This window comes from Alloalcanivorax mobilis (assembly GCF_002864685.1).
GTDB classification, from domain to species: domain Bacteria; phylum Pseudomonadota; class Gammaproteobacteria; order Pseudomonadales; family Alcanivoracaceae; genus Alloalcanivorax; species Alloalcanivorax mobilis.
This window is the reverse complement of record NZ_NMQZ01000015.1, coordinates 57,672-115,342: the sequence shown is the minus strand read 5'-3', so window position 1 is coordinate 115,342 and position 57,671 is coordinate 57,672. Positions and strand designations below refer to the sequence as shown.

Below are 57,671 nucleotides of genomic sequence, written 5' to 3'. Positions count from 1 at the left end.
CAGAATTCCTGCACCTGAATCTGGATCGAGCGCGGGCGGGTTTCTTCAAAGCCCCGCAGCCCCTGAATCTTGCACAACAGAACGATGATTCTCTGGCGCTGCTCAAGCCAGCCGTGCACCAGTGCTTCTATGCGCTGCCACCGCGCCAGGGTGGTCGAGTGAGCCGTAGCCATGGCGTGCCCTCTTAGATCGCTGTGTCAATCCTTGAACGTGGCCTGATTGAGCGCTGATGCCTCTGCCCGATAACCGGAGCCGTGCTCAAGGCCGGGTCAATGAGGCTAGCCCCAGGCCGGGCGGCGCGGCAATGGGAAACCGTCGTCGCGCCGCCAGGTTTTACGTAATCGATGAAAAACCGCTTTGCGAACAGAGGGTTGCCGGTAAAGACGAATTCTTCATAACAACCGGCGTTTAAATCGCCCGGCGCTCAGCCGCCGGCGAACAACCACTGGCTGACCCAGGGCCACAGCCAGGGCAGGGCCAGAGCGGTGAGCAGGCCGGTCAGGCCCAGCGCCAGACTGGCGAAAGCACCGGCCTTTTCGCCGTACTCAAAGGCGCGCGCGGTGCCAATGGCGTGGGCCACCAGGCCCAGAGCGAAACCGCGAATGCGATCGTCGTGCACCCGCAAAAGCCTGAAGATCAGGCCGCCCAGCAGGGCGCCGACAATGCCGGTAATGGCCACCGCGCCGGCCGTCAGGGACACCAGGCCATCGGTGGATTTGGCCACCTCCACGGCGATCGGCGTGGTGATCGATTTCGGCGCCAGGGAGCCCACCACCTGTTCCGGCGCGCCCAGCCACCAGGCCAGGCCCACCGAGATGCCCGCGGCAAGCGCGGCGCCGATCACGGTGGTGGCGATGACCGGCTTCCAGACGCTGCGCACGGTGTGCAACTGGCGATACAGCGGCCAGGCCAACGCCACCGTGGCCGGGCCGAGCAGAAACGACAGCACCTCGGTTTGCTGGCGATACTCGGAATAGGAAACGCCGGCCAGCGGCAGCACCACGATCACCGGAATGGCGGCGACGATAAAGGGGTGAAACAACGGCAGATTGTTGACCTTGCCGTAGATCAGCAGTGCGACCCGGTAGCTCGCCAGGGTCAGCAACAGGCCGAACAGCGGCGTGTGCAGCAGCCCGCTCACGGCTGTTTCCCCTTCACCGCGCCGCGATCACGCAGCAGCACCTTGAGCAGCAGGGTCACCAGCACCAGGGTGACGATGGTGCCCAGCACCACCGCCATGGCCAGGGCCAGGGCGTAGTCCTGATAACGGTGCCATTGCAGCACGATGCCAACGCCGAGCGGGAAGATCAGCAAACTGATATGACGGATCAACATGCCCGACGCCTCCGCCACCCGGTCGGTGAGCGGTGTGTTGAACATCAACGCCAGCAACAGCAGCACCATGCCCACCACCGAGGCGGGCAAGGGCAGGCCGGTGAAGTGAATCAGCACTTCACCCAGAAACTGGAACAGCAACAGGATCAGCAAACCATCGAGCATGGCCGGGGGGCTCCGCAAGCCGGAAAAATGAAATGGCGACACGCAAAAAAATCGCGGTTGACCCCGCTCACCGGGAATCCAGGTGAGCGGGGTCAACCGCGATTTGTTATTGCTATGGCGGTGGCCCGCCGCCGGTCAGTCCCGGCGCGGGCGCAGCAATTGTACCAGAGAGAGCGCGCCAAGGCCGGCGAACACCACCAGCGACCAGCCCGGCAGGGTCAGGCCGAGGAAGCGCCAGCTCACCTCGGCGCATTCGCCGGAGCCGGACAGCACTTCCGCCAGTACCTCCTTGAGGGGAAACACGTCGAGCATATAGTCCAGGCCCGGGCCGCAGGTGGGCACCTGATCGGCGGGCAGGCTTTGCAGCCACAGGTGGCGGATGGCGATGCCGGCACCGGCCAGGCAGGCCAGCAGGGTCAGGCCGGCGTACACCCGCATGCCCGCTCCTCGCGGGCCATGCAGAGTGGCGATCAGCAGCACCACGGCGGCGGCGATCACCGCCACCCGTTGAAAAATACACAACGGGCAGGGCTCCAGGCCCACCACGTGTTGCAGGTACAGAGCGCCGCCCATGGCGGCCAGACAACCGAGAAAGCCCAGGGCAAAAACCGCCCGGGGGGAAGGAAGCAAAGAACCTTGCATGATTGTTTTTCCTTGAGCATCCGCCAGATCAGGGTCCGTTTGATCGGCTCCGCGTCGTGTCGCCGGCCACCGTCATCGCCAAACCCTATGCAAAAGTACGGTGGCCGGCAAGCGCCGGACGATCCGCCCCGTCTGTTCAGACGCCACGCGGCTCCACCGGTTCCTGACGATCATGCCAGGCCGCCGCGCCGGCCTCCCAGCCCTGGTGCCACCATTCCGCCAGCGCCTCATTCAAATACGGGCACTGGTCCAGGGCGCCACCGGCCATGCCCCACATGCAGCCACGGTTGTACGCTTTTTCAAACGGGTCGGATGACAACTCTTGCATGGCGCCCCCTCTCTCCCTCCATCCACTCGGTAGCCTCGAGATTAGCACCGGCGAGGAGTGTGCCGGCGGCCGTTAAGGGGGGCCACGACACCGCTTATCCGATCAGCGGCGGATTTTGTGAGCCAGCGCTCATTGGCCTGGCGGGGCAAAAGGCTAAGCGGCTGGTTCAGCCGCGGAAGTAGTCACGCAGGTACTCTTCCAGCGGCGGCTCCTGTTGCGCTTCGCAGGCGCGCTGCTCGGCGAGGCTTTGCCGGGCCTGCTGGCTCAGCCGGCTGTCCACCTCGGCGCTGAGCGGTTCGCCGATAAAATGATCGCGATGCTCCAGCGCCTGATCCATGGCGAACTGGAAGAAGCTCTGATCGCGGCTTTCCAAGCGTTCCAGAATGCGCCCCGAGGGGGTGCTGTCCGGGTCCAGTAATTTGGCGCGTTGTTGGGCCAGGGCATCGGCGTACAGGTTGCTGCCCTCGACGTCGTCGGCGTGGCAGCGGTCAAACAGTTCGGCGATCGGCGCCATCTGTTCCAGCTTCTCCAGGCCCCATTGCTGGATTGTCACTTCGCGCCCCCAGTTATCCAGCTTCAGGTCCACGTTGCGGCCGTCGTAGACCACCCGTCGCAGGTTTTCCTTGGCGGCGCTGAAGTCACAGTTTTCCAGACGCGGCGATTCGCGCAGCAGGCAATAGGTGGCGAACAGGTCGAGAAAGCGGATCTCGGTCTGGCTGATGCCCACCGGCTCGAACGGGTTCAGATCAAGGGCGCGGATCTCGATGTATTCCACGCCACGACGGGTCAGCGCCAGGGTCGGGCGCTCGCCTTTATTGATGGTGCGCTTGGGGCGGATCGACGAGTAGTACTCATTCTCGATTTGCAGAATGTTGGTGTTGAGCTGCAGATACTCGCCATTGGCGTCGCGGATGCCCATCTTCTGATAGGTCGGGTCCGGCGTTTTGATCGCGTGGGTGAGGGTGCGCACGTACTCATCCAGGCTGTTGTAGCACACCTGCAACGACGACTGGGCGTTGTTCTGGTAACCCAGGTCGCTCATTCGCAGGCTGGTGGCCTTGGGCCGGTAAAGGCTGTGGTCAAAGCTTTCCAGCAGTTGATGTTCGCGGCCGGCCAGGAACGAGGCGCACAGCGCCGGCGAGGCGCCGAACAGATACACCAGCAGCCAGGAGTAACGCTGGAAGTTGCGGGTCAAATCGAAGTAGCGCTGGGAAATAAAATCCTGCAGCGCGCCGCCCACGCCTTCCTGTTCCTGGTGCAGGCGCCAGAACGCCTCGGGGAACGAAAAATTATAGTGAATGCCGGCGATGGTCTGCATCTTGCGGCCGTAACGATGGCCCAGGCCGACCCGGTAGATGCTTTTCATGCGGCCCACGTTGGAGCTGCCGTAATCCGCCACCGGCACGTTGCGGTCCTCGCCGATCCGGCACGGCATGGAATTGACCCACAGCAGTTCGTCGCCGATGTGGCGGTAAGTGTAACGGTGCAGATCTTCCAGAAACTCAATCGGATGATGCAGTTCGGTGCTGGGCGGGGTGATGAACTCCAGCAGCGCTTCCGAATAATCGGTGGTGATGTACGGATGGGTCAGCGCCGAGCCCAGCTCTTGCGGATGCGGCGTTTGCGCGATGCCGCCCTGGGGACTGATGCGCAGGCTTTCCTTCTCGATGCCGCGGCGAATCTCGGTGAGCGTGCTGGCGGCGTCCGAATCCAGCAGGGCCTGGATGCGTTGGCGAAGCGTGTCGGTCATGGGCCTGTCCGGGCTGGCCGGCGACGCGCACGCCGCCAGGATTGTCATTGTGGCCACCGGTTATGTGGCCTGACCTTGCTGCTTTCAAGCACGGCGCTCATCGCCGTGCCGGTTCAACCGCCTTTTTTCTTCTGTTCCAGAGCCTTGGCGAAGGCCGCGCCCAGCGCGCCCTGGGGGGCGTTCTGGGCCTGGCCACGGCCGCCGCCGCGCGGCGGCTGGGAGCGGGCGCCCTTACCGCGGGGTTTGCCGCCGCCGCCCGGCGCCGTGGCGGCGGGTTTGTCCTGGTGGCGTTCGTCCAGGCGCATGGTCAGGCTGATGCGCTTGCGCGGCTGATCCACCTCCAGCACCTTCACTTTGACGATGTCGCCGGGCTTGACCACCTCATGGGGGTCTTGCACGAACTTGTCGGCGAGAGCGGACACGTGCACCAGACCGTCCTGATGCACGCCGATGTCGACGAACGCACCGAAGTTGGTGACGTTGGTGACGGCGCCTTCCAGGATCATGCCCGGCTTCAGGTCGGCCAGGGTTTCCACGCCTTCCTTGAACTCGGCGGCCTTGAATTCCGGGCGCGGGTCGCGGCCGGGCTTTTCCAGCTCGCTGAGAATGTCGGTGACGGTGGGCAGGCCGAAGTGATCGTCGGTGAATTCACCGGCGCTGACGCTTTTCAGGAAGGGCACATCGCCGATCAGATCCTTGATCGGGCGGCCGTGTTTCTCGGCGATGCGCTTGACCACCGGGTAGGCCTCCGGGTGCACCGAGGAGCCGTCCAGCGGGTTGTCGCCGTTCATGATGCGCAGAAAGCCGGCGGCCTGCTCGAAGGTCTTGTCGCCCAGGCGCGGCACCTGCTTGAGCGCATCGCGGCAGGCAAAGGCGCCGTTCTTTTCGCGGAAGCTGACGATGTTGCCGGCGATGGTGCCGTTAAGGCCGGCGATGCGCGCCAGCAGCGGCGCGCTGGCGGTGTTCACGTCCACGCCCACGGCGTTCACGCAATCCTCCACCACCGCGTCCAGCGAGCGCGACATCTTCACCTGGCTGACGTCGTGCTGATATTGGCCCACGCCGATGGATTTGGGGTCGATCTTGACCAGCTCGGCGAGCGGGTCCTGCAGGCGGCGGGCAATCGACACCGCGCCCCGGAACGACACATCCAGATCGGGGAACTCCCGTGCCGCCAGTTCCGAAGCGGAATACACCGAGGCGCCCGCTTCGGAGACCATGATTTTCTGCGGGCTCTGCTCGCTCAGCGCCTTGACCACCTCGCCGGCCAGCTTGTCGGTTTCGCGGCTGGCGGTGCCGTTGCCAATGGCGATCAGTTGCACGCCGTGTTTCTTGCTCAGGGCCACCAGCGTGGCCAGGGATTTGTCCCATTGGTTACGCGGCTGGTGGGGGAAGACGGTGGTGTGCTCCAGCAGTTTGCCGGTGGCGTCCACCACCACCACTTTAACGCCGGTGCGCAGCCCCGGGTCCAGTCCCATGGTGCATTTGGGGCCGGCCGGGGAGGCCATCAGCAGGCTTTTCAGATTACGGGCGAACACCTGGATCGCCTCTTCCTCGGCCAGCTCGCGCACCCGGCCCAGCAGTTCGGTTTCCAGGTGGGTGTTGAGTTTGATCTTCCAGGTCCAGCGCATCACCTCGCCGAGCCAGTCGTCGGCGGCGCGGCCCTGGTGGCGCCAGCCGGCCAGCTCCACCACCTGCGCTTCGCACGGGTGCGGCTGGGCATTTTCAAGCTCATCGGGCAGCGCCATGGAAACGTGCAGCACGCTTTCGTTACGGCCTCGGAACAACGCCAGCGCGCGGTGGCTGGGGATATCCTTGAGGCGTTCGTGGTGCTCGAAGTAGTCGCGGAACTTGGCGCCTTCTTCTTCCTTGCCTTCCGCCACCCGGGCCTGGATCTCGGCTTTGTCCCAGAGCAGGGTGCGCAGCCGCGTCAGCAGCTCGGCGTTCTCCGCGAAGCGCTCCATCAGGATCTGTTTGGCGCCGTCCAGGGCGTCCTTGGCGGTGGCGATCTTGTGCTCTTCGTTCAGATAGCCGGCGGCTTGCTGCTGCGGGTCCAGCGCCGGGTTGTCCAGCAGGGCGTCGGCGAGCGGCTCCAGGCCGGCCTCGCGGGCCATCTGCGCGCGCGTGCGGCGCTTTGGCTTGTAGGGCAGGTAAAGGTCTTCCAGGCGGGTCTTGGTGTCGGCTTCGCGCAGTGCCTTTTCCAGCGCCGGGCTGAGCTTGTCCTGCTCGGCAACGCTCTTGAGAATCGCCTCGCGGCGCTCTTCCAGTTCGCGCAGGTAACGCAGCCGCTCTTCCAGATTGCGCAGCTGGGTGTCGTCCAGGCCGCCGGTGGCTTCCTTCCGGTAGCGGGCGATAAACGGCACGGTGGCGCCTTCGTCCAGCAGCGCCACGGCGGCGCGGACCTGTTCAGGGCGGGCGTTGAGTTCCTGGGCGATGATCTGTTCGATGCTTTGCATGGCTGTCCTGGCTTGCACGCGGCGCGGTGTCGGGCCGGCGTCTTTAAACGAAACGACCGGAATCATAAGGAATGACCCCGGCCGTTGATAGATTGACTTGACCCTTTCGCCTGTGATTGCGGCTGATTAAAGATTCTTCAACCGAGCACCCGATTGATCTCGGCGACCAGCTCCGCTTCCTGGGGCGGCTTGACGATATAGCCCACCGCGCCCTGGCGCTGGCCCCAGACCTTATCGGTCTCCTGGTCCTTGGTGGTGACCAGAATCACCGGAATGCCCCCCAGCTGTTCATCCCGGGTGATTTTGCGGGTGGCCTGGAAGCCGTTCAGCTCCGGCATCACCACGTCCATGAGAATCAGGTCGGGGCGATCCGCCCGCGCTCGCTCGATGCCTTCCATGCCGTTATTGGCGGTCATCACCTGGTGCCCCTGACCCTCGACGATCCTCACCAGATTGGTGAGCTGGGTCGGGGAGTCGTCCACCACAAGTATCTTCGCCATCTTCTTCTCCTCGTCGCCGTCAGCGGCGCCCCGTTTTGGTTTTGGCGCCGCAATCATACCAGCCCCGGCCGGCCGGGTAAGCCAGTCATGACGCGGTTTCACCGGGCCGGTCTCCGGAGCTGGCAATCTTTCTATACAATCTAGCTGGGCCGGGCGCTTGCCGTGGCCCGCCGGCAAGGGTAAACGGGACGGGCGGAATGAATTCGAGGAGCACCATGAACGACCAAGTGGACAAGATCCTGGTGGTGGACGACGACGCCCGCCTGCGCGGCCTGCTGCAACGGTTTCTGGAAGAGCAGGGTTATGCCGTCAAGGCGGTGGCCGACGCCGAGCAGATGGACCGGGCTCTGTCCCGGGAGATTTACTCGCTGATGGTGCTGGACCTGATGCTGCCCGGCGAAGACGGCCTGTCGATCTGCCGGCGGCTGCGCGACAACGACAACAACCTGCCGATCATCATGCTCACCGCCAAGGGCGACGACGCCGAGCGCATCGAAGGGCTGGACGCCGGCGCCGACGATTACCTGCCCAAGCCGTTCAACCCCAAGGAGCTCAACGCCCGCATCCGCGCCGTATTGCGCCGGCACGTGCGCGAGGTGCCCGGTGCCCCCAGCAAGGAAGACGCCCAGGTGCAATTCGGCCCCTGGTCCCTGGATCTGGCCAGCCGCACCCTGGCCCGCGACGGCGACCCGCAGCCGCTCACCACCGGCGAATTCGCGGTGCTCAAGGCGCTGGTGCAACACGCCCGCGAGCCGCTCACCCGGGACAAACTGATGAGCCTGGCGCGGGGCCGCGAGTGGTCGGCGATGGAACGCTCCATCGATGTGCAGGTCTCCCGGCTGCGCCGTCTGCTTGAGGACGACCCCTCCAAGCCGCGCTACATCCAGACCGTCTGGGGCGTCGGCTATGTGTTCGTGCCCGATTAACAGGGTGGTCTTTCTTCGCCGCGCCGTGCCGCGCCCGAAGGTGGGTTAGAATGCCCTCCATGGTCTCCCTGTTGCCCAAATCCGCCTTTGTCCGCGCCGCGTTGATCGTGGGGCTGGTGATCGGCCTCAGCCAGGGCATCACGCTGTGGTTCTTCGCGCGCAACGCTTACTTGCCGGGCATCCGCGAGTACGCCCGCCTGACCGCCCTGCAGGCGGAGCTGGTATTCCAAAGCGACGGTGACGCCAGCCTGGCGCGACGCTTGGGAGAAACCACCGGCATCAGTACCGGCCAACCCGCCAACCTGCGCGAACCGGACAGCGTGATTCTGTCGCGCCCGGTGGTGGAGCAGTTCCGTGACGAGGTGTCGCGGCTGCTCGATGAGCCCGCCCAGGTGCGTCTTGAAGAGGCCCGCCAGCCGATTTTGTGGGTCACCGCGCCGTCCTTCGAGGGGCGCTGGCTGCGGGTGCCGATGGCGTTTTTCCGCGATTACGACCGCTATCTGCTGCTCGGCTGGGGCGTGACCGTGCCGCTGTTGGCGGTGATTGGCGGCCTGCTGATCGCGCGCAGCCTGAACCGGCCGCTGCGCCGTTTGGCTCGGGTGGCGCTCAAGGTCGGCCGTGGCGATGCCGTGCCGGTGCTCGACGACACCGTCGGCCCGATCGAGATTCAGGCGGTCAACCGCGCCTTTAACCGCATGACTCGGGACCTGCAACAGGCCCAGCGCGACCGCGCCCTGCTGCTGGCCGGGGTCTCCCACGACCTGCGCACGCCGCTCACCCGGCTGCGTCTGTCGGCGGAGTTTCTCAACGATGAGGAACTCTCTCAGGGCATCATCGAGGACATCGAGGACATGGACGCCATCCTCGAACAGTTCATTGCGTTCATTCGTGACGGCGCCGACGAGCAGCCGGAATACGAAAACCTCAATGCGCTGATCGACGAGGTGGCCGCCAAGTATCCACCGGAACAGCTGCGCCTGCGCCCCGGCCAGGTGCCCCGGCTGATGCTGAAACGGCTGACCGTGAAGCGCATGCTCTCCAACCTGATCACCAACGCCCTCAAATACGGCGCCGCGCCGGTGGAACTGGACACCGAAGTGGCCGACAACGCCCTGCTGTTGACCGTGCGTGATCACGGCAAGGGCGTGCGCGAAGAAGACATTCCCATGCTGCTGCAGCCGTTTTCCCGGGGCGAGAAAGCGCGCACCCTGAGCGGCAGCGGGCTGGGCCTGGCGATCGTCAAACGCATCGTCGACATGCACCACGGCGAGATGGCCCTGGGCAATCACCCGGACGGCGGCCTGCGCGTGCGCATCCGTTTCCCGGTCACCGGGCAACTGGTGCAGCCGGAGACGCTGTCCGCCGGGGTGCGTTAGGGCGCCAGGGTGCCGGGAGCGCGCTCGGCGGCGCGCCCGGCCAGAAAAATCAGCAAACCGCCCACCGCCATCGCCGCGCCCACCAGCCCGGTGCTGGACCAGGGCGCGAACTCCACGGCGATGCCGGCCAGCGCCGCGCCCAAGGCATTGGCCAGATTGAAGGCGGCGTGATTGAGTGACGCGGCCATGGTCTGGGCGTCGCCGGCCACGTCCATCAGGCGCGTTTGAATGGTCGGCCCGAGCGCCATGCTGGTGCCCACCAGGCCCACGAACAGCAGCCCGGAAGCGACCCAGTTGGCGGCGAAGAAGAACAGAATCTGAATCGCCATGCACCACAGCAGAATCAAGGGAATCGCCTTGACCAGGTTCCAATCCGCCAGCCGCGCGCCCACCAGGGTGCCGAGAATGGTGCCGACGCCGAAAATCGCCAACACCAGTGGCCCCAGGGATTCCGCCATGCCGGCCTGCTGGGTGAGCGTCGGCATCACATAGCTGAACACCGCGAACATGCCGCCAAAGCCGATGCTGGCGATGCCCAGGGTAAACAGCACCTGCTGATTGACCAGCGCACCCAGCTCGCGCAGCGGGCTGGCGTGCGGATCGCTGGCCACGAACGGCACGAAAATCCGCACCATCAGCGCGGTGGTCAGCGCGATGCCGCCCACCGCCGCGAACGCCACCGGCCAGCCGAATTGATTGCCGGCCCAGGTGCCCAACGGCGCGCCCAGCAGAATCGCCACGGTCAGACCCATCATTACCCGGCCCACCGCGCGCGCCCTTTGGTTCAGTGGCACCGCCGCCGCCGCCACCAGCGCCGCCACGCCAAAGTAAGCGCCGTGCGGCAAACCGGCGATAAAGCGCAACGCCACGAACGACCAGAACCCCGGCGCCAGCGCGCTGGCCACGTTGCCCAGGGCGAACACCAGCATCAGCGCGATCAACAAGGTGCGCTTGGGCACCCGCGCCGCCAGACAGGAAATCAGAGGCGCGCCCACCACCACGCCCAGCGCATAGCTGCTGATCGCATAGCCGACATGCTGTGGGTCCACCGACAAATCGCCGGCGATGCGGTTCATCAGACCCATGATCACGAATTCGGTGGTGCCGATGGCGAACCCGCCCAGCGCCAGAGCAAGCTCGGCAAGGCGGGGATGGGCGGCAACGGAGGATCGCTCCGTGCCGGAAGAAACGGACATGCGCGCGCTCCAGACCGGGGTAACGGGGAGAAAAAAACGGCCGGTAAGCCGGAAAGCGCGCATTGTCGCAGAGCAGGGTGAACAAACGAAGTGGGTTTTGTCTATCGGGGTGATGGGTGGCAAGCGACACGCAGCACGCAGCACGCAGCACGCAGCACGCTCAGTCAAAACCCGATTGCGCCGCGTGGGCGGGTACGCAAAAAAGGTTTGCGAATCTGCGGGCGCGGCAGGCGGCACGGTTTTAGCGTGCCGGCGTGCCGCGTGCAGGCGTGCCCTGTTATGCTGCCCGTCAACGCAAGGCCATGGAGAAAGGTGATGACCGACGACAAACGCCGCCGCTATTCCGCCCCGGTGGTGGACGGCATCGGTAAGGCGCCGAGCCGCGCCATGCTCAGAGCGGTGGGTTTCACCGACGGGGATTTTGACAAGCCCCAGGTGGGCATCGCGTCCACCTGGAGCCAGGTGACGCCGTGCAATGTGCACATCAACGGCCTCGCCGAACACGCCGCCCGGGGCGCCGACCAGGCCGGCGGCAAGAGCGTGATCTTCAACACCATCACGGTCTCCGATGGCATCGCCAACGGCACCGAGGGCATGAAGTATTCGCTGGTGTCCCGCGAGGTGATCGCCGATTCCCTGGAAACCGTGGCCGGTTGCCAGGGCTTTGATGGCCTGGTGGCGGTGGGCGGTTGCGATAAGAACATGCCCGGCTGCCTGATCGGCCTGGCGCGCCTCAACCGGCCTTCGGTGTTCGTGTACGGCGGCACCATTCTGCCCGGCCAGGGCCACACCGATCTGATCTCGGTGTTCGAGGCGGTCGGCGCCCACGCTAAGGGCGATTTGTCGTTGATCGAAGTGAAGCAAGTGGAGGAAGTGGCGGTGCCCGGGCCGGGTTCCTGTGGCGGCATGTACACCGCCAACACCATGGCCAGCGCCATCGAGGCGCTGGGCATGAGCCTGCCGGGCAGTTCGGCGCAGAACGCGGTGTCCGAGGAAAAAGCCGCCGATTGCGAAGCCGCCGGCGCCGCCGTGCTGAAGCTGCTGGAAGCGGACATCAAACCCCGTGACATCATGACCCGCGAAGCGTTCGAAAACGCCATCACCGTGGTCATCGCCCTGGGCGGCTCCACCAACGCGGTGCTGCATCTGATCGCCATGGCGCACACCGTGGACGTGCCCCTGACGCTGGACGATTTCACCCGCATCGGCCAGCGCGTGCCGGTGCTGGCGGACCTGCGTCCCAGCGGCCATTACATGATGAGCGAACTGGTCGCCATCGGCGGCATTCAGCCGCTGATGAAAACCCTGCTGGAAGCCGATCTGCTGCACGGCGGCTGTCTCACCGTCACCGGCGAAACCCTGGCCGAGAATCTGGCCAAGGTGGCGCCCTATCCGGACCAACAAAACATCATCCACGCCCTGGATAAGCCGATCAAAGCCACCAGCCACCTGCGCATTCTGCGCGGCAACCTGGCGCCGGACGGCGCGGTGGCCAAAATCACCGGCAAGGAAGGCACCTTCTTTCGCGGCCGAGCTCGGGTGTTCGCCTCGGAAGAGGAGGCCACCGCCGGCATCATGGACGGCACCGTGGTGGCCGGCGAGGTGCTGGTGATCCGCTACGAAGGCCCGCGCGGCGGCCCCGGCATGCGCGAAATGCTCACGCCCACCTCGGCGATCATGGGGCGTGGCCTCGGCCAGGACGTGGCATTGATCACCGACGGCCGTTTCTCCGGCGGCAGCCACGGCTTCGTGGTCGGCCACATCACCCCGGAGGCTCAGCTTGGCGGCCCCATCGCCCTGGTCGAGGACGGTGACGAAATCGTCATCGACGCGGAAGCCGACACCATCGAACTGCGGATTCCCGAGGCTGAGCTGCGGGCACGCCGTGACGCCTGGCGGGCGCCGCCGCCGCGCTATACCCGGGGCGTGCTCAGCAAATACGCCAAGGCGGTCAGCTCCGCCTCGCTCGGCGCCGTCACCGACGGGGATTGAGAGGGCGGTACCCGCGGGGCCGCAACCCGGGCACGGCCTCTCACCACACCACGCCGCTGTGGGAGCGATCCTTGATCGCGAACCGAGCCGAAGGCGAGCCCGGGCCTGGCAACGCCGATTCGCGGTCAAGGACCGCTCCCACATCAGAATCCAAACCCGGCGCAGGCCTGCTGTTCCCTTCAACCTGTTCCCTGTTCGGCCCTCTACAACGCCGCTGTGGGAGCGATCCTCGATCGCGACCCGAGCCTGAAAGGCGAGGACGGCCTGGCAGAGCCCGTTCGCGGTTGGGGATAGTTTCCACATTGGAATCCAACACCTGCGCCAGTCCGGCTGTTCCCCTTAACCTTGGGCCTGTTCGCGCTCCCTTCACCCGCTGTTCCATTGCTTTCTCTCCAACTGTGTCTGTTTTCCCCACCTGGAACCGGCCTAGCCTGAATCAAAACAATCCGGGTACGAATTCCAAAAAAACAGTGAGATCTGCGATGACATTCAGAATCGGTTTACGGCGCCCGCCGCTCCAGCGCGCGGCCGCAACGGTGTACGCAAGCCTGGCTCTGTCTATGGCGGTGTCTCTGAGCGCCTGTGGCGGCGACAGCGACCACCACAACGACGCCGCGGACACCCTCAACGTGACGGTGCTCTCCACCGCCCCGCAACGAGTCACCGACGGCGACATGCTGGTGTCGGTGAGCGCGTCCGGCGGCGCGGCGCTGGAGCCGCGAGTGCGGGTGCTCAGCAATGATACGGTGCTCGATGAGGCGTTGGTGCTGGAGCAGGATGGCGACGGTTTGTCCGGTCTGATTTCCGGGCTCAGCGAGGGCGAAAACACCGTGGTGGTGCAAGCGCGCACCGCCAGCGGCGAGACGCTGGAGGCGGCGCTCACCGTGGTCAATCACCCCGCCACCGGCCCGGTGTTTTCCGGCCCGCCGTTGATGCCGTTTGAATGCCGCACGGTGGAATCCGATCTTGGCCAGCCCCTGGACGACGATTGCTCGGTGGAAACCCGGGTCGATTATTTTTACTTCAACAACAACGGCGAACGGGCCGCGCTGCCCATGCCTTACGGGCAGCGCCCGGATGATCTCGCCAGTACCACCACGGTAGAGGGCGACACCGTGCCCTACATCGTGCGGGTGGAATCGGGCACCCTGAACCGCTCGATCTATCGCATCGCGGTGCTCGATGATCCGGCCACCGATGACGACAACGCCGACGGCTGGAACCGCCGCATGGTGTTCCGGCTGGGTGAATCCACCGCCGCCCAGTACAACCAGGGGCAGAACGATTTCGACGAGGTGTTCAAGGATTCGTCGAGCCTGCGCGCGATTTCCTCGGGCTACGCGTACCTGATCTCTTCGCTGAACGTGAACAAGGTCAATGTGAACGATGTGGTCGCCGCCGAAACCATGATGATGGTGAAGGAGCGCTTCATTGAGCATTACGGCGTGCCGCTGTGGATGGTCGGCCTGGGCGGTTCCGGCGGCGCGATTCAACAGATGCTGATCGCGCAGAATTACCCGGGCCTGATGGACGGCCTGCTGCCCGGCGCCGCGTTCCCGGATGTGTTCGGCACCGCCCAGGCGGTCTCCGATTGCCGGTTGCTGAACCGCTACTTTATCGACCACCCGGCGGACGACGACACCCGCCAGGCCTTTGAAGGGCATCTGGCCGGCACCTGCAATAACTGGGATCGTGGCAACGGCGACGCCATCGTCGCCTACGACGGCTCGGCCTCGCCGGCCTGCGGCCTGCAAAACGCCAGCCTGGTGTACGATCCGCTCACCAACCCGGACGGCGTGCGCTGCTCGGTGTACGACATCAACATCAACACCCTGGGGGTCGATCCGGACACCGGCCTCGTGCGCCGCCCGCTGGATAACGTGGGCATTCAGTATGGCCTCGACGCGTTGCGCGAAGGCGACATCTCGGTGGACGAATTCCTCGACGTGAACCAGGGCGTGGGCGGCTACGACGCCGATGGCAACGTGGTGGCCACGCGCACCCGCACCGACCGCCAGGCTCTGGAGCTTGCCTACCAGCGCGGCCGGGTTGGCTCCGGCGGCGGTGGCCTGGCCACCGTGCCGATTTTTCACCGTCGCTTCTACACCGAGCCGGCCGGTGACATCCACACCATTTACAACGACATTCAGATTCGCGAAAAGCTGCTGCGCGAAAACGGCCGTGCCGATAACCAGGTGATCTGGCTGTTCCCGCACCCGGACCTGGCGCTGCTGGGCGGTTATGGCACGGAGCAACGCGAAGCCCTGGCCGCGCTCAGCGAGCAGGTATCCGCCGAGCAATTCCAGATGATGAGCCAATGGCTGGACGACCTGGTCGCCGATCCGGCGCTGCTCAGCGCCGACAAAGTGGTGGCGCACAAACCCGCCGACGCGGTGGACGCCTGCTGGCGGGCGGACAACGGCGCCCGCGTCAACGAAACCGCCACCTTCGATGGCCCGGGCGTGTGCAACCAGCTGTACCCGAAAACCCCGACCCCGCGCATCGCCGCCGGTGGCCCGCTGGTGGACGACATCATCAAATGCCAGCGGCAGCCGGTGGACGATTTCGACTACGGCGACATCTACTTTTCCGAAGACCAATGGGCTCGTCTGCAAACGGTGTTCGCCGACGGCGTCTGCGATTACAGCAAGCCCGGCGTTGGGCAAAGCGCCGTCGAAGGCGTGTGGCTGGATTACAGCGACGCCGCGCCGGCCGGCTGAACGCCAGCAACGCGACACGGGTGCAAGGCCCGTGGCGCGTTGCTGGTGACGTCACTCCGGCTCGCGCCGGAAACCCACGCCGAAGCGGTTCCACATATTGATCACGGCGATGGCGTAGGTCAGATCGACCCGTTCCTTCTCGCTGAAATGGGTCTCCAGTTCTTGGTATTCGGCGCTGTCGTCGGCGTGCTCGCTGAGTCGCGTGAGCCGCTCGGTCCAGGCCAGCGCGGCTTGCTCACGCGGGCTGAACCAGGAGGTTTCGCGCCAGCCGGCAATGGTGTCGATAACGCCGTCGGGGATGCCGCTCTTGCGCGCGTCGGCGGCGTGCATGTGCATGCAGAAGGCACAGCCGTTGATCTGCGAAGCACGGATCTTCACCAGCTCAAGCAGGCGATGCTCAAGGCCGCTGGCCTGGATCACTTTCTGGGTGCTGATCGCCGCCCGCATGGTCTCGGGGGAGGCGCGGTAGGCGTCGAGTCGGGCGCTCATGGTGGTTTCCTTTGTGTGGGCTGGAGCGTCAATTTAGGGCAAGATTGGAGCGTTCGACAGAACCAATTTCGTCTGAATTTCGAGACCAATCATGAGACTTTACCTGCCCCTGGAAGGCACGGGCCCGTTGCGTACCCGCCTTTATGAAGCGTTGCGCGCGGCGCTGATGGATGGGCGTCTGGCCCCCGGCGAGGCGCTGCCGCCCAGCCGCGGGCTGGCGGCGGAGCTGGGCCTGGGGCGGCAGACCGTGGTGGACGCCTACGAGCGGTTGATCGCCGAGGGCTTCTTCGAGGCCCGGCGCGGCAGTGGCACTTTTGTCAGTGCCTCCCTGGCCGGGCTTGATCACGCTGCCGATGCCACGCCCGCCGCCATCGGCCCCGGCCGTCACTGGCCGCCCTTGCCGGCGTGGGGCGGCGGTGAGCGGCGGCGCTTCAACTTCGCCGGCGGTGTCACCGACCGCCGATTGTTGCCCTGGCCGCCATGGCGCGCCGCCGTGCAACGGGCGCTGCGCGATCAGGCCCACGACCGCGCTCCGTACGCCGACCCGCAAGGGCACGGGCCGCTGCGCGGTGGCATCGCCGATTATCTTGGCTACAGTCGCGGCCTGAGCTGCCGGCCGGCGGACATTCTGGTCACCCAGGGAGCCCAGCAAGGCTTGGATCTGCTGGCCCGGGTGCGGGTCGCCCCCGGCGATGTGGTGGCGCTGGAAGAACCGGGCTATCCGCCCGCCCGCGCCGTGTTCGCCGCGCGCGGGGCGCGCCTTGTGGAGGTGCCGGTGGACGAACGGGGCGTGCGCGTGGACCGGGTTCCGCCGGACGCCCGCTTGCTGTACCTGACCCCTTCTCATCAGTTTCCCCTGGGCATGCCGCTGAGTCTGGAGCGGCGTTTGGCACTGCTGGAATTCGCCCGCCAGCGCGACCTGCTGATCGTCGAGGACGACTACGACGGCGAGTTCCGTTTCCAGGGCCGCGCCCTGGACGCCCTGAAAAGCCTCGACCGCCACGGCCAGGTGGCCTACCTGGGCACCTTCTCGAAAGTCTGGAATGCGGATCTCCGGCTCGGCTACCTGGTGATGCCCGCCGGCTTGCGGGGTGCGCTGCTGCAGGCCCGGGCTCTCAGCGACGGCGCCAGCACCGGGCTCACCCAGATCGCCCTGGCGCATTTCATCCATGACGGCCACTTCGCTCGCCATTTGCGGCGCATGCAGCGGCTCTATGAACAGCGCCGCCAGCGGTTGCTGGCGGCGCTGGCGCGCCATCAGGATTTGTGGACGGTGCTCCCGCAAGTGGCGGGCATCCACCTGGCGCTGACTTTCAACAGGGCAGTGCCCGATGTGCGCGGCCGGCTGGCGGCGGCCTCGATCAGTGCCGAGCCGATTGAGGCGTTCTACCAGAACACACCCGCGCGCACCGGTCTGTTGCTCGGATTCGGCGCCCTGGACGACGAGGACATCGACGCGGCGGTGGCGGTGCTGGCGCGGGCCTGTGGCGAACCGGCTCGCGAATAAACGGGTGAGCCATTGATGCCCCCGACGGCCACCATCACCCTTTTTGTTTGGACGCCCAGATCGCCAGCTTATGCTGCATCGATGGTTGGGAAACCTGGTCTTCCGGCAGCGCCTGTATCACCTCATCGTGCACCAGCAGCCGATAGATATACTCGACTTTCTCCGCCGCCGAATCGGTGGCCTCGAACTCCACCACGCCGCGCTTTTCCCCATAGGCCATGCCCAACGCGATGGCTTTCTTGACCAATTCTTTCTCGTTCTTGAGCTTTTTCATCGGCGCTCCGGGAATTTGGTTTTCAGTTTTCAGTTTTCAGTGAAAGGGGGGGTACGTTGTTGCGCTGTTTTATTGTAGGAGCAGGCCCAGCCAGCGACGGTTCCGATTTTAATCTTTTGCGTCCGACGTCCGACGTCCGACGTCCGACGTCCGACGCAAAAACCATCAGGTTCGCGGCAAAAGCGCCGTGCCAGCCGGCCAAAAAATTTCGCGATCAGGGATCGCTCCCGCGCGGCCTTGTAGACAGAGCGGCGTCTACAAACCACACAGACCCTTCTACAGCGCCGCTGTGGGAGCGGTCCTTGACCGCGAACCGGCGTCAGCCGGACGGCGCTGCAGTGGCCACCCTGGTCATTAGCATCCCACAAACGACAGCTTTATTTCCCACCCCGAGCGTACTTCAAGAACTTTTCCATCGCCGCGTCGCGCTCGGCGGCCACCTGTTTGGCGGTGTCACGCTGGTTGAGCCGGTCGATCAGGTCGGCGGCGCCGGGTGCCTCGGCGCGCAGGTCCAGATCAAACAGCTTGCGTGCCACCGCGCTGGCCAGATCGAAGCTGTACAGAAACATGGCGTCGGCGGCGCTGAACGAATCGCCGGCAACGTAGGGGCTGAAGTCGGTGATGCGCGCCAGCGCTCGGCTGCCTTTGATCAACGCGGCCTTCACTTGCTCTTTGGTCTCGTCGCTGACCGAGCCGCCGAAAAACACCTCCGCGTAGCAGCGCCGCGCCGGCAGCTCAATGTACAGCTCGATCATGTGCATGATCTGTTTGAGGTGCGCGTTGGCGAACGGCTCGGAAGGGAACAGCGCCGGGCCGTCGCTGACCCGGTCGATGTACTCCAGGATCATGGCGGTTTCGGAAAGAAAACCGTGTTCGGTTTCCAGCACCGGCACCTTGCCGATCGGATTGATGGCGAGAAAATCCTCTTCCTGGGTGGGGTAATCGACCACGAACTCGAATTCGGTGCCTTTTTCCAGCAGCGCCAGTTTCACCATGTTCACGTAGTTGCTGGCACCAAAGCCATGCAGTTTTAACATCATTGTTTTCCTGTTTTTTGAATCATTGCGGGGCGGTTAAAGCGCGGTCAGGCCGCCGTCCACCGCCAGTTGGTGGCCGGTGACAAAGGAGCTGGCGTCGCTGGCCAGCCACAGCACCGCGTTGGCCACTTCGTCCGCTTCGCCGACCCGGCCCATCGGGTGCATGGCGGCGTGGAACTGGCGTTGTTTCTCTTCGCTGGCGCCGCCGGCGCGGGCCACCAGTTGGATGGCGCGCTCCATCATGGCGGTGCGGATGATGCCTGGGCAAACGGTATTGACGCGCACGTTCTTGCGCGCGTATTCGGCGGCCACGCTTTTGGTCATGCCGACAACGGCGTGCTTACTGGCGGCGTAGGCGGCGCGTTTGGGGGCGCCGATCAGGCCGGCCACCGAAGCGGTGTTGACGATGCTGCCGCCGCCGGCGGCCAGCAGCGCCGGGATCTGATGCTTCATGCACAGCCACACGCCTTTGACGTTGATCGCCATGACCCGGTCGAACAGCACTTCGTCCACGTCGGCGATCTTGTCGTTCTCTTCTTCCACACCGGCGTTGTTGAAGGCGCAGTGCAGCGCGCCGAAGGCGTCCACGGTGGCGCGCACCATGGCGGCGACCTGGCTGTTATCGGTGACGTCCACCGCCAGCGCCCGGGCGTCACCGCCGGCGGCGCGGATCGCCTCGGCGGTGGCGTCGGCGGCGTCGCCGTTGATGTCGGTGGCCATCACGCGCGCGCCCTGGGCGGCGAAGGCGAGTGCCACCTGGCGGCCGATGCCGCCGCCGGCGCCGGTTACCAGCGCCACTTTATTGTCGAATGGGTCGAATTGCCGATCCGCCATGCCACGGCTCCCGTGCGGTTGGTTGCAATAGTTCTACATTTGTAGAAAATGAATCAAGAGCTTAGAAGCAAATCAGCATCAGGTCCAGAGGGGCGCGAATGACAGTAGCTGGGGTGAACGACGAAAGCTCGAGCCGCGGCGAGCGGGTGCGGCGAGGGCTGATCGAGGCCGCTTTCCGGATCATCGCCGAGCAGGGCGTGGCGGGCATCAGCCACCGGGCGGTGGCGCGGGAGTCCGGCACCAGCCATGGTCTGGTCACCTATCACTTTGGCGCCATCGAGGGCCTGCTGCGTGCCACCATGGAGTATGTGGGCGCCGCCAATCTGGCCGATCAGGAACGCTATTTTCCGCAGCTCGACGCGGCCACCAGCGCCGAGCAACTGGTGGCGGTGCTGACCCGCAACGCCGAGCGGCGCCTGGTTAAAAATCGCGACATGGGGCTGGCGCTGATGGAGCTGCGCCTGGCGGCGGCGCGCAACGCCGAGTTGCGGCCGCTGGTGCGTGAGTGGGGGCGCGGCTACACCCTGCGGGTGGCGGCCGCGTTGCAGCGTCTGGGCGCGGCTTCGCCCCGCGAGGACGCCGCCGAGATCACCGCGCTGATCAGCGGGCTGGTGGTGGATCAGTTGTCGCTGCCACGACCACGGTTTCTTTCTGCCGTTTTGCAGCCGGCGCTGGCTCGGCGGGTTCGCGCCAGTTTGAACTGAATACTGTTTTCAGTTTTCAGTTTTCAGTTTTCAGTTTTCAGTTTTCAGCGGCCGGCGGCCGGCGGCCGGCGGCCGGCGTCTGGCGTCCGTGGGTCGGGGGCGGTGAGTCTTTGTATGGTTTGCTGGTAGCGGGCGGCGGTGAACGACGGCGTTGAGCAGCGGTTTTCGGTGCACACGTAGGCGGCGGGCCGGTCGGTTTCCGGGTAGGGCACGTCCGCGTTGGGCAGCGGGCCCTGGCGGCGGTCCCACCATTCCAGGCGTTTGTAGGCGCCGGGTTGACGCAGCGCCACCGTGTACAGGGCGGCGGCGGTGTCGTCATCGTGGCGGGCGACCACGGCGAAATGTCGGGGTGGCGTGGCCAGCTCCTGGTCGGCGAGCAGCACGCCGGCTTCCTCGATGCGGGCGGTGGCCACGTCCGGCGTGGCCAGATAGCGCATGCCGTGCTGGGCCAGGGCCTGGTAGCGGGCGTCGTCGGTGTAATGGAACAGCAGGTTGGCGAAGCGGGTGAGGGCGATGTTCTCGTCAATGTGCGGCACCGGCGGCACCGCGTCGTTGCTTGAAGGCGCGCTGGTCAGAAAGCCGGCTTTGTCCTGTTTGAAGTGGCCGCCGATAAAATCCGCCGCGCCGCGCGCGCAATCGAGCCAGTCGCGCTCGCCGGTGGCCTGGTGCAGCGCCAGGCAGGCGCGGCCCATGGCCAGGGTATCGCCCAGGTAAGGGCCGGCGCTGTCTTGCTGGTCGTGGCGGAAGCCGCCGCCGTCCAGGGCGCGGTGTTGCAAGGTCCAGCGGGCGGCTTTTTCGGCGCGGGTGAGCGCGGCCTGGTCGCCACTGGCGGCGTACAGGCTCACCAGGGCTTCGATGGCCCAGCCGTTTTCCCGCGCGTAGCGGTGCTGATCGACCCGGGGGATGCCCTCGGCGCGGCGCGCTTTGTCATCCAGTGCGAAGTACTCGCCGCTGTGTTCGCCCGGGTTCACGTCGGCGTCCTGGCTGGTGTAGAAGGCGCCGTCCGGCGCGCTCAGAAAAGCGTTCAGATAATCGCGGATGGCGCGCGCGGATTGCAGATCCGCATCGCGGCCCCATTGCGCGTAGGCGAGGGCGTAGAGACGCAAATAGCCGGCCTGCACTTCCATGATTTTCTCGAAGTGCGGGTGTTGCCAGTCGCCGCCGGTGGAGTATTGGTAGACACCGCCCCACACCGGATCGATCAATGCGCGGGCCGCGTCCAGGGTCTGCCGCGCCCTGGCGGCTTCGTCCTGGTCGCCCTGGCGGGCGCGCACCAGCATGTATTCAACGCTGTCGCGGTCGAGGAATTTCTGTTGCAGCCGCAGGCCGCCGAGGCGCGCATCGTAGCTGCGCTGATGCATGGCTTTGAGTTCGTCACGCAGGCGTTTGTCCAGTTGCGGCGAGCCGGCGAAGGTGCTCACCGTGGGGTGGGCGGCGCGGGCTTCCGGGGTGGGGTCGTTGACGGTGGCGGTGAGCAATTGAAGAAACGGTTGCGGCGGGATGTAACCGGCCCGCTTCACCAGCTCGGTGCCGTCGGCGGCGAACAAAATGGTGGCCGGCCAGCCGTAGTCCCGGTAGCGGTTGGCGAGATCCGGGCGGGCATCCTGATCCACCTTGACGGCGATGTAGTGCTGCTCGAGCCAGGCGGCCACGTCGGCGTTGGCGTAGGTCTGCTGATCCATCACATGGCACCAGTGGCACCACACTGCTTCCATGTCCAGCAGCACCAGCTTGTGCTCCTGGCGGGCCTGTTCGAACACCGCCGGTGACCAGTCGCGCCAGGCCACCGGGCCGGGGTTGGCGGCGAGCGCCAGGCCCGGCAACACACTGATGATCAGCGACAGGCGCAGTAACACGGACATAAAAACACCCTGGGTCAATGAACGGTCAGTGACCAGCATCCTCCGCCGGGGTGTTGGCGTCCGTGAAGGCGTCGCGGTCCTGGCCGGGCAGGGCGAAGGCGATCAGGGTGTTGCCGGTGCGGCTGCCCAGGGGTTGGTTGCCGCCGGCCACCACCAGCACGATTTGCCGGCCGTGGCTGTCTAGGTAGGTGATCGGCGTGGCCTGGCCGCCGGCGGGCAGGCGCCAGCGGCCCAGTTCCGCGCCGGTCTCCAGATCAATGGCGCGCAGATACTGATCCAGCGTGCCGCTCATAAAGGCGACGCCGCCGGCGGTAATGATCGGCCCGCCCAGATCCGGCACGCCCAGGGGCAGCGCCAGGGGCAGCGGCGAGCTGTCGCGCACGGTGCCGTTGCGGCGTTGCCAGACGGTCTCGCCGCTGCGCAGATCAACGCCCGCCACCAGCCCCCACGGCGGCGCCTGGCAGGGCAATCCCAGCGGCGACAGGAACGGGCCCTTCTCCACGGTCAGGGGAATGGCGCGGGAGGCGCCGTCGAGCGGATTGGCGCTGGCTGGCGCCAGGCGTGACACAAAGGCGAGCCGGCTGGGAGTGGTGAAGGCCACCTGGTGGATCGGATCAACGGCGATGCCGCCCCAGTTGAACACGCCGAAATAGCCCGGGTAGACCAGCGTGCCCCGTTCCCCGGGTGGTGTATAACGACCACGGTAATCGAGTTGCCGGAAGCGCAGCCGGCAATAAAGCTGATCCAGAGGCGTGGCGCCCCACATGTCCGCTTCGCGCAGCAACGGCGGGTTGAAGCTGAGCCCGGAGGCGGGCTGGCTGGGCGCCACCCGTTGCCCGGGGGCGCCAATCGGCGCGGCCAGCTCGCGCACCGGCAACAGCGGCCGGCCGCTGCGGCGATCCAGCACATACAGGTCGCCCTGCTTGGTGGGCGCCACCAGTGCCGGCACCCGGTGGCCGCCGATGTTCAGGTCGAGCAGGCTGGGCTGGGCCGGCATGTCCATGTCCCAGAGATCGTGGTGCACGCCCTGGAAGCTCCAGCGCACCCGGCCGGTGTCGGCGTCCAGCGCCACGATGGCCGAGGAGTAGGGTTCGCTGGCGGCGGGCCGATTGCCGCCCCACTCGTCGGGCACCGAGGTGCCCATTGGCAGATACACCAGCCCCAAGCGGTCGTCGACGCTGGCCACCGACCAGTGGTTGGGCGTGTTGGGCTGGTAGAAGCGCCGGTCCGCGATGGGCGCGGTGTGTTCGGGGCGGGCCGGGTCCCAGTTCCACACCAGCCGGCCACTGGCGGCGTCGTAGGCGCGCACCACGCCGGCGGGCAGCACCCGGGTGGGCGGGCCGTTGACCAAGCCGCCGACGATCAGCTTGCCGCGCGCCAGCGCCGGCGGTGAGGTGGCGTAGTAGGTGCCATTGGCGCGGCCCGGCATGTTCGCCCACAGGTCGATCTCGCCGTTGCGGCCGAACCCTTTGCTGGGCTTTCCGGTGGCGGCGTCCAGGGCGATCAGGCGGGCGTCGCTGGTGGGCAGGACCAGCCGTGCCGGGTGGTCGTCGCCGGCGGGCACGTAGGTGAGCCCACGGCAGGTGACGCCCTGGCTGCGCGCCGGCGGAGTGCGCGGGTCGAAGTGCCAGCGCAGCGCGCCGGTGTCCGCGTCCAGGGCCACCGCGCGGTGGTCCGGGGTGCAGAAATAGAGGCTGTCGCCGATTTTCAGGGGGGTGGCCTCGAAGGCGCCGCCGTGGCGGCGTTGTGGATCGCGCAGTGGCCCGGCGTCGTAGCGCCACAGCGGCTCGAGGCGGTGCACGTTATCGGCGGTGATGCCGGTCAGCGGCGAGTAGCGCTGGCCGTGGCCGTCGTGGCCATAGGCGGGCCACTGCGGGCTGCTGCCGGCGGCGCTGCCCACGGCGCTCAGGTCCAGCTCGCCGTCCAGGCGCACCGGGTCGCGGGGCAGGCCGGCCAGCAACAGCACGCCACTCACCGCCACCGTCACCGCCAGCGGCACCGCGCTGGCCGGCCAGCGGGCGCCGGCCAGCGCCCGCACCGGCCACGGGCACAGCAGCCACAGGCCCAACAACAGCCACAGGCCCAGCCGTGGCGCCAGCGCCCAGCCGTTCAAGCCGGCCTCGGCGAGGCTCCACAGCAGCGTGGCGAGCAGCGTTAAGGCGTACAGGTGCAGGCCGGCGCGGCGCCGCGCGATCAGCAGCGCCGCGCTGATCAGCAGGGCCAGGCCGGCGAGCAGGTAATAGAGGCTACCGCCGAGCAGCGCCAGCCAGGCGCCGCCACCGATCATCGCCAGCGCCAGCAGGCCGAGCAGCACTCCGATGATGATCGCGCTCATCGGGCGCGGCCCTAGGGCCTGTTCACACTAATTTTGATGGTCGCGCCGGAGGCCGTTTTCGCGCAAGCCAAGGCGCGGTGAGCGCGATGTGGCCCGCCACATAAGCGAACCGCAACGCGGGATTGCGCGAAAACGGCCCCGGCCCTTCGGGTTGCGCCCCAAAGCGGGCCAGGCGGTGTTGCTCGTCGGTCATTTAGCATACTAAACCTCTCTCCTCGCGCCTTGCCTGGCCCGCTTTGGGGCAGCAACGCGGCCATCAAAATTAGTGTGAACAGGCCCTTAGCGCGACGGCGCATCGGCGGCGGCGTCATCACTGATCAGGCCGGTGCGGCGCAGGGTTTGCGCGTCCGGAAAGCCGTCGGCGATCATCTTCTGGGCGTGCTGGAAGCGGCCCAGGGCGGCGCGCGTGCCCGGGCCCAGAATGCCGTCCGGTTCGCCGGCGTCGAAGCCGCGCTCGTTAAGCCGGTGTTGCAACTCCACCACCTGATCGCGGCGCAGGCGCGGCGCCGGCACCGGCGCGCGGCTTAACGGCGCGGCGCCGGCGATCCGGTCCGCCAGCCGCCCCACCGCCAGGGCGTAGGCTTCGGAGCGGTTCCAGCCGAGGATCACGCGAAAATTGTGATAGACCAGAAACGCCGGCCCCTGGTGGCCGCTGGGCACCAGCAGCGCGGCCTGCAATTGTTCATCCGGTAACGGGTCGCCCTCGGGCAGGCGCACGCCCAGCTCGCGCCAGGCCGACAGCGGGCGCGTTTCCGCCAGCCCGGCGTGGCGGAAGTCGAAGTCCGCCGGCAGGGTCACCTCGCGGCCCCAGCGCTCGCCGGGGTGCCAGCCCAGGTCGCGCAGGAAATTGGCCGCCGAAGAGAGTGCGTCCGGCAGGCTGTTCCACAAATCGCGCCGGCCGTCGCCGTCGGCGTCCACCGCGTGGGCGAGAAAGATCGAGGGCATGAACTGCACCTGCCCCATGGCGCCGGCCCAGGAGCCACGCATGCGCTCGGTGTCGATGGCGCCTTCCTGAACAATGCGCAGGGCGTTGATCAGCTCGCGGGAAAAATATTCGCCACGCCGGCCTTCGCAGGCCAGGGTGGCCAGGGCATCGAGCACCGGGGTGTTGCCGTAAAAGCCGCCGTAATTGGTTTCCAGCCCCCAGAACGCCAGTAGATAGCGGGCCGGCACGCCGTATTCCTTTTCCACCCCGGCCAGCAGGTCGCGGTGGGTATCCTGCAGTTTGCGGCCCTGCAGAATGCGCTGATCGTTGACGCGCACGGTGTAGTAATCGGCGAAGCTGGAGGTGAACTCCGGCTGCCGCTGATCCAGCTCCATGACTTTTTCGTCCAGCTTTGCCTGGCCCAGCGCGCGCTCCACCACCCGTGGGTCCAGGCCCTGCTCGCGGGCCTGCTGGCCAAGGCCATTCAGACACTGGGCAAAGGCTTCCGGGGTGAGCGCCAGAGCCGGGGAGGCGGCGCCCAGCAGCAGGGCGGCGAGGCCATGAATCGCAACTTTCCGTGACACCATTAAAACTCCGCCAGGGTTGTCGGCAATAAGGGTTGGAGCGGCGAGGGCGAGGCCGGTTCCGCCCTGCGCTGTTCGCGGTTCAGTCTTCCATCAGGCTTTTGTGCACCCGCACGGCGGTGCGATTGGGGCGAATGTGAATGCCGCGCGCCTCGGTGTGGGCGCGGGTGAAGGCGGCGCCGAACAGCAGAATCAGCGACGAGTAGTACACCCACAGCAGCAACAGCACCAGCGACCCGGCGGCGCCGTAGGTGGAGGCGGTGGCGGTGTGCGACAAATACAGCGCGATCAGGAAACGGCCGACAATAAACAGCAAGGCGGTGACCAGCGCGCCGGAGAACACATCCCGGAAGCTGAGCCGGGCGTCGGGCAGCACCCGGAAAATGGTGGCGAACAGCAAGGTCACCACCGCCACCGAAATCAGGGTTTCCAGCGCCACCGCCAGGCCGCCGGGCACCGGCAGCCAGTCCTGGGCGAACACCATGATCGACTGCAGCACCACGCTCAGGAACAACGACACAAGAAGCACGAAGCCGATTGAGAGCACTACCGTCAACGAGGTCAGCCGGCTCTTTAGCAGCGCCAGGATGGTATTGCGGGTGGGCTTGGGGGCGATGTCCCAGATGTTGTTCAGCGAGCGCTGCATCTGCGCGAACACGGTGGTGGCGCCGACGATCATGGCGCCCAGGCCGATCAGGGTGGGCACGATGCCGCTGCGATCAAGCTGAGTGCGTTGCACCGCTTCGGCCACCGCGCGGGCGGCGTCCGGGCCGACGGTGGCGGTGAGCTGCTCCATGATTTGGGTCATGGCGGTGTCGGTGCTGATCACCAGGCCGATCACCTGCACCGCCAGAATCACCACCGGCGCGATCGAAAACAGGGTGAAGAAGGCCAGCGCGCCGGCGTAGATGATGGCGCTGCGGTCCAGCCACAGAGTGATCGCCGTCTTCACCACCCCGAACCAGTACAGCGCCTTCTCTTTCATCCCTGTGATCCTCGCATTCCTTTGTGCCTCGTGTGGATTCCCCTGGCAGTGTATCGGCTCCGTGCCATCGCGCCCACCGCCATGGTTGACGTGCTCTTCATCCGGGCGGAGTCTTATCGGTCAGGAGGATTACCCCATGGAACGGACCCGCTCGTCTTCGCCGATTGATCGCGCCCCCGCTTTGGCCCTGCTGTTGGCGGCCCTGGCCGGCAGCGTCCATGCCGCCGCGCCGCTGGACCCGCAAGGCGATTACCTGCTGGGCGACTGGGGCGGGCTGCGTGACGATCTCAAACGCGACGGCGTTGCCGTGGATCTGGGTTACACCTCGGAATCGGCCTACAACCTGGATGGCGGATTCGACCGCGATCACAAACTGGCCTACGCCGATCAGTTCGCCCTGGGCGCCACCCTCGACCTGGACAAACTGTTTGGTCTCCGCGACGCCCTGTTGCAGATCACCCTCACCAACCGCAACGGCGAGGACCTCACCGCCGAGCGCCTGGTGGACCCGGCCAGTGGTCAGGTCTCCTCGGTGCAGGAGGTCTACGGGCGGGGCAACGTTACCCGCCTCACCCAGTTCTGGTACCAACAGCGGTTCCTCGACGGCGGGCTGACCGTGAAGGTCGGGCGGATTCCGCTGAGCGACGACTTCGCCACCCTCGACACCGGCTTCCAGAACCTGTTTCTGGGCGCCAGCCAGCCGGGCAATCAGGCCGGGGAAATCTGGTACAACTGGCCAGTGTCCCAGTGGGCGGCCCAGGCGCGGCTGGCCGGCGCCAATGAGACTTATCTGCTCGCGGGGGTGTTTGATCTGAACCCGGAAAACCTGGACCCGGACAACGGCCTGGACCTGTACAACCACGGCAGCCAGGGGGTGATCGCGCCGCTGGAATTGGGCTGGGAGCCCGAACACGGCCTCGGCGGCCTGCCCGGCAAATACAAAATCGGCGCCTATTACAGCAGCGCCGACACGCCAGACTACCGCGATGGCGGCCGGCGGTACGGCGCCTGGTTCGTGATCCAGCAGCAGGTGACCCGGCGTGCCGGTGACCGTGATCGCGGCCTGTCGCTGTTCGTGCAGGGCACCTGGAACGACGAACGCACCGCCTACGTGGAGCGCTACGTCTCCACCGGTGCCACCTGGAGCGGGCCGTTCGACGCCCGCCCCCACGACGACGCCGGCATTGGCTTGGCCTATGCGCGCGTCGGCGAGCCCTATGTGGACCAGGCCACCGCCGGCAACATTGGCCTGCCCGGCCCCGGCGCGCCAGGGTACGTGCCGCCCCAGGGCGAGGAATGGAACGCGGAACTCTATTACGGCTTTCAGCTCACGCCGTGGCTGGCGGTGCGCCCCAACCTGCAATACATCGTCCACCCCGGCGCCAACAACCGGATCGACGACGCCTGGGTGGCCGGGGCGATGCTCAATGTGACCCTTTGAGTACACGCAACACGCAACACGCAACACGCTTCACGCTTCATGCAACAGGCTGGGTCCGCTGGCACCTGTTTTAGCGTGCAGCGTGCAGCGTGTTGCGCGTAGCGCGAAGTGTGGTCGGTCTCCCGCGGTATCAGGCTGGCGGGGCCAGGGCTTTGAACACGCCGCTGGCGCGGGCGCAGACCTGACCATCGCTGACTACCAGCGCTTGGGCGAAGCTCAGCGAGCGGCCACTTTTGATGGCGCTGGCGCGCACTTCCAGCCACTGGCCGGTGCGCGCGGTACCCACGAAATCCACACTCAGGCTCACCGTCACCAGCCCGGCGGGCGGCCGCTCGCCATCAATGCAACTCAGCCCCATGGCGTTGTCCGCCAGCGCCGAAATCAGACCGCCGTGGACGAAGCCACGGCTGTTGGTGTGGGCGCCGCCGGCGCGGATCGCCAGGGTCAAACCCGGCGCGTCATGGCGGGCATAAATCGGTTCCCAGGGGGCGGTCAAACCGCTGTGGCGGGTGTGGGGGTGGAACCCCTCGGGAAGGTGGGCATCGGTCATGGGAAGGTCCTCAACGGTGATCGGGTCGATTGAGCATCTCATGTTGATGTAGACCGGTCTATATAATTTAAACTCAAGACCGTTCCTTCCATGCACCGGCTCAGGAACCGCTGCGGTGATGTTCAATCAGATCGGCCAGATAATCGCTGGCGTCATCCAGCGGGCCACGATGGCCCTCCACCCGGGCCTGGATCAGCGCGCCTTCCCAGGCCGACACCACCAGCGAAGCGAGCCCGGCGCGGTGCGGCGGGGCGATGCCATCGGCGCCGAGTAACGCTTCCAGCTCGCCGCGCCAACCGTGGAAGGCGCTCTTGCCGGCGGCACTGAGCCGTGGCGATTGCGGCGTGGTCTCCAGCAGGGTGGTGGTAATTGGGCAGCCATCGCTGAACGCGGATTGCTCCATCCAGTCGCCGAGCAGCCTGCCGTAGGCGCGCACCACCGCGGCACTGCCCTTCACCTCGCCGCTGAGCTGGCGCAGCGTGGAAATCACTGTCTCGCTGGCCCTGCGCACCGCCTCTTCCCCCAGTTGTTCCTTGCCCTGGGGAAAGTAGTGGTAAAACGACCCCTTCGGCGCGCCACTGGCGGCGAGAATGTCGTTCACCCCGGTGGCGGCGTAGCCGCGCTTGCGAAACAGCGTCACCGCCGCTCGCACAATGCCATCGCGATGTTTGGGAGCCGCGCCCATGGTTCTCTCCGGTGGGAAATAAGTGGACCAGTCTATATGAAAGACAACGGCGCTGGCACGCTTCACGCTAGGTACGTGCTGCGTGTTGCGCGCAGCGCAAGGCGTGCCGCGCGCCAGCGCTTTCTATTTCAGCTTATACGCAATCACCGCGTCACCGGCCTGGGTGCCCAGCGAGCCGTGGCCGCCGGCGACCACCAGCAGCATCTGGTCGCCGTCGCTGTTCTGGTAGGTCATTGGGGTGGCCTGGCCGCCGGCGGGGAGGCGGCTTTCCCAGAGTTGTTCGCCGCTGGTGACGTCGTAGGCGCGCACGAAGTAATCGATGGTGCCGCTGATAAAGGCGACGCCGCCGGCGGTCATCAGCGGCCCGCCGAGATCTGGCACACCCATTTTAAAGGGCAGGGGGATCGGCGAACGGTCGCGCACGGTGCCGTTGCGGTGCCGCCACACCACTTCGCCGGTGCGCAGGTTGGCGCCGGCCACATAGCCCCAGGGCGGTTGCTGGCAGGGCAGGCCGAGCGGCGATAGGAACGGTTTCAGTTCCACCGCGTAGGGCGCGCCGAAGTTTTCATTGAGCCCGGGTTTCCCTTTGGATACGTAATGCGTGCTGTCGTCTTCGCGGGGCACCAGGGTGGAAACGAACGCCAGGTACGCCGGCGTGTTGAAGGCCACCTGGCGCACCGGGTCCACCGCCACGCCGCCCCAGTTGAAGACGCCGAAGTTGCCCGGATAAATCAGGCTGCCTCTTTCGGAGGGAGGCGTGAAGCGGCCCTGGTAGTTGAGGTTGTGGAACTGGATGCGGCAGATCAACTGGTCGAACAGGGTGCCGCCCCACATGTCTTTTTCCCGCAACGGCGGCGGGTTGAAGGTCAATGCCGAGGTCGGTTGGGTGGCGCTGAGTTTGCCCTGGTAGCCCTGACTCTTGGGCGCCGGCTCCTCGGTGACCGGCACGATCGGCTTGCCGGTGCGGCGGTCGAGCACGTACAGGTCGCCCTGTTTGGTGGGCTGCACCAGCGCCGGGACCTTGCCCTGCTCGGTGTCCAGGTCGATCAGGGTCGGCTGGGCCGGCACGTCCATGTCCCACAGGTCATGGTGCACGGTCTGGAATACCCAGCGCACCTGGCCGGTTTTCAGATCCAGCGCCACCACCGAGGAGGAAAAACGGGTGCCCGCCGGGTTGCGATTCTCGCCCCACTGATCAGGCACTTCGTTGCCCATCGGCACGTACACCATGCCCAGCTCTTCATCGACGCTGGAGATTGACCAGCTGTTGGGCGTGCTGGCGGTGTAGGTGTCGCCCTCGGCGATCGGCGCGGTCTGGTCCGGGTTGCCCGAATCCCAGTTCCAGACCAGCTCGCCGGTGTCCACGTCGTAGGCGCGCACCACGCCGGAGGGCTCATGGGTGGAGACGTTGTCGTTCACCGCGCCGCCGATCACGATCAGGTTTTCGGTGATCACCGGCGGCGAGGTGGAGTAATAAAAGCCGTCTTTCTGATTGGGCATGTTGGCCCACAGATTCACTTCGCCGTGGTCGCCGAAGTCGGCGCAGCGTTTGCCGGTGTTCAGGTCCAGGGCGATCAGGCGGGCGTCGGCGGTGGGCAGGTACAGCCGCCGCTGGCAGAAGGCGCCGCCGTGATCGGCGGCGCTGTCCGCTTCGCCGGTGGCGGCCACCATCGCTTCGCCTTCATGGCTGATGTCGCCGCTGCGGGTGACGACGCCGGGCTGGTCATGGCCGGGAAAATACGAGACACCCCGGCAGGTCTGGTGCTGGCGGCTGATGTCTTTATCGATCTCAGGGTCGAATTTCCAGCGCTGTTCACCGCTGTCCGCGTTCAGGGCAATCACCTGATGGTGCGGGGTGCACAGGTAGACGGTGTCGTCGATCTTCAGCGGCGTCACTTCATAGGTGGTTTCCACCGGGTCGCCGTCGCCACGCACGTCACCGGTGTGATAGACCCAGGCCTGCTTGAGTTGGTCGACGTTGTCGGGGGTGATCTGATCCAGGGGCGAGTAGCGCTGGCCGTGGCCGGTGCGCCCGTAGGCGTGCCATTCACCGGCGGGCACGCTGTCCTGCACGGAGGCGTCGCCGGCGGCGGCCGGCAGTTCACCGGCCAGATCGTGGGGGTCGGCGCGCAGCGACAGCAGTGCCATCACCGCCGCCGCTACCACCATCAGAGCCAGCGGGCCGGCGGCGATGCCCCAGGGCACCGGCTGGCGGCGGCGGGCGTTCACCCCGCGGGTGATCCAGGGCATCAGCAGCCAGATGCCGATCGCCACGATCACCACGCCACGCGGTACCAGGGCCCACCAATCCAGGCCCACTTCCCAGTAGGCCCACACGCCGGTGCCGAGAATCAGCAGGGCGTAAATCCACAGGGCGCCGGGGCGGCGCATCGCCAGCAGCGCCCCGCTGAGCAGGAAACCGATCGCCGCGGCGATGTAATAAAGGCTGCCGCCCAGGCTGGCCAGCCAGATGCCGCCAACCCCCAATACCAGGCCGATCAATACCAGAATCCAACCGGTAAACACCGCCATCTTCCCTCTCCCTTCCGTGTGTGAGTCGCCCGCGTACCGGGCGGTGTCGCCCGTTGCGTTGGTGGATGCGTGGACCAGCTTCGCTCCGAGCGCGGTCCGGTTCAAGGGCCGTGGCGCCGTTCTTGCAAGCGAAGGTGGGGCGCGCATGATGAAGCGTTGGCGACACCAGGTGCGCAAAATTTTGTTAACGATGGCGGTGGATGCTTCTCTTTCTCTCGCCGTTGTTGGCTATATAAAAACACTGCGCGCCTTTCCGGCCCGAGGGCCGCCACGTTAAGGATCACCATGAGTATCACGCCGCGTTTGGTTTTTACCGACCTGGATGGCTCGCTGCTCGACCATTATGACTACAACTGGTCAACGGCGGAGCCGTGGCTGGCGCGGCTCGCCGCCGCCGGCGTGGCGGTGATTCCGGTGACCAGCACAACCCGCGCCGAGCTGTTGGATCTGCGCGCCGCCCTGGCGTTACAGGCGTCGCCGTTCGTGGCTGAGAACGGTGCCGTGATCGGGTTGCCCGCAGCCTGGTGCGATGCGGCGCTGGGCGAAGTGGCCGCCGCCGACAGTGGATTATGGATACGAACGCCGGGGCTGGATGTGGCCACCCTGCGCCAGCGTCTGGATCAGGTGCGCCGTCGCCTGGCCGTGAAATTCCGCCGCTTCGGCGAATTGCCGATGGGCGAGGTGATGGCCTTGACCGGCCTGCCGCGCGCCGCGGCGGAACGTGCCCGTGCCCGTGAAGGCAGCGAACCGCTGATTTGGGAAGACCGCGACCCGGCGCTGGCGGACTTCCGCGAGGCGCTGGCCGGGCAGGGCCTGACGCTGACCCGGGGCGGGCGTTTCTGGCATGTGATGGGGCAGGTCGATAAAGGCCGCGCCGTGCACTGGCTGACCGAGCGCTTTACCGCCCTGCACGGCCGGGCGCCGCTGACCCTGGGCCTGGGCGACGGCCCCAACGACCAGCCCTTTCTCGACGTGGTAGACCAGGCGGTGCTGATTCGCGGCGAGCATTCGCACCCGGTCACGATCAACAACCCGGCTTTGTATCGAACCCGGTTGCCCGGCCCACGGGGATGGGCCGAGGGGCTGGATCACTGGCTTGCGGAGACGCCGCTATGAGCGACTTTTACCAGAACGGCATCATCACCAACTTTCACAATCTCAATCAGCGCAGCGTGGAGGAACTGGAACAGGACCTGGTGCGCTTCGCCCGGCGCCGGCCCATGGGCCTGATTCTGCCGTCGTTGTTCTCCGAGTTGGAAGGCCCGGCGTTGTCGCACATCGTCGATGAACTGGCGCGCGTGCCTTACCTCAATGAGATCGTGATCGGTCTGGATCGCGCCGATCGGGAGCAGTTTCTGTTTGCCCGCGACTTCTTTTCCCGTCTGCCCCAGCACCACCGGATTCTCTGGAACGACGGCCCCCGCCTGCAAGCGCTGCACGCGGAACTGGAAGCGGAAGACATTTCCCCGCAGGAGCCCGGCAAGGGGCGCAACGTGTGGTACTGCAGCGGCTACGTGCAAGCCTCGCGGCGCACCGAGGCGGTGGCCTTGCACGATTGCGACATCGTCACCTACGAGCGCGGCCTGCTGGCGCGGCTGATCTACCCGGTCGCCAACCCGCACTTCAATTATGAATTCTGCAAGGGTTATTACCCGCGCATCGCCGACGGTAAGCTCAACGGTCGCGTGGCCCGGTTGATGGTGACGCCGCTGCTGCGCGCCCTGAAACAGATTTTCGGGCCGCTGCCCTATCTGGATTACCTGGACAGCTTCCGTTATCCGCTGTCGGGGGAATTCTCCATGCGCACCGACGTGCTCGATGGCATTCGCATTCCCAGTGACTGGGGGCTGGAGATCGGCGTGCTTTCCGAGGTGCACCGCAATTACTCCACCAAGCGCCTGTGCCAGGTCGACATCGCCGACGTCTACGACCACAAGCACCAGCCGGTCTCCGAGGAAGACCCGGCCGCCGGCCTCAACCGCATGAGCCTGGACATCGCCAAGGCGCTTTACCGCAAGCTCGCCACCCTGGGCGTGCAGATCAGCAGCGAAAGCTTCCGCACCATCAAGGCCACCTACTACCGCATGGCCCTGGACCTGATCGAAACCTACTACAACGACGCCATGATGAACGGCCTGACCCTGGACCGGCACAGCGAGGAGCAAGCGGTGGAGCTGTTCGCCAGCAACCTGATGGAAGCCGGCCGCACCTTCCTGGAATCACCCAGCGACAAACCCTTCATTCCCAGCTGGAACCGCGTCCAAGCCGCCGTCCCCGACCTGCTAGAACGCATGCACGAAGCGGTGGAACTGGATAATCGGGGGGAGGTTTGAGGCGGTTACGAGGACGGGGAAGGCGGTGCGAAGAGGCCAGGTTGAGAGTGGTCGAGAGTGGTTGAGTTGAAAGTTAAAAGTTAAAAGTTAAAAGGGAACTGACGCCGCTTTTTAACTTTTAACCTTCAACTTTCAACTCTCTGATTCAATGCAACTTCAACCTCGGCCGCACCAGGCGGCTGAAGCGGCCGGCGGTGAGCAACAAAATGGTGCGCGGCCAGCCGTAGAGCGCGGCCTGGTGCATGCGGTACAGGCCCACGTACATGAGGCGGGCGAGCCAGCCTTCGACGAAGAAGTTGCCGCCTTTGAGGTTGCCCATCAGCATGCCCACCGAACTGTAACCGGACAGCGACACCAGCGAGCCCCGGTCCTTGTACTCGAACGGCTTCGCCTCGCGGTGCATCAGCAGGCGGTTGAGATTGCGGGCGGTCTGGTGGGCCATCTGCTGGGCGGATTGGGCGCGGGGGGGAATCGGTTTGTCCTCGCCTTCGGGTTTGAAAAAGGCGCAGTCGCCGATCACGAAAATGTTGTCACGGCCCCGGGCCAGCAGGGTCGGTTCCACCTCGATCTGGTTGATGCGGTTCACCGGCAGGCCCAGTTCACCGAGAAAGGCCGGGGCTTTAACGCCAGCCGCCCACACCAGCAGATCCGCCGCCAGGGTCTCGCCGTCTTTGGTGACCAGGGCGTGGGCGGTGGCTTCGCCGACCATCACATCGGTGCGCACTTTTACGCCGAGTGCTTCCAGGCGCTTGCGGGCGCCTTCGGACACGCGCTCCGGCAGACCCGGCAAAATGCGTGACATCGCTTCCACCACGGTGACGTTAAGCTGTTTGCGATCCAGTTGGTCGTGGCCATAGAGCTTGAGCATGGACACCGCATGGTGGATTTCCGCGGCCAGTTCCACGCCGGTGGCGCCGCCGCCGACAATCGCCACCGACACCGGCTCGTCGCGGTAGTTGGCGTGCAGGCAGGTGTTCAGAAAGCGCTCGCGAAAGCGTTCCGCCTGCACCCGTGTGTCCATGAACAGACAATGCTCGCGCACCCCCGGGGTGCCGAAATCGTTGCTCTGGCTGCCCACCGCGATCACCAGGTAATCGTAGGGCAGGCGGCGCTCCGGCAGCACCTGTTCGCCGTGCTTGTCGCAATACGGCGCCAGCACGACCTCTTGTTCGGTTTCGTCCAGGCGCGTCATGGTGCCGGGTTCGAACCGGTAATGGTTGAGGCGCGCGTGGGCACGGTAGTCCACCGCGTCCAGGTCGGCGTCGATGGCGCCGGTGGCCACCTCATGGAAGCGCGGCTTCCAGACGTGCATGTTGCTGGGGTCCACCAGGGTAATGTCCGCCCGTCCGTACTTGCCCAGTTTGCGGCCAAGCTGGGTGACCAGAGGCAGCCCGCCGGCGCCGCCGCCGACCACCACAATCCTGGGTTTGCTCATCGGGAGACTCCTTTCAGGTAAAGCGCGCAGTGTAGTGGTTCACGCCGATTCGTGCAGTGCTCGGCGCGCCACGGCGTGTGGGCGTATTGTAGACCTAAGTCTGAGAGCCCGGTGCTTGAATTGACCTTTACGTTAACGTCAACATGGAGGCCGGTGCCAGCGCCGATACCGATAACAAACACAGGAGCATGTCCATGCAGCCCTCCTACACCCGCGGCCAGAGTGACAAGCCGCTGCTCAACGACACCATCGGCGCCGCCTTTGACGCCACCGTCGCCGCCTTCGCCGAGCGCGAAGCGCTGGTGTCGCGCCACCAGGATGCGCGCTACAGCTGGGCCGAACTGGGCGAGCAGGTCGATCAATGCGCGCGGGCGCTGATCGCGCTGGGCGTGGCCCCAGGGGATCGCCTGGGCATCTGGGCGCCCAATTGCGCGCAATGGTGCATCGTGCAATTCGCCAGCGCCAAGGTGGGCGCCATTCTGGTGACCATCAATCCTTCGTATCGGGTCAGCGAGCTGGAATACGCGCTTAAGCAGTCCGGCTGCGCCTGGCTGGTGTGCGCGGACACCTTCAAGACCTCCGACTACCACGGCATGCTCAATCAGCTTCTGCCGGAGCTGGCGGCGGCACAGCCGGGCTCGCTGAACAGCGAGCGGCTGCCGCTGTTGCGCGGGCTGATCAGTCTGGCACCGCGGCCGCCGGCGGGTTTTCTGGCCTGGGCGGAGCTGGCGCGGCTGGCGGAGCGCACTCCGGTGGCGCGGTTGCGAGAGCGCCAGAGTGGGCTGAGCGCCGATCAGGCCATCAATATTCAGTACACCTCCGGCACCACCGGTTTTCCCAAGGGCGCCACCCTCAGCCATCGCAATATCCTCAACAACGGCTACCTGGTCGGCGAGAGCCTGGGGCTCAGCGAGCACGACCGGCTGGTGATTCCGGTGCCGCTGTACCACTGTTTTGGCATGGTGATGGGCAACCTCGGTTGCGTCACCCACGGCGCCACCATGATCTACCCGTCCGCCGGCTTCGAGCCGCGCGCGGCCCTGGAGGCGGTGGCCGAAGAAGGCGCCACGGCGCTGTATGGCGTGCCCACCATGTTCATCGCCGAGTTGGATCTGTTGCGCGAGGAAGCGTTTGATCTGAGCACCCTGCGCACCGGCATCATGGCCGGCACCACCTGTCCGATTGAGGTGATGAAGAAAGTCATCAGCGAGATGAACATGGCGGAAGTGCAGATCGCCTACGGCATGACCGAGACCAGCCCGGTGTCGCTGCAAACCGGCCCGGATGACGATCTGGAATTGCGCGTGACCACGGTTGGCCGCACCCAGCCGCACCTGGAAAGCAAGATCATCGATGCGCACGGCGAGCCGCTGCCGCGTGGTGAGATCGGTGAGCTGTGCACGCGCGGCTACAGCGTCATGCTCGGCTATTGGCACAACGACAAAGCCACCGCCGAGAGCCTTGATGCCGAGGGGTGGATGCACACCGGCGACCTGGCGCAGATGGACGACGCCGGTTACGTGAAGATCGTCGGGCGCAGCAAGGACATGATCATTCGCGGTGGCGAAAACGTTTATCCCCGCGAAGTGGAGGAGTTTTTCTACACCCACCCGGCGGTGGCCGATGTGCAGGTGATCGGCATTCCCGACCAGAAATACGGCGAGGAAATCGTGGCCTGGGTGAAGCTTCATCCCGGCGAAACGGTGGACGCTGACGCGTTGAAAGCGTTCTGCAAGGACCGTATCGCCCATTTCAAAGTGCCCCGCCATTTCCGTTTCGTGGAAGATTTCCCGATGACGGTCACCGGAAAAATTCAGAAATTCCGCATGCGTGAAGTGAGCATTGAAGAGCTCAGCGGAGACCAATAACAAACGGCAATTCACCGCCGTGAATTGCCATGGAGAGTTTTTATGCGTGACTATCAACAGGCCGCCGACGGCTTCGATTACCAGACGTTCGCCGACGCCAACCTGGCCGGCTCCCTGCACAGCCTGAACGCCTGCGTGGAATGTTGCGACCGACACGCGTTGCCCGGGCGCATCGCGCTGTTCTGGGAAGGCGAGAGCGGCGCTCGCGAGCGCTATACCTTCGATGAACTGCAACGCTGGTCGGCACGCTTCGCCGACTTTCTGCACGGCCAAGGCGTGCGCGCCGGCGATTGCGTGTCCGGGCTGCTGCCGCGCCGCGTGGAACTGCTGATTACCATCCTCGGCACCTGGCGCCTGGGCGCCGTGTATCAGCCGTTGTTCACCGCCTTCGGGCCCAAGGCCATTGGCCACCGTCTGGACATCGCCGGCAGCAAGGTGGTGGTCACCGACGGCGCCAACCGCGCCAAACTGGACGGCCTGGACACGGTGCCGGCGGTGCTTACCGTGGCCGGCCCGAAGGGCGAAGGCGTGCGGCGTGGTGATTTCAGTTTCTGGGCGGAGCTGGAGCAGGCGGCGGACACCTTCGAGCCGGTGATGCGCGGCGCCGAGGACCCGTTTCTGATGATGTTCACCTCCGGCACCACCGGCCTGCCCAAGGCGGTGCCGGTGCCGCTCAAGGCGATTCTCGCGTTCAAGGGTTACATGACCGAGGCGGTGGGGTTGCGGCGGCAGGACGCGTTCTGGAATCTGGCCGATCCGGGCTGGGCCTACGGGCTCTATTACGCGGTCACCGGGCCGTTGTCGCTGGGTTGCCCGACCACCTTCTACGACGGCCCCTTCACCGTGGAAAGCACCTGCCGGGTGGTCGAGCGCTACCGGATCACCAATCTGGCCGGCTCGCCCACCGCGTTCCGCCTGCTGATGGCCGGGGGCGAGCGGGTGGAAAACGCGCTCAAAGGCCGCCTGCGCGCGGTCAGCAGCGCCGGTGAACCGCTCACCCCGGAAGTGATCCGCTGGTTCGACCGCGCGCTGGGCGTGACCATTCACGATCACTACGGCCAGACCGAACTGGGCATGGTGCTGTGCAATCACCACGAGCTGGAGCACCCGGTGCGCATCGGCGCCGCCGACTACGCGGTGCCCGGCCACCGGGTGGTGGTGGTGGATGAACAGGGCCAGGAACTGCCCGCCGAGACCCCGGGCATTCTGGCGGTGGACTGCCCACGCTCGCCATTGTTCTGGTTTCCCGGCTATCCGGCGGCGCCGCAGAAGGCCTTCCAGGGCGACTACTATTTAAGTGGCGACACGGTGGAACTGAACACCGACGGCAGCATCAGTTTCGTCGGCCGCAGCGACGACGTGATCACCACTTCCGGTTACCGGGTTGGCCCGTTCGATGTGGAAAGCGCGTTGATCGAACACCCCTCGGTGGTGGAAGCGGCGGTGGTCGGCAAGCCGGACCCGGAGCGCACCGAATTGGTGAAGGCGTTCGTGGTGCTCGGCGAGCGCTTCAGCGCCAGCGAGGAGCTGGCTCGGGAGCTTCAGCAGCACGTGCGCGAGCGGCTCTCGGCCCATGCCTACCCCCGTGAGGTGGCGTTCGTCGAGGCGTTGCCGAAAACCCCGAGCGGCAAGATCCAGCGCTTTATCCTGCGCCAGCAAGGCTGAGCCCGGGGCGAGCGGTTACAGAACCCGGTCAGTTTGGTACAAACGTTCAATATTGGTATTACACAGGACACCAGCCGACAACCAGTCGCTAACAGCGGTTACCGGCGGCGGCGACGACAATCAATAGTGTGCATAACCTCCCGCCACTGGCCCGGCGGTTATGTAACGCCCCTTTGTCGTTTGCCAACCGCCGGGGCCGTCCCCGCCCGGCGACGGGAGAATAATAATGAAGCTGGTTCATGCTTGTGCTGTTGTTTCTCTGGCCGTGTTACTGGGCGCTTGCGGCGGCGGCGGTGGATCGTCCTCCGGCGGCGACCCGGGCCCGCGCGATCCGGACCCCTCGGAACCGACCCCCACCGATCCGGTGGCCGGCGACGGCGAGATTCGTGTGCTCTCCAACCGCGCCGACCTGATCAGCGGTGGCGATGTTCTGGTGGAAGTGGTGGCCGACGATCCGGCGCTGCTGGACGGTGCCTCGATGACCGTGGGTGAGCGCGACGTTTCGGCGCGGCTGTCGGCCACCGGCGAAGGCTCCCTGAAAGGTCTGATCGACGGCCTGGCGCTGGGCGAGAATACCCTCGCCGTGCAGCTGGCGGACCGCTCCGTGCTGCGCCGCACCGTGATCAACCACCCCAACGGCGGCCCGGTGTTCTCCGGCCCGCAGATCCAGCCCTGGACCTGCACCAACGCCGCCGCCGTGGACGCCCAGTGCAACCAGAGCCCGGAGTACAGCTTCAAGTATGTGCCGGCCAACAAGCTGCAAGCGCTGATCACCAATTTCGACCCGATCAACCCGGGCCTGCCCGGCGCCCTGTTGCCCTACGACCCGGCCAACCCTCCCGCCGCCGACGTGATCGCCCGGGTCACCACCGACCAGGGCGTGGAGGTGCCGTTCATCGTGCGCGTGGAAACCGGCGTGCAGAACCGCGACCGCTACCAGATCATGGCGCTGTATCAACCGGATCAGGAATGGAACGCGCTGCATCCGCAGCCGCAGTGGAACCACAAGCTGCTGATTCATCACGGCGGCAACGTGGGCGTCAGCTACGGCCCCGGTGAGCCGCCCAATGGCGACATCGCCGGCACCGCCCCGGAAGGCGCCGAGCTGCTGCTTGGCGACAGCATCACGGTGGCCCTGGGGCGCGGCTTTATCACCCTCTCCTCCGCCCAGGCCAACCTGGGCCACAACGTCAATCTGGTGACCGCCGCCGAATCGCTGATGATGGCCAAGGAGCGCATCGTCGAGCAATACGGCGAGCTGCGCTACACCATCGGCACCGGCTGCTCCGGTGGCGCCATTGCCCAGCAGCACATCGCCAACGCTTACCCGGGCATCTACCAGGGCATCATCGTGCAGTGCTCCTACCCGGACGCCTGGACCACCGCCACCCAGTTCGCCGATTACAATCTGCTCAGCCAATACTTTGGTAACCAGATCCCCACCGGGCCGCAGGATTTCCTTTCGGTGATCACTTCTCTGCTCACCTCCGGGGTGATCCCCGTGGCCCAGTGGACCGCGTTTTATGGCCACCTGCCGCTCAACCCGATTGTCTCGGACCTGGCGTTCTTCCCCTCCGCCTACCCGGACCAGGCGGAATGCCCCGGGCTGGCTGAAGGCATTGACGTGTATGACCCGGTGACCCGGCCGGACGGGCTGCGCTGTGGCTTGATCGATTACATGGTCAATCAGTTCGGTACTCGGGAGCAGTCGGTGTGGTCGCTCAACGAACAGACGCTGGGGCGCGGTTTCACCGGCATTCCGCTGGACAACGAAGGCGTGCAATACGGCCTGAAAGCGCTGCAAGACGGCGCCATCAGCGGGCAGCAGTTCCTCAGGGTGAACCGCGAGATCGGCGGCTTTAACGTGGACATCGACTATCAGCCCGAGCGCACCCGGGCCGACCCTCAGGCTCTGGAAAATGCCTACCGCTCCGGCGCCATCAACACCGCCGAGCACCTCGCCAACCTGGCCATCATCGACCTGCGCGGGCCGGACCCGGGCATCGCCCACGACGCCTACCACTCCTGGCAAATGCGCGCGCGGCTGGAGCAGACCCAGGGCTATTCCGACAACCAGGTGATCTGGTTCGGCGCTTTTCCCCTGGCCGGCGACACCGTCTACACCACCGAGGCGCTGCTGGTAATGGACCGCTGGCTGGCGGACATCGAAGCCGACCAGAGCGACGCCCCGATTGCTGAAAAGGTGCTCACCAACAAGCCGATCCAAGCCCGCGACCGGTGCCTGTCGGTGTCGTCCCTGCTGGGCGCGGATGGCCCCATCGTGCCGTTCACCGGCAACCTGCTTTACCCCGACCCGATTCTTCCCGGGCTTGATCTTTCCCTGTTGCCGCCGCCGCCCCCGCAAGCCGGCGTGGTGGTGGACGCGCTCACCAGCCAGGTGTGTGGCCTGGATCTCGCCGCCCTCGGCCTGCCCGGCCAGATCGGCGACCTGCTGACGCCGCTCACCGACGCGGTCGCCCGCCTGCAACAGACCCTGGTGCAAACCCGCTTCGGCACCCCACGCACCATCGCCGGCGACGCCATCACCACGCTCACCAATAAGTGTCAGCTCAGGCCGGTGGACCCGACCGATTACCCGGTCAACCTGCTCACCGGCATCCTTAACCCGGAAGGCTTCGCCGCCCAGGTAGCGGAGGTGTTCCCCGACGGCGTCTGCGACTACAGCAAACCGCCGGCCCACCGGGTGCCGACGCAAACCTGGCTGCAATACGGCAGCGCCGACCGGGTCATCACCGGCGGGCAACCGCTCGCCGACGATGGCGGCCACTCCCGCACCGGCTGGGCCGCGGCCGCGTTTCAGGTGGGCAGATGACTGGGATGCTTGCCCGCCCCTCTCCCTGTCCCTCTCCCGCAAGGGGAGAGGGGACGCTCCAGAAAGGCGGTGTGGAGGAGAAAAGGGGGCGTTTCCGGGCGGTGTGTGTTTTAGCCCCTCGCCGACGATGGCGGCCACTCCCGCACCGTCTGGGCCGCGCCCGCGTTTCAAGTGGGCAGATGACTGGGATGCTTGCACGCCCCTCTCCCTGCCCCTCTCCCGCAAGGGGAGAGGGGACGCTCCAGAAAGGCGGTGTGGAGAAGAAAAGGGGCGTTTCCGGGCGGTATGTGTTTTAGCCCCTCTCCCCTGGCGGGAGAGGGGTTGGGGAGAGGGGGGATGCCAGCATGCAAGCCAAAAAAAACCGCCCGAAGGCGGTTTTTTTGCAGCCGTTGCCGGCTCAGGCCGAGGTCGGCCCGGCCGCGCGGATGTCGTCGGAGACGTCCGCGTATTTCTCGGCGAAGTTTTTCTCGAATTGTTCGGCCAGGCTGCGGGCGCTGGCTTCGTAGTTCTCTGGGTTGGCCCAGGTGTTCTTGGGCCGCAGCAGGGTGCTGTCAACGCCGGGAACGGCCTTGGGCACATCCAGGTTAATGATGGCCAGATGCTCGGTTTCCGCGTCGTCCAGCTCACCGCTGAGGATCGCATCAATCACCGAACGGGTGGTGGGAATGCTGAAGCGTTCGCCTTCGCCATACGGGCCACCGGTCCAGCCGGTATTGACCAGATAGACCTTGGAGCCGAATTCCTTGACCCGCTTGATCAGCAGCTCGGCGTATTCGCCGGCGCGGCGTGGGAAGAACGGTGCGCCGAAGCAGGTGGAGAAAGTGCTTTTGATGCCTTTGCCGGCGCCCACCTCGGTGGAGCCCACCAAAGCGGTGTAGCCGCTCAGAAAGTGGTAAGCCGCGCCTTCGTGGGTGAGCCGCGACACCGGCGGCAGCACGCCGGTCAGATCGCAGGTCAGGAAGATCACATGCTTGGGCTCGCCGGCACGGTTTTCCATCACCCGCTTGTCGATGTTCTCCAGCGGGTAGGCGGCGCGGGTGTTCTCGGTCAGGGACACGTCGGCGTAATCGGGCAGGCGGCTTTCGTCATTAATGATGACGTTTTCCAGCACCGCGCCGAAACGGATGGCGTCCCAGATGATCGGCTCGTTTTTCTGGCTCAGGTCGATGCACTTGGCGTAGCAACCGCCTTCGATGTTGAACACCACGTCCTTGCCCCAGCCGTGCTCGTCGTCACCAATCAGGTAACGGTCCGGGTCGGCGGAGAGGGTGGTTTTGCCGGTGCCGGAGAGGCCGAAGAACAGGGCCACGTCGCCGTCTTCGCCGACATTGGCGGAGCAGTGCATGGGCAGCACGTCTTTTTCGGGCAGCAGGAAGTTCTGCACCGAGAACATGCCTTTCTTCATTTCGCCGGCGTAGCGCATGCCGGCGATCAGCACCTTACGCTGGGCGAAGTTGAGCATCACGCAGCCGTCGGAGTTGGTGCCGTCGCGCTCCGGATCACACTGGAAGTTGACCGCGTGCAGAATCTGCCATTCCTGTTTGTCGCGCGGGTTGTACTTCTCCGGGCGGATAAACAGGGTGTTGGCGAACAGATTGTGCCAGGCGGTCTGGGCGGTCACTTTCACCGGCAGGTAATGATCGGTGTCGGCACCCACGTGAAGGTGGGAAACAAAGGTGTCGCTGTCGGTGACGAACGCGGCGACCCGATCCCAAAGGGCGTCGAATTTTTCCGGAGCGATGGGGCGGTTGATGGCGCCCCAATGGATATGCTCGCTGGTGCTGGGCTCATCAACGACGTAACGATCCATCGGAGAGCGACCGGTGCGGTGACCGGTTTCCACCACCAGGGAGCCATTGGCGGCCAGGCGGCCTTCGTTGCGTTGCACGGCCAGCTCCACAAGCTGGGCCGGGCTAAGGTCGTTGTAATTCATGGGACTGGTCATTGGTTCTTCCTGGGCTTGTGGCCGAGCTACGAAGCTTCCTCATTCTGGTAGGGCCACTCGGGCCTGCGGAAGTTCGCGTTTCGCGATGCGGATAACTGCCGGTGGCGTGCGCGCTGTGGGCGACGACTCCCGGGAGTGGTCCCGGGCCGGTGGCTTCCCACCTCAGGGCTTCGTTGACGCTCACATGAGGCCCTGACTGGCGCGCGATTATGACAGAAAAGCGCGCCGCTGGCGACGCGGGCGTGACTGGGTGGTCATGGGGCGCCTGACGCTAGACGCCTGACGCCGGACGCTTTAACCCGGTTCTGCTACCCCTGGCGTGTTTTCTGCCAAGGCATGGCAGCAAACACGCCAAACCTTTCCGAGCCAGGGTTTAGCGTCCGGCGTCCAGCGTCCAGCGTCCAGCGTCTAGCGCCCCGCGTCCCGCCGTTCCCGAATCAGCTCCGCCAGATCAACGGCGTCGAAGCGTTCACTGGAGAGGCAGAAATCGCAGGTCAGGGTGGCGCCGCCGTCTTCGTCGAGCAGATTTTGCAGTTCCTCGGCGCCCAGCGAGTAGAGCGCGTTGCGGGTGCGCTCGCGTGAGCAGGTGCAGCCTAAGCGCAGCGGTTGCGCGTCGGGCAGGCGCGGCGGGGTTTCGTGGAACAGCCTGCGCAGCACGGTTTGTGCGTCCAGGTCCAGCAGCTCTTCCATTTTCAGGGTGCCGGCCAGGGCATCCAGGTGCTGCCAGGTGGCCTTGTTGTGTTCGCTGTCGGCGATCTGTTCGGGCAGCCGTTGCAGCAGCAAACCGGCGGCGCGGCCGTTGCCGGCGGCCAGCCACAGGCGCGTGTCGAGCTGTTCGGACTGGCGGAAATAGGCCTCCAGACAAGCGGCCAGGGTGTCGCCTTCCAGGGGCACGATGCCCTGGTATTGGCGGCCCTGGTCCGGGGTGATGGTAATCACCATGGTGCCGTCGCCAATCAGGCGGGTGAGGTCGGCGCTGTCGAACTCCGAGGCGTCCCGGTGCCGGGCCAGGGCGCGCAGTTGGCCGTCGTGGGTGCATTCGGCGAGCAGCAGCGACACCGGGCCCTGGCCCTGGGCCTGCAGGCTCAGCCGGCCCTGGAATTTGAGGGTGCCGGTAAGCAGGGCAACGGCGGCCACCGCCTCGCCGACCAGGCCTTGCACCGCCATCGGGTACTGATGGGCGCCGAGAATCGCCGCCAGGCTGTCTTCCAGGCGCACCAGTTCACCGCGCACGTCGGAATCGGGAAACAGAAAACGTTGTTTGAAATCGGCGTTGCTCAAAGGTCACCTTCATGGTCGCGGCGGAAACGCTGCAGATCGCGGCGCTCCTTTTTGTTGGGGCGGTGGTCCGGCGTGGGCATGGCGGCGCGGCCCAGGCGGCGGTTTTCGGCGGCGCTTTCCCGAGCCGCCTTGCTCTGCTCGGTTTCGCGGTAGAGTGTTTCGGCGATGCTGGCGCTGCCGCGTTTGCTGCTCAGTGCCTCGACCCGCACGGTCCACTTCTGTTCGCCCTTGCGGATCTCCAGCTCGGTGCCCGGCTGCACCGTTTTGCTGGGTTTGGCCTTGCTGCCATCGACCTGCACCTTGCCGCCTTCCACCGCCTGCTTGGCCAGGCTGCGGGTCTTGAAGAAGCGCGCCGCCCACAGCCAGGAATCGATGCGGGTGCCCTCGCTCACGGCAGCACCCGGTGGAAATCGTCGATCGCCGGGAACGGATCGGTGTGAGCGCGGCAGGGCAGGCTGGAATCCGGCTGAAGGATGCTGGCCAGGTGGCCCAGGCCGAACAGCCGCCCGGCGTGCAGCACCGGCAGGGAATCGTCCACCAGCAGAGCACGCTCCGGGTCGAACGGGTGCTGTTCGAGCAGCGCTTGCCAGAACGCCTGGGCTTCCTTGGCGTGGCCGTAATCGTGGCTGGACACCAGGGCGTCGAAGTAGCGGTCGATGCCGGTGCGCTCCAATTTCAGATCAAGGGCGTCGCGGTGCGCGTTGGTGACCATGATCACCCGGCGCGGCCCGCCGGCCAGGCTGCGCAGAAAGGTCTCGGCGCCGGGGCGCACGGCGATGCGTTCGGCGGCGGCGCGTTTCAGGCCGGCGACATCGATGCCCAGCTCGCGGGTCCAGAAATCCAGGCAATACCAGTTCAGGGTGCCCATGTGGCTGCCGATCCAGTCGTGCAGCACGCGCTCGGCTTCGGCGTAGTCCAGGCCTTTGATGCGCGCGTATTGCTCGGGCACATGGCGCTGCCAGAACCAGTTATCGAACTGCAGATCCAGCAGGGTGCCGTCCATGTCCAGCAATACGGTGTCGATGCCGTTCCAGTTGATCATTGTCTCGCCTGTTCGCCGTGCCAGTGCCGGTGCCAGTGCCAGTGCCAGTGCCCGTGGTCGCGGCACAGTATCCGATATTAGGGCTTGTTCACACTACTTGCATCCCGCAGGCGGGATGCAAGTAGTGTGAACAAGCCCTAGGCCGGCGCCTTAAATAGAAACCCCCTGTGGCGCCGGCCGGCGGGGCGGATGTTACAAATCACCGGGCACCCTGGTGCCAGGGTGGTGCACAATGCAATGGCACAGAATAACAACCAGACAAGGGCCACCCGGAGCGGGGCCCGGGGTGTATCCGGTGAACGACGATCGCTTTCTTTATGAGCGCATCAGCCGGCGCCTGCTGGAACAGATCGGTGCAGGAAGCTTCGCCGTGGGCCAGAAACTGCCCTCGGTGCGCCGCATGAGCGGCTTGTTCCAGGTGAGCGTGAACACGGTGATGCAGAGCTACCGCCATCTTGAGGCGGAAGGCTATCTGGAAATCCGTCCACAGAGCGGCGTCTATGTGCGCAGCGCGGACATCCACGGCATTCCCGAGCCGGACGGCTCACGCTACCCTCTGCTGCCAGTGGAGCTGTCGCTGAGCGAAGAGGTACTCCACTACATGGAGTTGCACGCCGACCCGCAAATGATGCGCCTGGGCATCGCGCTGCCCGGCCCGGAGGTGCAGCCGGTGGACCGGGTGATGCAGACGATTCGCGACGTCACCCGCCACCACGCGCTGGAAGCTTGGGACTACATGCACCCCAACGGCCACCCGCTGATCACCCACCACCTGGCCCGCCGCAGCCTCAACTACGAAGTGCCAATAACGCCGGACGACATCATCGTCACCGGCGGCGCAATGGAAGGGCTCTCGCTGGCGCTGCGTTGCGTCAGCAAACCTGGCGACGCGGTGGCGGTGGAGTCGCCTACCTACTACGGTGCCTTGCTGCTGCTCGAGACGCACCAGCGCCGGGTGGTGGAGATTCCCACCCATCCGCGCCACGGCATCAGCCTCTCAGCCCTGGAGCAGGTGTTCGCCAAGGGCGAGGTGTCCGCGTGCATGGTGGCCACCAACGCGCAAAACCCGCTCGGTTTTACCATGAGTCTGGAGCGCAAGCGTGCCTTGGTGGTGTTGTCGGAAAAATACGGGATTCCCCTGATCGAGAACGACGTCTGGGGCGACACCGTCTACGAGGAGGGTGCCGTGCCGGCCAAAGCGTTCGATCGCGCCGGGCTGGTGATCTACTGCAACTCGTTTTCCAAGTCGCTGATGCCCGGTTTGCGCATCGGTTGGGCCGCGGCGGGGCGGTTTCAGAAACGCTTTCGCGAGTTGAGGCAGTTGAGCACGATTACCGCCACATCAATGGGCCAGATCGTGATGGGGCGGCTTTTGGAGAGCGGTTTCTACACTCAGCACCTGCGCGAGCTGCGTCTGCATCTGCGTGAGCAGGTGAACGAAACCGCCGCCGAGATCGTGCGGCATTTTCCCGCCGGTACCCGATTGACCCGCCCAACCGGTGGCTGCGTGCTGTGGCTGCGGCTGCCCGGCCAAGTGGATTCGGTGGCGCTGTTTCGCCGCGCCGCGGCCGAGGGCATTCATGTGTTTCCCGGTGGCGTCTTCTCTTTGGATGGCAAGCACGCGGACTACTTGCGCATCAACGCCGGCAGCCCGGTCACCGCGCGGCTCCGCCGGGCGCTCGCCTGGCTGGGCGAAACGGCCACCGAAATGGCCGCCTCGCCCTCCTGCTACTGCCGCGACAAGCCAGAGTAGTCGTCGGTGAGGCAGGGTTGATCCGCGCACACGTCGGTGACCACGCCATCGCTTTTCAGAAAGTCAGACTTCTGCTGGCGCGCCGCCACCGTGTTGCGCGGCGACTCGTGGGGGTCGGCGCCCTCGGTGGGGCCGGTGTTGTTGCTCGGCGCGAACGGCGTGCCGTGGCCGCTGACCGGATCATAATCTCCCGAGTCCCACACCATCAGGGCGTTGCCGTGATAGGGGTATTGCTCAATGCGGTCAATGGCGAAATAGGGGTTGGCGTCGGGGTGCTCGCCGAGGCGCGCGGTGGGCTCGTGGATCGCCGCGCCGATGGTGCGCGCCATGATCTCCGCACTCCAGTTGGTCACCTGATGATCGCCCAGCGCCACGTGCAGCAGAATACGCTTGTCGGTGGGCGTGTTGGGCAGAAAATGCCCGGCCAGGTGGCTCAGGTAGCCGTTGTTCTCGGCGCGGTCCCAGAGCATCTGCATCAGCCCCAGCACCAGGCTCTGGTCGAGACCGTCCGGGTAGGCCTGGTAAAGAATAAAGCCGAAGCGCTCCGGGAACGGCCCGAAGCGGCGCAATAACAAACTGTAGTTGCTGCCCGGCACGCCCAGCACGCCACGGTCGATATTGGGCGCGGTGGCCACCAGCGCGCCGCCGAGAATGCCGCCCTGGCTGTTGCCGTCGTAGAACACCTCGGAAGGGTCATAAACCAGATCGCCGTTGGCGGCATGAAACTCCGGCGCCGAGGCGAAGCCCGCCGGGTTTTGCAGCAGCTCCGCCAGGTACATGGCATTGAGCAGGCCCTGCTGGCTGCGGTCGAGCTGCTCGGGAATCAGGGAGATGTCCGCCAGGATGTTGTGAATCACCCCGGCGATGTAATCCTCCTCGGCCATGCCGATCCAATCGGTGGCGCAGAACATCACGTTGTGCTCGGTCTGCATGGCGCGCACATTGCCGGAGCGGAACTCGCCGCCAGGGCCCTCGCCGAACAGACCGTGGCCGTACAGCGCGGCGCGCGCCGGCGTCACCGTGGCGCCGTTGTCGTCGAAGTTGGCCACCGCGGTGTCCGGCACCTGGCAACGGAAGCGGGCGGTCATCGTATCGTTGCCGTTGAGACGCGCCGGCAGGGCGTCCACGCCAGTATCACCGTCGTAGTTGAAGCGCGATCCCGGCGGCCCGCCGGCCTGATTCAGATAGTTGGGCACTTCGAAGGTGCCGGTGATGCCACGGCTGATGCCGCCGCGTACCGAGCCCTCGATTTGCGGCCCGGACTCGGTGATGGTGAACGCCGGCGCGCCGCCGCCCAGGCTGGCGAACGCCTGATCGCGGATGTGCAGCAGCCGTTCGGTAAGATTGCGCTGGCTGGCCACGGTGAAATCCCAGGCCTGCACCAGGTTATCGCGGGCCACGCCGTGGTCTTCCAGGTTCTGGAGCAGCGATTCCATCCGTTCACGGCGCGCTTCCAGGCTCTCTTCACCGGTATCGATACCGTCGCGATAGGCGCGAAACACCTCGCTGGGAGCGACCAGCTCGCCGTCGCCGTCGCGCAGCGCGCGCAGGGCGACGATATAACGGTGCCCCTCCAGCAGATTCCTGGCCGGCCGGATGATCAGCGCCTGGCGGGCCGGGTCGCTGGCGTTGGCGTCCAGTTCGGCCCAGATCAACTGGCGTTCGCCGCTGTCCGCATCGATCACCAGAATCGGTGCGTCTTGATCCAGGGACGCGGAAATATCGCCAATTCCCACCGCGCCGGTTTGCGCCAGATCCAGGCCCGCTACATGGGTCTGGATCATCGCCCCCGGCGAGAAACCATCGTTGCGATTCCACTCGCCAGGGGCCACCGGCGTGGTGCCGGAGGTTTGCACGCCCTGGGGAGCGAGTTCGCTGGCAGGCACCGACACCGGCTGCGCCACCGGCATGGCGGCAGGGTCGAAGTGAACCCGCAGGCCGGTGTCGGCGCTGGCGTCGGCGCGGGTGAAGTAGTCATTGGGGAACGGATACAGGCACTGCTCGGGCACGCTCAGATCACAGTACCCGGCGCGCTCCAGATCAAGGCCGCTCAGATCCACGCTGGCCGGTGCGCCGTGGTGGCTGGAATCGCCACCGCAACCGGCGAGCAGGCCCGCCAGCAGGGCACCGGCGAGGGCCGGCAAGGGTCGGTATACAGTCATGGTGCTTCTCCCGGGTGTTGTTGTTATGTGGCCGATTCGCCGGCCTGTTCAGACCTTGCCATGGGCCCGGCCGGGGCGACAGGCACAGTTTCGCCGGGTTTCTCTCCAACAGTGGCCCAAACAGTGAGCGCGCCGGGCGCCGCACTGTTGCAGTGCTTTTGGAAAAACTGTGCCTGTTTTGCCCCGCGGAGGCTGGGTTTAATCGAACTACTTTCCGGCGGATATCGATGCAGCCCGGACTTTTGCGTTTGGCGATAACAACAACATCGAGGAGAAAAACATGTCTGTACGTGCGTGGAGTGGTCCGCTTGTCATGGCGACCGCCGTATTGCTCAGCGGTTGTGGTGGTGATTCCCACTCCGATAGAGGCGAGGCGACCCCGAAAGTGGCCATCGAAGTGATCTCCAGTGCGCCGGATCAGGTCAGCGGCGGCGACGCCCGGGTGGTCTTGAGCGGTGACGCCGAGGATTTGCAAGGCGCGCGGTTGATGGTCAACGGCGAGCCGCGGGATCTGCAGGATTTTCAAACCATCGACGGTCATCTCGAAGGTCTGGTCAGCGGCCTGGCCGAAGGCGACAACACGGTCACCGTGAATGGCGCCGATGACGCTGAACTGGGGCGCATCACGCTGATTAATTATCCGATTGACGGGCCCATGTTCTCCGGCCCGCATCAGTACCCGTTCGTCTGCACCACCACCTCGGAACTGGGCCTGCAGCCCAAAGTGGACAGCGACACCTCACCCGGTTTCGAGGTCCAGGACGGCGACGGCAACGCCATCGGTTACAGCCGCGATTGCGCCATCGACACCTACACCACCTACGTGTATCGCAGCACCGAGGGCAGCTATAAACCCCTGCCCGGCGACGGCTCGCGGCCGGCGGACATGGCCACCACCACGCTTACCGACGGCCGCGACGTGGACTTCGTGGTGCGTTGGGAGCGCGGCACCATCAACCGCTTTATCTACTCCATCGCCATGCTTGCCGAAGCCGGCGAAGAACCGGGCTCGCTGGACACCGGGTTGTGGAACAAGCGCCTGATGTACCGCTTCCAGGGCGGCGTTGGCATCGGCCATACCCAGGGCCGCATGGACGCGGAAAAACGCGCCTTGCGCCCGGACATTCTTGGCCAGGGCTACGCGATCATCTATTCCACCGGCAACCGCATGGGCGAGCACTACAACATGCAGGTGGGCGGCGAGACCGCGCTGATGGTCAAGGAGCGTTTCGTCGAAGAATACGGCACGCCGCTTTACACCGTGGGCCTGGGCACCTCCGGTGGCGCCATTCAGCAATACGTGTACGCACAGAATCATCCCGGCCTGATCGACGCGGCGATTCCCCAGCAGAGCTACCCGGACATGGTCACCCAGACCATCCACATCGGCGATTGCGAACTGCTTGAGTACTACATGGACGCCAGCGACCGCGACAACCCCAAGTGGGCGGTCACCGACAACCGCATCTGGCTGGTCGGCCTGCACGCCACCGACGCGGTGCCCGATCCGCTCTACGACGCCAAGCAGGATCTCGGCTACGGCGGCGCGCCCGGTTCCACCGAGTGCGTGGAATCCTGGCGCGGTCTCACGCCGCTGACCATGAACCCTTATTATGGCGAGGCGCCGAACCAGGAAATGATGCGCCCGGCGGGCATCATGGCCACGGTCAACTGGAGCCACTACGACGACCTGCGCAACATCTATGGCCTCGACGAAGACGGCTACCCCAACACCCTGTTCGATAACGTCGGCGTGCAATACGGTCTGCAAGCGCTGCTCGATGGCCACATCGACGGCGATGAATTCCTCGACCTGAACGCCAGGGTAGGCGGCTGGAAAGATCAGAAAGACATGGTCCAAGAGGGCTTCCCGTTCCTGGGTGAACCGGCGGACGTGCTGGCGGACCCGTCGATCTTCGACCCCTGGAGCAGCCGCAACATGACCCTGAGCAGCGATCCGGCCGTGCCGGCGCCGCGCACCGAAGGCAGCCTGCAGGCGATGAACGGCGCCTACACCTCCGGCATGGTGTTCCGGGGCGACGCGCCGATTCCGATCATCGACTGGCGCCCCTATCTGGAAGAACAGTTGGACATGCACAACGTGCATCAGTCCTTCGTCACCCGCCAGCGCCTCATCGATTTCGCCGGCAACGCGGACAACCAGGTGATCTGGTTCACCGACGCGCGCCCGGACGAGGAGTTCGACAATGTGCCGATGGCGCTGAAAGTGATCGACGACTGGATGGCCAACATCCGCGACAACCCGGAAGGCGGCGTCGCCGGCAACAAACCCGCCGCCGCCCAGGACGCCTGCTTCGCCACCGACGGCACCCTGGTGGCGCGCGGCGACGACGTCTGGAATGGCGTGCTCGACGATCAGCCCAACGGGGCCTGCACCGACTATTTCCCCATGTACAGTACCTCGCGCATCGTCGCCGGCGCGCCGACCCAGGGCGACGTCTTCAAGTGCGCCCTGAAACCGGTGGACACCGCCCTCACCGACGGCAGCTACGGCGACTGGAACCCGAACCCGTCCCAGGTCACCCGCCTCAAGGGCATCTTCCCCGACGGCGTCTGTGACTACAGCCAGCCCGACCAAGGCCGCCCCGCCGACCTCTGAGCACCCCTTCGGGCCGGCCATCGCCGGCCCCTGGCTCGGGAGAGCCCTTATTCAGCGCTCACCGCTGTGGCCCCTTCGGGGGCTTTTTTTTGGTTCATCGCGGATTAGCGGGAAATCTATGCGGGAGGTTTCTATCCGGGACGCGAATCTGCGTGGGTGCCTTCCGGGATCGCTCAAGCCGTCCATGGGCGCTCCCGGTTTTGGCATCCCTGCCAAAAAGGGTCCCGGAAGGCACCCACACAGCTCCGCTTCGAGGTAGCGGAACCGTTCCGGGTACCCACAACGATGAACCATGGGGGGTAGAGGTGGCGGCTCCGTAGGGGCCCATCTTTGAGCCGACAGGCTCCGATTTTGGCTCCCCCGGCGTCTGCAGCGGCCCATGTCGCCGAGGCTCACTGCTAAGCGGTTCAGGGCGCGACGCCCTTCCGGGACCCTTGAGAACAGGACGTTCGAAAGGGAGCCTACATGGACGTACTTGCGGCGATCCCGGAAGGGCGTCGCGCCCTGAGCCGCGCCCCCGGCTGGAGCGAAACTTCCCGCTAATCCACGATGAACCTTTTTTTTGGCGAGGCCGCCAGCACGCTTGCACGCAACACGCTCAGTCAAGACCCTCGGCCAGCCGCGCTGGGAAGATAAAACCGTCGCTGGCAGGGCCTGCTCCTACACAAAGAGAAAAACCGAACCTGGCTACGTAGCTGCTGTAGGAGAGGCTGGGCGGCATTCCGCCCTGCCAGCGACATATTTTAATCTTATGTGAGAGCGGCCCTTGACCGCGAATGGGTTAATTTCGACCCTGGCGTCCAGCGTCCAGCGTCCAGCGTCCAGCGTCCAGCGTCCAGCGTCCAGCGGGCCTTCTTGGGTTCCACCCCCAATCCGGTTAGGCTTTAGCGACCTGAAGGAGAGCCCATGGAACGGAAACCGGAGATTCTCGATACCCGCCTGGTGGCGCGCAGCCGTTTGTTTGGCATTGAAGAGATGCATTTGCGCTTCAGTAACGGCGAGGAGCGCGTTTACGAGCGTATGCGCACGCCGCCAATCGCCGGGGTGATGTGCGTGCCGCTGCTGGACAACGACACCGTGGTGCTGATTCGTGAGTACGGCGCCGGGGTGGAGGACTATCAGATCACCCTGCCCAAGGGCGCCTATGAGCACGGCGAGGACTGGCGCGAGGCCGCCAATCGTGAACTCAAGGAGGAAGCCGGTTATGGCGCTGGCAAGCTGACGCTGCTGAAGCGCATGACACTGTCGCCGGGCTATATGGGGCACGCCATTACCGTGGCCCTGGCCGAGCAATTGTACGAAGAACGCCTGCCCGGCGATGAGCCCGAACCTCTGGAAGTGATCCCCTGGAAACTCTCCGATCTGGACCGTTTGCTGGAGCGTGACGATGTCACCGAAGCGCGCGTGATCGCGGCGCTGCTGATGACCCGGCGGCTGCTGGAACAGCGTTAATTCTTTTTTGAGGCCCCAATCAATGACCGATCTGAAAACCCTGCTCGATCCGCTGGTGAACATCGCCGCCGAAGCCGGCGCCGCCATCCTTGATGTCTATGATCGCGGAGACGTGGTGGTGGACACCAAGGACGACAACTCGCCGATCACCGAAGCGGACCGCGCCGCCCACAACCTGATCGAGGCGCGCCTGGGCGAGCTGACGCCGGACATCCCGGTCTACTCCGAAGAATCCGGTGGCATTGACTATGCCCAGCGTAAGGACTGGTCACGCTTCTGGCTGGTGGACCCGCTGGATGGCACTAAGGAGTTCATCCAGCGCAACGGCGAGTTCACCGTCAACATCGCGCTGATCGAAAACGGCCGCCCGGTGTTGGGTGTGGTGTACGTGCCGGTCACCGGCATCACCTACCTGGGCGGAGAAGGTCTGGGGGCCTTTAAGGAAGAGGCCGGCGCGCGCGGGCCGATTCGTTGCCGCACGCCGCATGCGCCCATCGTGATGGTGGCCAGCCGCCGCCACGGAGCCGAGAAAGTGGCCGCCCTGGAGCGCCTGATCGAAGCGAAGCTGGGCCCGGTGGAGAACACCTCCATGGGCTCGTCGCTGAAACTGTGCCTGGTGGCCGAGGGCGCCGCGGACATCTATCCACGCCTGGCGCCGACCAGCGAGTGGGACACCGCCGCGGCCCACGCGGTGGTCAACGCCGCCGGTGGCGTGGTGGTCAACACCGCCTTCGAGCCGCTCGCCTACAACAAGGAAAACGTGCTGAACCCGCATTTCCTGGTGCTGGGCCAAAGCGTGGACGAGTGGCGTTTTATCGAACCGGCTCTGCAGGGCGCCTCGGAATAAGGAGACGGACATGAACACCGGGCAGCGAGTGCGCTTTCTCAGTGCCGGCCAAGCCTGCCAGGGCGACCTTTATCTGCCCGAAACCGGCGATGGCGCGCCCCGGGCCACGGTGGTCATGGCGCACGGCTTTGGCCTGACCCGGGAATGCGGCCTGGCGCCGTTTCGCGATGCGTTTCTGGCTGCCGGTTACGCGGTGTTTCTGTTTGATTACCGTCATTTTGGCGACAGCGAGGGCGTGCCCCGGCAACTGCTCTCACCGGCGCGTCAGGTGGCCGACTGGCAAGCCGCCCTGCACGCCCTGCGCGGCCGTGCGGAGCTGGATAACGAGCGCCTGATCCTGTGGGGCACCTCGTTCGCCGGTGGCCTGGTCACCGCGGTGGCGGCCCGTGAACCGAGGGTGGCGGCGATCATTGCCCAGTGCCCGATGATGGACGGCCTCGCCTCGGTGCTGGAAGTGATTCGCTACGCCGGCCTCGATCAGGGCCTCAAACTCACCGGCTTGGGCTTGTTGGATCAGGCGCGTGCCTTGATTGGCATGGAGCCGCTTTATATTGCCTCCGCCGGCCGCCCCGGCGAGGCGGCGGCGATGACCAGCGACGATGCGTTCCAGGGGTACACCGCCCTGATGCCCGAAGGGGTGCCGAACCGGGTAGCGGCACGGGTGGCGCTGGTGTTGCCGCTGTGCCGTCCGGTGCGCGAGGCCGCGCGGGTAGGGTGCCCGGCGTTGATTCAGATCTGCGAGAACGACACGGTGGCCCCCACCGCCGCCGCCGACCGTGCCGTGGCCGCCATGCCGGCGGCCCGGGTGCGCCGATACCCGGTTGGCCATTTCCAGGTGTACCAGGGCGCGGCGCGGCAGCGGAGCATCGAGGACCAGCTTCAGTTTCTGGCCGAAACCGTGCCGGCGGTCTAGTTATTCGAGCACTAAGAGGTCGGGGCGGGGAGGCTCGCGGTGCCTTAACCCAGCCAGGCGGGCACCAGGTCAAGCAGGGCGAAGCGCAGATGCTCGCTGAGCGTGTGGCCGGCGGCGGCGATCAGGCAGAATTGCATCATCGGCAGCATTACGCCCAGGGCCAGCACATTGACCAGCAGCTTCTGGCGGATTTTGCCCGACCACAGCAGCAACCCCACCACCACCAGCACCGTCAGCGGTACGCCGATCCACTCGAGCAGGTCGGGGTCGGGCAGTAGGGCGGCCAGCGGCAGGGTATCCAGCAGGGCGTTCATGATGCTCTCGTTCCGGCAAGAATTGAGACATAAATTTGAGACACAAGTACCAGGTTTTGAGTGTCCAGTGAGGCGTAAGTATTACCTCATACCGATCAGTATGGGGTGAACTCTGTCACAGGGCGATATCAAAATGCCATCACTTGGTTACAAAAAGACACGGTTTCCGTGGCGGAACGGGGACTGGGTGGCGGCGCAGCGGTGGGCGTTTAATCAGGGCGGCGATTCAGGTAGTCGCGCAGCGCGTTGGGATCGGGCAGGGTGATCACGCCGTAACCGAAGTGGATCAGCCCTTCTTCTTCCATGGTCTTGAGCACGCCGTGCACGCCCTGGCGGGTCATGCCCATCATGTTGGCGATGTGCTCGCGGGTCAGTTTAAAGGTGACCGGGCCGAGCCCGCGGCTGTGATCGTGCATTTCGGCCAGAAACAGCAGGCGCCGGCCCACCCGCGCCGGAATGTCGCGCAGCACGTTGTCCTCGATAATGGAGATCGCCGACCACAGCCGCCGGCTGAGCATATCCAGGGTGCGTGGGTAGGCTTCCGGGAAGCGCGCCAGCAGCTCTCGATAATCCTGGCCGGGCACCTCCACCAGATCGCCGTCGGTGTGGGCGGTGGCGCCGAACACCCGGGGCATGCCCGGTGAGAACACGGTATCGCCGAACCAGGCGCCGGCCTCGAACAGGGTGAGCAGCACTTCGCGGCCCTGTTCGTTGGTGGAACTGATGCGCACACTGCCCGAGCCCACCACCGACAACGTGGATTGCACCTCGCCGCGCTCGTAGATTACCTGATTGGCCTGAAACGGCCGCACCCGCGCCACCGCCGCCGCCTCGCGCAGGGCCGCCGCTGGCAGGCCGGAGAGCAGCGAACAGCTTTGCAGTACGGTGAGGGCGTGTTCGCTCATGGCGGTCTCCGCGCGCTGGCCGCCGGCCAGCAAAATGTAAAGCCGTTGACAGTGTGGCGGCACGCGCCAGCCTAGACTGGGCGTGAAATGCGATACTACCCGGTCATCGCTGTTCCGGGTATGGCGTGCCAACCGATAACGTCCAATAACAGCCAGGGCCGGTCATCGGCCCA

The 57,671-nt window shown here is 65.6% G+C and carries 45 protein-coding genes (1 of these 45 only partly in view); 17 read left to right on the top strand and 28 right to left on the bottom strand.

Translation table 11 applies throughout. From position 1 onward, the window contains the following. From rsd to CGS25_RS09740, 8 genes are all read right to left on the bottom strand, one after another. A protein-coding gene (gene rsd / locus CGS25_RS09775; RefSeq protein ID WP_101675343.1) for a sigma D regulator crosses the window boundary here: on the bottom strand, window positions 1-173 show its 5' portion. Its footprint begins 322 nt before the window's first position; only the first 173 of its 495 coding nucleotides appear in the window; its start codon is at window positions 171-173; its stop codon lies off the left edge, out of view. Between the two features lie 251 nt (window positions 174-424). Then, window positions 425-1,141: an LrgB family protein gene (locus CGS25_RS09770; RefSeq protein ID WP_089034285.1), complete on the bottom strand. Its 717-nt coding sequence runs from the start codon at window positions 1,139-1,141 to the stop codon at window positions 425-427. Further along, on the bottom strand, window positions 1,138-1,500 hold the full coding sequence (locus tag CGS25_RS09765) for a CidA/LrgA family protein (protein WP_101675342.1): 363 nt from the start codon (window positions 1,498-1,500) through the stop codon (window positions 1,138-1,140). The genes CGS25_RS09770 and CGS25_RS09765 overlap by 4 nt, the downstream gene beginning before the upstream one ends. Before the next feature lie 135 nt (window positions 1,501-1,635). Then, window positions 1,636-2,142, bottom strand: coding sequence for a disulfide bond formation protein B (locus tag CGS25_RS09760; protein ID WP_089034287.1), 507 nt, complete (start codon window positions 2,140-2,142; stop codon window positions 1,636-1,638). Window positions 2,143-2,278: 136 nt separating this feature from the next. Further along, window positions 2,279-2,470: a ribosome modulation factor gene (rmf, locus tag CGS25_RS09755; RefSeq protein ID WP_089034288.1), complete on the bottom strand. Its 192-nt coding sequence runs from the start codon at window positions 2,468-2,470 to the stop codon at window positions 2,279-2,281. 166 nt (window positions 2,471-2,636) lie between these two features. Further along, window positions 2,637-4,220, bottom strand: coding sequence for a glutamate--cysteine ligase (gene gshA, locus CGS25_RS09750; protein WP_101675341.1), 1,584 nt, complete (start codon window positions 4,218-4,220; stop codon window positions 2,637-2,639). 113 nt (window positions 4,221-4,333) lie between these two features. Next, complete coding sequence (locus CGS25_RS09745; RefSeq protein WP_101675340.1) at window positions 4,334-6,676, bottom strand: Tex family protein; 2,343 nt, start codon at window positions 6,674-6,676, stop codon at window positions 4,334-4,336. Window positions 6,677-6,813: 137 nt separating this feature from the next. Further along, window positions 6,814-7,176, bottom strand: coding sequence for a response regulator (locus tag CGS25_RS09740; protein WP_089034291.1), 363 nt, complete (start codon window positions 7,174-7,176; stop codon window positions 6,814-6,816). A gap of 215 nt (window positions 7,177-7,391) precedes the next feature. Here CGS25_RS09740 and ompR point away from each other — a divergent pair, with 215 nt between their 5' ends. Continuing rightward, window positions 7,392-8,102, top strand: coding sequence for an osmolarity response regulator transcription factor OmpR (gene ompR / locus CGS25_RS09735; RefSeq protein WP_089034292.1), 711 nt, complete (start codon window positions 7,392-7,394; stop codon window positions 8,100-8,102). Between the two features lie 50 nt (window positions 8,103-8,152). Then, complete coding sequence (locus CGS25_RS09730) at window positions 8,153-9,478, top strand: ATP-binding protein (RefSeq protein ID WP_232802344.1); 1,326 nt, start codon at window positions 8,153-8,155, stop codon at window positions 9,476-9,478. Here the strand turns inward: CGS25_RS09730 and CGS25_RS09725 are convergent. Next, window positions 9,475-10,674 carry an MFS transporter gene (locus CGS25_RS09725; protein ID WP_089034293.1) on the bottom strand — a complete coding sequence of 400 codons (1,200 nt, stop codon included), beginning with the start codon at window positions 10,672-10,674 and terminating at the stop codon, window positions 9,475-9,477. The two genes, CGS25_RS09730 and CGS25_RS09725, sit on opposite strands and share 4 nt — an antisense overlap. A gap of 315 nt (window positions 10,675-10,989) precedes the next feature. Here CGS25_RS09725 and ilvD point away from each other — a divergent pair, with 315 nt between their 5' ends. Both ilvD and CGS25_RS09715 read left to right on the top strand, forming a co-directional pair. Next, complete coding sequence (ilvD, locus tag CGS25_RS09720) at window positions 10,990-12,666, top strand: dihydroxy-acid dehydratase (protein WP_101675339.1); 1,677 nt, start codon at window positions 10,990-10,992, stop codon at window positions 12,664-12,666. A 560-nt stretch (window positions 12,667-13,226) separates the two neighbouring features. Then, on the top strand, window positions 13,227-15,386 hold the full coding sequence (locus CGS25_RS09715) for a DUF6351 family protein (protein ID WP_101675338.1): 2,160 nt from the start codon (window positions 13,227-13,229) through the stop codon (window positions 15,384-15,386). Between the two features lie 51 nt (window positions 15,387-15,437). Here CGS25_RS09715 and CGS25_RS09710 read toward each other — a convergent pair whose 3' ends face one another. Further along, window positions 15,438-15,875, bottom strand: a complete 438-nt coding sequence (locus tag CGS25_RS09710; protein ID WP_089034296.1) for a carboxymuconolactone decarboxylase family protein — start codon at window positions 15,873-15,875, stop codon at window positions 15,438-15,440. Window positions 15,876-15,966: 91 nt separating this feature from the next. Here CGS25_RS09710 and pdxR point away from each other — a divergent pair, with 91 nt between their 5' ends. Next, window positions 15,967-17,382 carry a MocR-like pyridoxine biosynthesis transcription factor PdxR gene (gene pdxR / locus CGS25_RS09705; protein WP_101675337.1) on the top strand — a complete coding sequence of 472 codons (1,416 nt, stop codon included), beginning with the start codon at window positions 15,967-15,969 and terminating at the stop codon, window positions 17,380-17,382. Between the two features lie 34 nt (window positions 17,383-17,416). Here pdxR and CGS25_RS09700 read toward each other — a convergent pair whose 3' ends face one another. The 3 genes from CGS25_RS09700 to CGS25_RS09690 all read right to left on the bottom strand — a co-directional run bounded on the left by CGS25_RS09700 (window position 17,417) and on the right by CGS25_RS09690 (window position 19,527). Beyond that, complete coding sequence (locus CGS25_RS09700; RefSeq protein WP_089034298.1) at window positions 17,417-17,656, bottom strand: DUF5062 family protein; 240 nt, start codon at window positions 17,654-17,656, stop codon at window positions 17,417-17,419. Between the two features lie 377 nt (window positions 17,657-18,033). Continuing rightward, window positions 18,034-18,696, bottom strand: a complete 663-nt coding sequence (locus tag CGS25_RS09695) for a glutathione S-transferase family protein (protein WP_232802342.1) — start codon at window positions 18,694-18,696, stop codon at window positions 18,034-18,036. A 33-nt stretch (window positions 18,697-18,729) separates the two neighbouring features. Next, window positions 18,730-19,527, bottom strand: coding sequence for a glucose 1-dehydrogenase (locus CGS25_RS09690; protein WP_101675336.1), 798 nt, complete (start codon window positions 19,525-19,527; stop codon window positions 18,730-18,732). Window positions 19,528-19,625: 98 nt separating this feature from the next. Between CGS25_RS09690 and CGS25_RS09685 the strand changes: the two genes are divergently transcribed. Next, complete coding sequence (locus tag CGS25_RS09685; protein ID WP_101675335.1) at window positions 19,626-20,231, top strand: TetR/AcrR family transcriptional regulator; 606 nt, start codon at window positions 19,626-19,628, stop codon at window positions 20,229-20,231. Window positions 20,232-20,275: 44 nt separating this feature from the next. Here the strand turns inward: CGS25_RS09685 and CGS25_RS09680 are convergent, their stop codons facing one another. The 4 genes from CGS25_RS09680 to CGS25_RS09665 form a co-directional block, all read right to left on the bottom strand. Next, window positions 20,276-22,093 carry a thioredoxin domain-containing protein gene (locus tag CGS25_RS09680; RefSeq protein WP_198588744.1) on the bottom strand — a complete coding sequence of 606 codons (1,818 nt, stop codon included), beginning with the start codon at window positions 22,091-22,093 and terminating at the stop codon, window positions 20,276-20,278. Between the two features lie 25 nt (window positions 22,094-22,118). Further along, a complete protein-coding gene (locus tag CGS25_RS09675) occupies window positions 22,119-24,428 on the bottom strand; it encodes a membrane-bound PQQ-dependent dehydrogenase, glucose/quinate/shikimate family (RefSeq protein WP_101675333.1) in 2,310 nt (769 codons plus the stop codon). Between the two features lie 279 nt (window positions 24,429-24,707). Continuing rightward, entirely contained in the window at window positions 24,708-25,940 is a 1,233-nt protein-coding gene (locus tag CGS25_RS09670; RefSeq protein ID WP_101675332.1) for a lytic murein transglycosylase, read from the bottom strand. 79 nt (window positions 25,941-26,019) lie between these two features. Further along, complete coding sequence (locus CGS25_RS09665; protein ID WP_089034304.1) at window positions 26,020-26,922, bottom strand: YihY/virulence factor BrkB family protein; 903 nt, start codon at window positions 26,920-26,922, stop codon at window positions 26,020-26,022. Between the two features lie 136 nt (window positions 26,923-27,058). Between CGS25_RS09665 and CGS25_RS09660 the strand changes: the two genes are divergently transcribed. Beyond that, the gene (locus CGS25_RS09660) at window positions 27,059-28,363 is read left to right on the top strand and encodes a carbohydrate porin (protein ID WP_157933804.1); all 1,305 of its coding nucleotides are present in this window, start codon (window positions 27,059-27,061) and stop codon (window positions 28,361-28,363) included. Between the two features lie 130 nt (window positions 28,364-28,493). Here CGS25_RS09660 and CGS25_RS09655 read toward each other — a convergent pair whose 3' ends face one another. The 3 genes from CGS25_RS09655 to CGS25_RS09645 form a co-directional block, all read right to left on the bottom strand. After that, on the bottom strand, window positions 28,494-28,913 hold the full coding sequence (locus tag CGS25_RS09655; RefSeq protein WP_089034305.1) for a PaaI family thioesterase: 420 nt from the start codon (window positions 28,911-28,913) through the stop codon (window positions 28,494-28,496). Between the two features lie 100 nt (window positions 28,914-29,013). Beyond that, window positions 29,014-29,598 (bottom strand): TetR/AcrR family transcriptional regulator, encoded by a 585-nt coding sequence (locus CGS25_RS09650; protein ID WP_101675330.1) that lies wholly within the window; start codon window positions 29,596-29,598, stop codon window positions 29,014-29,016. 123 nt (window positions 29,599-29,721) lie between these two features. Continuing rightward, window positions 29,722-32,130, bottom strand: coding sequence for a glucose/quinate/shikimate family membrane-bound PQQ-dependent dehydrogenase (locus tag CGS25_RS09645; RefSeq protein WP_101675329.1), 2,409 nt, complete (start codon window positions 32,128-32,130; stop codon window positions 29,722-29,724). A gap of 285 nt (window positions 32,131-32,415) precedes the next feature. On the opposite strand from CGS25_RS09645, the gene CGS25_RS09640 reads away from it, so the two are divergent. Further along, on the top strand, window positions 32,416-33,246 hold the full coding sequence (locus CGS25_RS09640) for an HAD-IIB family hydrolase (RefSeq protein ID WP_101675328.1): 831 nt from the start codon (window positions 32,416-32,418) through the stop codon (window positions 33,244-33,246). Further along, window positions 33,243-34,463, top strand: coding sequence for a glycosyltransferase family protein (locus tag CGS25_RS09635; RefSeq protein WP_089034309.1), 1,221 nt, complete (start codon window positions 33,243-33,245; stop codon window positions 34,461-34,463). Before CGS25_RS09640 ends, CGS25_RS09635 begins: the two co-directional genes overlap by 4 nt. 145 nt (window positions 34,464-34,608) lie before the next feature. Here CGS25_RS09635 and CGS25_RS09630 read toward each other — a convergent pair whose 3' ends face one another. Further along, on the bottom strand, window positions 34,609-35,898 hold the full coding sequence (locus CGS25_RS09630) for an NAD(P)/FAD-dependent oxidoreductase (RefSeq protein ID WP_089034310.1): 1,290 nt from the start codon (window positions 35,896-35,898) through the stop codon (window positions 34,609-34,611). 188 nt (window positions 35,899-36,086) lie between these two features. On the opposite strand from CGS25_RS09630, the gene CGS25_RS09625 reads away from it, so the two are divergent. From CGS25_RS09625 to CGS25_RS09615, 3 genes are all read left to right on the top strand, one after another. Continuing rightward, a complete protein-coding gene (locus tag CGS25_RS09625) occupies window positions 36,087-37,766 on the top strand; it encodes an AMP-binding protein (RefSeq protein WP_101675351.1) in 1,680 nt (559 codons plus the stop codon). Window positions 37,767-37,808: 42 nt separating this feature from the next. Continuing rightward, window positions 37,809-39,431: an AMP-binding protein gene (locus CGS25_RS09620; protein WP_101675327.1), complete on the top strand. Its 1,623-nt coding sequence runs from the start codon at window positions 37,809-37,811 to the stop codon at window positions 39,429-39,431. A gap of 226 nt (window positions 39,432-39,657) precedes the next feature. Continuing rightward, window positions 39,658-42,264 carry a DUF6351 family protein gene (locus CGS25_RS09615; protein ID WP_101675326.1) on the top strand — a complete coding sequence of 869 codons (2,607 nt, stop codon included), beginning with the start codon at window positions 39,658-39,660 and terminating at the stop codon, window positions 42,262-42,264. Window positions 42,265-42,661: 397 nt separating this feature from the next. Here CGS25_RS09615 and CGS25_RS09610 read toward each other — a convergent pair whose 3' ends face one another. The 4 genes from CGS25_RS09610 to yrfG all read right to left on the bottom strand — a co-directional run bounded on the left by CGS25_RS09610 (window position 42,662) and on the right by yrfG (window position 46,532). Then, window positions 42,662-44,209: a phosphoenolpyruvate carboxykinase gene (locus CGS25_RS09610; RefSeq protein WP_101675325.1), complete on the bottom strand. Its 1,548-nt coding sequence runs from the start codon at window positions 44,207-44,209 to the stop codon at window positions 42,662-42,664. A gap of 408 nt (window positions 44,210-44,617) precedes the next feature. After that, a complete protein-coding gene (gene hslO / locus CGS25_RS09605; protein WP_101675324.1) occupies window positions 44,618-45,490 on the bottom strand; it encodes an Hsp33 family molecular chaperone HslO in 873 nt (290 codons plus the stop codon). After that, window positions 45,487-45,882 carry an RNA-binding S4 domain-containing protein gene (locus CGS25_RS09600; protein ID WP_101675323.1) on the bottom strand — a complete coding sequence of 132 codons (396 nt, stop codon included), beginning with the start codon at window positions 45,880-45,882 and terminating at the stop codon, window positions 45,487-45,489. The genes hslO and CGS25_RS09600 overlap by 4 nt, the downstream gene beginning before the upstream one ends. Then, window positions 45,879-46,532, bottom strand: coding sequence for a GMP/IMP nucleotidase (gene yrfG, locus CGS25_RS09595; RefSeq protein WP_089034316.1), 654 nt, complete (start codon window positions 46,530-46,532; stop codon window positions 45,879-45,881). Before yrfG ends, CGS25_RS09600 begins: the two co-directional genes overlap by 4 nt. A gap of 295 nt (window positions 46,533-46,827) precedes the next feature. Between yrfG and CGS25_RS09590 the strand changes: the two genes are divergently transcribed. Next, window positions 46,828-48,285: an aminotransferase-like domain-containing protein gene (locus CGS25_RS09590; protein ID WP_101675350.1), complete on the top strand. Its 1,458-nt coding sequence runs from the start codon at window positions 46,828-46,830 to the stop codon at window positions 48,283-48,285. Here the strand turns inward: CGS25_RS09590 and CGS25_RS09585 are convergent. Beyond that, window positions 48,261-50,447, bottom strand: a complete 2,187-nt coding sequence (locus CGS25_RS09585; protein ID WP_101675322.1) for a hypothetical protein — start codon at window positions 50,445-50,447, stop codon at window positions 48,261-48,263. The genes CGS25_RS09590 and CGS25_RS09585 overlap by 25 nt on opposite strands. A 280-nt stretch (window positions 50,448-50,727) precedes the next feature. Here CGS25_RS09585 and CGS25_RS09580 point away from each other — a divergent pair, with 280 nt between their 5' ends. The 4 genes from CGS25_RS09580 (at window position 50,728) to CGS25_RS09565 (ending at window position 56,279) form a co-directional block, all read left to right on the top strand. Then, a complete protein-coding gene (locus CGS25_RS09580) occupies window positions 50,728-53,067 on the top strand; it encodes a DUF6351 family protein (protein WP_101675321.1) in 2,340 nt (779 codons plus the stop codon). 906 nt (window positions 53,068-53,973) lie between these two features. Beyond that, entirely contained in the window at window positions 53,974-54,519 is a 546-nt protein-coding gene (gene nudE, locus CGS25_RS09575) for an ADP compounds hydrolase NudE (RefSeq protein ID WP_101675320.1), read from the top strand. Window positions 54,520-54,541: 22 nt separating this feature from the next. Beyond that, the gene (cysQ, locus tag CGS25_RS09570; RefSeq protein WP_089034320.1) at window positions 54,542-55,366 is read left to right on the top strand and encodes a 3'(2'),5'-bisphosphate nucleotidase CysQ; all 825 of its coding nucleotides are present in this window, start codon (window positions 54,542-54,544) and stop codon (window positions 55,364-55,366) included. Between the two features lie 10 nt (window positions 55,367-55,376). Continuing rightward, entirely contained in the window at window positions 55,377-56,279 is a 903-nt protein-coding gene (locus tag CGS25_RS09565) for an alpha/beta hydrolase (RefSeq protein WP_101675319.1), read from the top strand. Window positions 56,280-56,323: 44 nt separating this feature from the next. On the opposite strand, the gene CGS25_RS09560 is transcribed toward CGS25_RS09565, so the two are convergent. Together CGS25_RS09560 and CGS25_RS09555 are read right to left on the bottom strand one after the other, a co-directional pair. Next, complete coding sequence (locus tag CGS25_RS09560; RefSeq protein ID WP_089034322.1) at window positions 56,324-56,593, bottom strand: hypothetical protein; 270 nt, start codon at window positions 56,591-56,593, stop codon at window positions 56,324-56,326. A gap of 209 nt (window positions 56,594-56,802) precedes the next feature. Next, on the bottom strand, window positions 56,803-57,498 hold the full coding sequence (locus CGS25_RS09555; protein ID WP_101675349.1) for a Crp/Fnr family transcriptional regulator: 696 nt from the start codon (window positions 57,496-57,498) through the stop codon (window positions 56,803-56,805). Window positions 57,499-57,671: the final 173 nt, after the last annotated feature.

Bases quoted from the DNA above. Each gene is read 5' to 3' on its own strand.
- ilvD (WP_101675339.1), top strand. From the start codon at position 10,990: ATGACCGACGACAAACGCCGCCGCTATTCCGCCCCGGTGGTGGACGGC.
- CGS25_RS09620 (WP_101675327.1), top strand. From the start codon at position 37,809: ATGCGTGACTATCAACAGGCCGCCGACGGCTTCGATTACCAGACGTTC.
- CGS25_RS09690 (WP_101675336.1), bottom strand. From the start codon at position 19,527: ATGGCGGATCGGCAATTCGACCCATTCGACAATAAAGTGGCGCTGGTA.
- CGS25_RS09565 (WP_101675319.1), top strand. From the start codon at position 55,377: ATGAACACCGGGCAGCGAGTGCGCTTTCTCAGTGCCGGCCAAGCCTGC.
- CGS25_RS09610 (WP_101675325.1), bottom strand. From the start codon at position 44,209: ATGACCAGTCCCATGAATTACAACGACCTTAGCCCGGCCCAGCTTGTG.
- CGS25_RS09715 (WP_101675338.1), top strand. From the start codon at position 13,227: ATGGCGGTGTCTCTGAGCGCCTGTGGCGGCGACAGCGACCACCACAAC.
- pdxR (WP_101675337.1), top strand. From the start codon at position 15,967: ATGAGACTTTACCTGCCCCTGGAAGGCACGGGCCCGTTGCGTACCCGC.
- CGS25_RS09585 (WP_101675322.1), bottom strand. From the start codon at position 50,447: ATGACTGTATACCGACCCTTGCCGGCCCTCGCCGGTGCCCTGCTGGCG.
- yrfG (WP_089034316.1), bottom strand. From the start codon at position 46,532: ATGATCAACTGGAACGGCATCGACACCGTATTGCTGGACATGGACGGC.
- CGS25_RS09685 (WP_101675335.1), top strand. From the start codon at position 19,626: ATGACAGTAGCTGGGGTGAACGACGAAAGCTCGAGCCGCGGCGAGCGG.
- CGS25_RS09740 (WP_089034291.1), bottom strand. From the start codon at position 7,176: ATGGCGAAGATACTTGTGGTGGACGACTCCCCGACCCAGCTCACCAAT.
- CGS25_RS09625 (WP_101675351.1), top strand. From the start codon at position 36,087: ATGTCCATGCAGCCCTCCTACACCCGCGGCCAGAGTGACAAGCCGCTG.
- CGS25_RS09710 (WP_089034296.1), bottom strand. From the start codon at position 15,875: ATGAGCGCCCGACTCGACGCCTACCGCGCCTCCCCCGAGACCATGCGG.
- CGS25_RS09730 (WP_232802344.1), top strand. From the start codon at position 8,153: ATGCCCTCCATGGTCTCCCTGTTGCCCAAATCCGCCTTTGTCCGCGCC.
- CGS25_RS09695 (WP_232802342.1), bottom strand. From the start codon at position 18,696: ATGATGTTAAAACTGCATGGCTTTGGTGCCAGCAACTACGTGAACATG.
- CGS25_RS09645 (WP_101675329.1), bottom strand. From the start codon at position 32,130: ATGGCGGTGTTTACCGGTTGGATTCTGGTATTGATCGGCCTGGTATTG.
- CGS25_RS09745 (WP_101675340.1), bottom strand. From the start codon at position 6,676: ATGCAAAGCATCGAACAGATCATCGCCCAGGAACTCAACGCCCGCCCT.
- CGS25_RS09670 (WP_101675332.1), bottom strand. From the start codon at position 25,940: ATGGTGTCACGGAAAGTTGCGATTCATGGCCTCGCCGCCCTGCTGCTG.
- gshA (WP_101675341.1), bottom strand. From the start codon at position 4,220: ATGACCGACACGCTTCGCCAACGCATCCAGGCCCTGCTGGATTCGGAC.
- CGS25_RS09660 (WP_157933804.1), top strand. From the start codon at position 27,059: ATGGAACGGACCCGCTCGTCTTCGCCGATTGATCGCGCCCCCGCTTTG.
- CGS25_RS09675 (WP_101675333.1), bottom strand. From the start codon at position 24,428: ATGAGCGCGATCATCATCGGAGTGCTGCTCGGCCTGCTGGCGCTGGCG.
- rmf (WP_089034288.1), bottom strand. From the start codon at position 2,470: ATGCAAGAGTTGTCATCCGACCCGTTTGAAAAAGCGTACAACCGTGGC.
- CGS25_RS09630 (WP_089034310.1), bottom strand. From the start codon at position 35,898: ATGAGCAAACCCAGGATTGTGGTGGTCGGCGGCGGCGCCGGCGGGCTG.
- CGS25_RS09680 (WP_198588744.1), bottom strand. From the start codon at position 22,093: ATGTCCGTGTTACTGCGCCTGTCGCTGATCATCAGTGTGTTGCCGGGC.
- CGS25_RS09650 (WP_101675330.1), bottom strand. From the start codon at position 29,598: ATGGGCGCGGCTCCCAAACATCGCGATGGCATTGTGCGAGCGGCGGTG.
- CGS25_RS09635 (WP_089034309.1), top strand. From the start codon at position 33,243: ATGAGCGACTTTTACCAGAACGGCATCATCACCAACTTTCACAATCTC.
- CGS25_RS09765 (WP_101675342.1), bottom strand. From the start codon at position 1,500: ATGCTCGATGGTTTGCTGATCCTGTTGCTGTTCCAGTTTCTGGGTGAA.
- CGS25_RS09615 (WP_101675326.1), top strand. From the start codon at position 39,658: ATGAAGCTGGTTCATGCTTGTGCTGTTGTTTCTCTGGCCGTGTTACTG.
- CGS25_RS09555 (WP_101675349.1), bottom strand. From the start codon at position 57,498: ATGAGCGAACACGCCCTCACCGTACTGCAAAGCTGTTCGCTGCTCTCC.
- cysQ (WP_089034320.1), top strand. From the start codon at position 54,542: ATGACCGATCTGAAAACCCTGCTCGATCCGCTGGTGAACATCGCCGCC.
- CGS25_RS09640 (WP_101675328.1), top strand. From the start codon at position 32,416: ATGAGTATCACGCCGCGTTTGGTTTTTACCGACCTGGATGGCTCGCTG.
- nudE (WP_101675320.1), top strand. From the start codon at position 53,974: ATGGAACGGAAACCGGAGATTCTCGATACCCGCCTGGTGGCGCGCAGC.
- CGS25_RS09580 (WP_101675321.1), top strand. From the start codon at position 50,728: ATGTCTGTACGTGCGTGGAGTGGTCCGCTTGTCATGGCGACCGCCGTA.
- CGS25_RS09560 (WP_089034322.1), bottom strand. From the start codon at position 56,593: ATGAACGCCCTGCTGGATACCCTGCCGCTGGCCGCCCTACTGCCCGAC.
- CGS25_RS09665 (WP_089034304.1), bottom strand. From the start codon at position 26,922: ATGAAAGAGAAGGCGCTGTACTGGTTCGGGGTGGTGAAGACGGCGATC.
- CGS25_RS09760 (WP_089034287.1), bottom strand. From the start codon at position 2,142: ATGCAAGGTTCTTTGCTTCCTTCCCCCCGGGCGGTTTTTGCCCTGGGC.
- CGS25_RS09725 (WP_089034293.1), bottom strand. From the start codon at position 10,674: ATGTCCGTTTCTTCCGGCACGGAGCGATCCTCCGTTGCCGCCCATCCC.
- CGS25_RS09655 (WP_089034305.1), bottom strand. From the start codon at position 28,913: ATGACCGATGCCCACCTTCCCGAGGGGTTCCACCCCCACACCCGCCAC.
- CGS25_RS09700 (WP_089034298.1), bottom strand. From the start codon at position 17,656: ATGAAAAAGCTCAAGAACGAGAAAGAATTGGTCAAGAAAGCCATCGCG.
- ompR (WP_089034292.1), top strand. From the start codon at position 7,392: ATGAACGACCAAGTGGACAAGATCCTGGTGGTGGACGACGACGCCCGC.